The organism is Paenibacillus chondroitinus NBRC 15376 (assembly GCF_004000765.1).
In the GTDB taxonomy this organism is placed as follows: domain Bacteria; phylum Bacillota; class Bacilli; order Paenibacillales; family NBRC-103111; genus Paenibacillus_E; species Paenibacillus_E chondroitinus.
In genome coordinates this window covers 115164-172834 of sequence record NZ_BILW01000003.1, presented here as the reverse complement: position 1 = coordinate 172834, position 57671 = coordinate 115164, and the positions used below count along the sequence as shown (strand labels likewise).

At 46.0% G+C, this 57671-nt stretch carries 49 protein-coding genes and 1 riboswitch (2 of these 50 cut by a window edge); of the genes, 39 read left to right on the top strand and 10 right to left on the bottom strand.

The window, feature by feature from the left end; all coding sequences use genetic code 11:
• The 7 genes from PCH02S_RS05350 to PCH02S_RS05320 form a co-directional block, all read left to right on the top strand.
• Positions 1–3970, top strand: partial view of a chondroitinase-B domain-containing protein gene (locus tag PCH02S_RS05350; protein WP_127450797.1) — the 3' portion only. Its footprint begins 971 nt before the window's first position; 3970 of the gene's 4941 nt are visible here — the last part of the coding sequence; the start codon falls outside the window, past its left edge; it ends in the stop codon at positions 3968–3970.
• 120 nt (positions 3971–4090) lie between these two features.
• Positions 4091–5218 (top strand): alginate lyase family protein, encoded by a 1128-nt coding sequence (locus PCH02S_RS05345; RefSeq protein ID WP_127450796.1) that lies wholly within the window; start codon positions 4091–4093, stop codon positions 5216–5218.
• Between the two features lie 85 nt (positions 5219–5303).
• Positions 5304–7628, top strand: a complete 2325-nt coding sequence (locus PCH02S_RS05340) for a helix-turn-helix domain-containing protein (RefSeq protein ID WP_127450794.1) — start codon at positions 5304–5306, stop codon at positions 7626–7628.
• A 202-nt stretch (positions 7629–7830) separates the two neighbouring features.
• Positions 7831–9471, top strand: a complete 1641-nt coding sequence (locus PCH02S_RS05335; protein ID WP_127450792.1) for a type 2 periplasmic-binding domain-containing protein — start codon at positions 7831–7833, stop codon at positions 9469–9471.
• Positions 9472–9586: 115 nt separating this feature from the next.
• Positions 9587–10519 (top strand): ABC transporter permease, encoded by a 933-nt coding sequence (locus PCH02S_RS05330; RefSeq protein ID WP_246068968.1) that lies wholly within the window; start codon positions 9587–9589, stop codon positions 10517–10519.
• A 19-nt stretch (positions 10520–10538) separates the two neighbouring features.
• Entirely contained in the window at positions 10539–11417 is an 879-nt protein-coding gene (locus PCH02S_RS05325; RefSeq protein WP_174806734.1) for a carbohydrate ABC transporter permease, read from the top strand.
• Positions 11418–11432: 15 nt separating this feature from the next.
• Positions 11433–13676: a glycosyl hydrolase family 95 catalytic domain-containing protein gene (locus PCH02S_RS05320; protein ID WP_246068954.1), complete on the top strand. Its 2244-nt coding sequence runs from the start codon at positions 11433–11435 to the stop codon at positions 13674–13676.
• A gap of 353 nt (positions 13677–14029) precedes the next feature.
• Here PCH02S_RS05320 and PCH02S_RS05315 read toward each other — a convergent pair whose 3' ends face one another.
• The 4 genes from PCH02S_RS05315 to PCH02S_RS05300 form a co-directional block, all read right to left on the bottom strand.
• Positions 14030–14656, bottom strand: a complete 627-nt coding sequence (locus PCH02S_RS05315) for a nitroreductase family protein (protein WP_127450791.1) — start codon at positions 14654–14656, stop codon at positions 14030–14032.
• Positions 14657–14745: 89 nt separating this feature from the next.
• Positions 14746–15267, bottom strand: a complete 522-nt coding sequence (locus tag PCH02S_RS05310; RefSeq protein ID WP_127450789.1) for a hypothetical protein — start codon at positions 15265–15267, stop codon at positions 14746–14748.
• Positions 15268–15381: 114 nt separating this feature from the next.
• Positions 15382–16623, bottom strand: a complete 1242-nt coding sequence (locus PCH02S_RS05305; RefSeq protein ID WP_174806733.1) for an MFS transporter — start codon at positions 16621–16623, stop codon at positions 15382–15384.
• 146 nt (positions 16624–16769) lie between these two features.
• Positions 16770–17243 (bottom strand): MarR family transcriptional regulator, encoded by a 474-nt coding sequence (locus PCH02S_RS05300; protein ID WP_127450787.1) that lies wholly within the window; start codon positions 17241–17243, stop codon positions 16770–16772.
• A 255-nt stretch (positions 17244–17498) separates the two neighbouring features.
• On the opposite strand from PCH02S_RS05300, the gene PCH02S_RS05295 reads away from it, so the two are divergent.
• A complete protein-coding gene (locus tag PCH02S_RS05295) occupies positions 17499–18374 on the top strand; it encodes a cation diffusion facilitator family transporter (RefSeq protein WP_127450785.1) in 876 nt (291 codons plus the stop codon).
• A 16-nt stretch (positions 18375–18390) separates the two neighbouring features.
• On the opposite strand, the gene PCH02S_RS05290 is transcribed toward PCH02S_RS05295, so the two are convergent.
• The gene (locus PCH02S_RS05290; RefSeq protein ID WP_127450784.1) at positions 18391–19062 is read right to left on the bottom strand and encodes an SIMPL domain-containing protein; all 672 of its coding nucleotides are present in this window, start codon (positions 19060–19062) and stop codon (positions 18391–18393) included.
• Positions 19063–19280: 218 nt separating this feature from the next.
• Between PCH02S_RS05290 and PCH02S_RS05285 the strand changes: the two genes are divergently transcribed.
• Positions 19281–20063 (top strand): squalene/phytoene synthase family protein, encoded by a 783-nt coding sequence (locus tag PCH02S_RS05285; RefSeq protein WP_127450782.1) that lies wholly within the window; start codon positions 19281–19283, stop codon positions 20061–20063.
• Between the two features lie 88 nt (positions 20064–20151).
• Here the strand turns inward: PCH02S_RS05285 and PCH02S_RS05280 are convergent, their stop codons facing one another.
• Positions 20152–20361, bottom strand: a complete 210-nt coding sequence (locus PCH02S_RS05280; protein ID WP_127450781.1) for an alpha/beta-type small acid-soluble spore protein — start codon at positions 20359–20361, stop codon at positions 20152–20154.
• Positions 20362–20575: 214 nt separating this feature from the next.
• Here PCH02S_RS05280 and PCH02S_RS05275 point away from each other — a divergent pair, with 214 nt between their 5' ends.
• Genes PCH02S_RS05275 through PCH02S_RS05255 form a run of 5 tightly spaced genes read left to right on the top strand, consistent with a single transcriptional unit; the run spans position 20576 to position 25432 of the window.
• Positions 20576–22060 (top strand): M81 family metallopeptidase, encoded by a 1485-nt coding sequence (locus PCH02S_RS05275; RefSeq protein ID WP_127450779.1) that lies wholly within the window; start codon positions 20576–20578, stop codon positions 22058–22060.
• A complete protein-coding gene (locus PCH02S_RS05270) occupies positions 22057–23382 on the top strand; it encodes an aspartate aminotransferase family protein (RefSeq protein ID WP_127450777.1) in 1326 nt (441 codons plus the stop codon). The genes PCH02S_RS05275 and PCH02S_RS05270 overlap by 4 nt, the downstream gene beginning before the upstream one ends.
• Positions 23383–23412: 30 nt before the next feature.
• A complete protein-coding gene (locus PCH02S_RS05265; protein ID WP_127450776.1) occupies positions 23413–24264 on the top strand; it encodes an SMP-30/gluconolactonase/LRE family protein in 852 nt (283 codons plus the stop codon).
• On the top strand, positions 24261–24650 hold the full coding sequence (locus PCH02S_RS05260; RefSeq protein ID WP_127450774.1) for a RidA family protein: 390 nt from the start codon (positions 24261–24263) through the stop codon (positions 24648–24650). Before PCH02S_RS05265 ends, PCH02S_RS05260 begins: the two co-directional genes overlap by 4 nt.
• A complete protein-coding gene (locus PCH02S_RS05255) occupies positions 24647–25432 on the top strand; it encodes an IclR family transcriptional regulator (RefSeq protein WP_127450773.1) in 786 nt (261 codons plus the stop codon). The genes PCH02S_RS05260 and PCH02S_RS05255 overlap by 4 nt, the downstream gene beginning before the upstream one ends.
• Here the strand turns inward: PCH02S_RS05255 and PCH02S_RS05250 are convergent.
• Positions 25429–26247 carry a helix-turn-helix domain-containing protein gene (locus PCH02S_RS05250; protein WP_127450771.1) on the bottom strand — a complete coding sequence of 273 codons (819 nt, stop codon included), beginning with the start codon at positions 26245–26247 and terminating at the stop codon, positions 25429–25431. The two genes, PCH02S_RS05255 and PCH02S_RS05250, sit on opposite strands and share 4 nt — an antisense overlap.
• 230 nt (positions 26248–26477) lie before the next feature.
• Here PCH02S_RS05250 and PCH02S_RS05245 point away from each other — a divergent pair, with 230 nt between their 5' ends.
• The 16 genes from PCH02S_RS05245 to PCH02S_RS05170 all read left to right on the top strand — a co-directional run bounded on the left by PCH02S_RS05245 (position 26478) and on the right by PCH02S_RS05170 (position 43585).
• Positions 26478–28199: an amylo-alpha-1,6-glucosidase gene (locus tag PCH02S_RS05245; RefSeq protein ID WP_127450769.1), complete on the top strand. Its 1722-nt coding sequence runs from the start codon at positions 26478–26480 to the stop codon at positions 28197–28199.
• 11 nt (positions 28200–28210) lie between these two features.
• Positions 28211–28969 carry an SDR family NAD(P)-dependent oxidoreductase gene (locus tag PCH02S_RS05240; RefSeq protein WP_164819452.1) on the top strand — a complete coding sequence of 253 codons (759 nt, stop codon included), beginning with the start codon at positions 28211–28213 and terminating at the stop codon, positions 28967–28969.
• Positions 28966–29751, top strand: coding sequence for a creatininase family protein (locus PCH02S_RS05235; RefSeq protein WP_127450766.1), 786 nt, complete (start codon positions 28966–28968; stop codon positions 29749–29751). Before PCH02S_RS05240 ends, PCH02S_RS05235 begins: the two co-directional genes overlap by 4 nt.
• Positions 29748–30887 carry a hypothetical protein gene (locus tag PCH02S_RS05230; protein ID WP_127450764.1) on the top strand — a complete coding sequence of 380 codons (1140 nt, stop codon included), beginning with the start codon at positions 29748–29750 and terminating at the stop codon, positions 30885–30887. Before PCH02S_RS05235 ends, PCH02S_RS05230 begins: the two co-directional genes overlap by 4 nt.
• On the top strand, positions 30884–32440 hold the full coding sequence (locus PCH02S_RS05225) for an FAD-dependent oxidoreductase (RefSeq protein ID WP_127450762.1): 1557 nt from the start codon (positions 30884–30886) through the stop codon (positions 32438–32440). The genes PCH02S_RS05230 and PCH02S_RS05225 overlap by 4 nt, the downstream gene beginning before the upstream one ends.
• Before the next feature lie 48 nt (positions 32441–32488).
• Positions 32489–33799 (top strand): ABC transporter substrate-binding protein, encoded by a 1311-nt coding sequence (locus PCH02S_RS05220; RefSeq protein ID WP_127450761.1) that lies wholly within the window; start codon positions 32489–32491, stop codon positions 33797–33799.
• Positions 33800–33829: 30 nt separating this feature from the next.
• Positions 33830–34708 (top strand): carbohydrate ABC transporter permease, encoded by an 879-nt coding sequence (locus PCH02S_RS05215; RefSeq protein WP_127450759.1) that lies wholly within the window; start codon positions 33830–33832, stop codon positions 34706–34708.
• Positions 34701–35531 (top strand): carbohydrate ABC transporter permease, encoded by an 831-nt coding sequence (locus tag PCH02S_RS05210; protein ID WP_127450758.1) that lies wholly within the window; start codon positions 34701–34703, stop codon positions 35529–35531. Before PCH02S_RS05215 ends, PCH02S_RS05210 begins: the two co-directional genes overlap by 8 nt.
• 55 nt (positions 35532–35586) lie before the next feature.
• A complete protein-coding gene (locus PCH02S_RS05205; protein WP_164819451.1) occupies positions 35587–37575 on the top strand; it encodes a right-handed parallel beta-helix repeat-containing protein in 1989 nt (662 codons plus the stop codon).
• Between the two features lie 37 nt (positions 37576–37612).
• A riboswitch (TPP riboswitch) is annotated at positions 37613–37713 on the top strand.
• Between the two features lie 86 nt (positions 37714–37799).
• Positions 37800–38471, top strand: a complete 672-nt coding sequence (gene tenA / locus PCH02S_RS05200) for a thiaminase II (protein WP_127450754.1) — start codon at positions 37800–37802, stop codon at positions 38469–38471.
• A gap of 134 nt (positions 38472–38605) precedes the next feature.
• On the top strand, positions 38606–38947 hold the full coding sequence (locus tag PCH02S_RS05195; protein ID WP_127450752.1) for a DoxX family protein: 342 nt from the start codon (positions 38606–38608) through the stop codon (positions 38945–38947).
• A 144-nt stretch (positions 38948–39091) separates the two neighbouring features.
• Complete coding sequence (locus PCH02S_RS05190) at positions 39092–39580, top strand: MarR family winged helix-turn-helix transcriptional regulator (protein WP_127450751.1); 489 nt, start codon at positions 39092–39094, stop codon at positions 39578–39580.
• 130 nt (positions 39581–39710) lie between these two features.
• On the top strand, positions 39711–40484 hold the full coding sequence (locus PCH02S_RS05185) for a pirin family protein (protein WP_127450749.1): 774 nt from the start codon (positions 39711–39713) through the stop codon (positions 40482–40484).
• A gap of 133 nt (positions 40485–40617) precedes the next feature.
• Complete coding sequence (locus PCH02S_RS05180; protein WP_127450747.1) at positions 40618–42150, top strand: spore germination protein; 1533 nt, start codon at positions 40618–40620, stop codon at positions 42148–42150.
• A gap of 43 nt (positions 42151–42193) precedes the next feature.
• Positions 42194–43342 carry a Ger(x)C family spore germination protein gene (locus PCH02S_RS05175; RefSeq protein WP_127450746.1) on the top strand — a complete coding sequence of 383 codons (1149 nt, stop codon included), beginning with the start codon at positions 42194–42196 and terminating at the stop codon, positions 43340–43342.
• 12 nt (positions 43343–43354) lie between these two features.
• Positions 43355–43585: a hypothetical protein gene (locus PCH02S_RS05170; protein ID WP_127450744.1), complete on the top strand. Its 231-nt coding sequence runs from the start codon at positions 43355–43357 to the stop codon at positions 43583–43585.
• A gap of 3 nt (positions 43586–43588) precedes the next feature.
• Here the strand turns inward: PCH02S_RS05170 and PCH02S_RS05165 are convergent, their stop codons facing one another.
• The gene (locus PCH02S_RS05165; RefSeq protein WP_127450742.1) at positions 43589–44689 is read right to left on the bottom strand and encodes a GerAB/ArcD/ProY family transporter; all 1101 of its coding nucleotides are present in this window, start codon (positions 44687–44689) and stop codon (positions 43589–43591) included.
• Positions 44690–44819: 130 nt separating this feature from the next.
• Here PCH02S_RS05165 and PCH02S_RS05160 point away from each other — a divergent pair, with 130 nt between their 5' ends.
• From PCH02S_RS05160 to PCH02S_RS05130, 7 genes are all read left to right on the top strand, one after another.
• Positions 44820–45800, top strand: coding sequence for a hypothetical protein (locus PCH02S_RS05160; protein ID WP_127450741.1), 981 nt, complete (start codon positions 44820–44822; stop codon positions 45798–45800).
• Positions 45801–45979: 179 nt separating this feature from the next.
• Entirely contained in the window at positions 45980–46462 is a 483-nt protein-coding gene (locus tag PCH02S_RS05155) for a DUF2975 domain-containing protein (RefSeq protein ID WP_127450739.1), read from the top strand.
• 16 nt (positions 46463–46478) lie between these two features.
• Positions 46479–46718, top strand: coding sequence for a helix-turn-helix domain-containing protein (locus PCH02S_RS05150; RefSeq protein ID WP_127450737.1), 240 nt, complete (start codon positions 46479–46481; stop codon positions 46716–46718).
• On the top strand, positions 46708–47952 hold the full coding sequence (locus PCH02S_RS05145) for a DUF4153 domain-containing protein (RefSeq protein WP_127450727.1): 1245 nt from the start codon (positions 46708–46710) through the stop codon (positions 47950–47952). The genes PCH02S_RS05150 and PCH02S_RS05145 overlap by 11 nt, the downstream gene beginning before the upstream one ends.
• Before the next feature lie 53 nt (positions 47953–48005).
• On the top strand, positions 48006–50264 hold the full coding sequence (locus tag PCH02S_RS05140; RefSeq protein ID WP_127450725.1) for an ATP-binding cassette domain-containing protein: 2259 nt from the start codon (positions 48006–48008) through the stop codon (positions 50262–50264).
• Positions 50265–50307: 43 nt separating this feature from the next.
• Positions 50308–51450 carry an acyltransferase domain-containing protein gene (locus tag PCH02S_RS05135; RefSeq protein ID WP_127450724.1) on the top strand — a complete coding sequence of 381 codons (1143 nt, stop codon included), beginning with the start codon at positions 50308–50310 and terminating at the stop codon, positions 51448–51450.
• 271 nt (positions 51451–51721) lie between these two features.
• Positions 51722–53038 (top strand): hypothetical protein, encoded by a 1317-nt coding sequence (locus tag PCH02S_RS05130; protein ID WP_127450722.1) that lies wholly within the window; start codon positions 51722–51724, stop codon positions 53036–53038.
• A gap of 45 nt (positions 53039–53083) precedes the next feature.
• On the opposite strand, the gene PCH02S_RS05125 is transcribed toward PCH02S_RS05130, so the two are convergent.
• Positions 53084–54337 carry an esterase-like activity of phytase family protein gene (locus PCH02S_RS05125; RefSeq protein WP_164819450.1) on the bottom strand — a complete coding sequence of 418 codons (1254 nt, stop codon included), beginning with the start codon at positions 54335–54337 and terminating at the stop codon, positions 53084–53086.
• Between the two features lie 320 nt (positions 54338–54657).
• Here PCH02S_RS05125 and PCH02S_RS05120 point away from each other — a divergent pair, with 320 nt between their 5' ends.
• The gene (locus PCH02S_RS05120) at positions 54658–55998 is read left to right on the top strand and encodes a hypothetical protein (RefSeq protein WP_127450719.1); all 1341 of its coding nucleotides are present in this window, start codon (positions 54658–54660) and stop codon (positions 55996–55998) included.
• A 28-nt stretch (positions 55999–56026) separates the two neighbouring features.
• Positions 56027–56806: a class I SAM-dependent methyltransferase gene (locus PCH02S_RS05115; RefSeq protein WP_127450718.1), complete on the top strand. Its 780-nt coding sequence runs from the start codon at positions 56027–56029 to the stop codon at positions 56804–56806.
• A 40-nt stretch (positions 56807–56846) separates the two neighbouring features.
• Here PCH02S_RS05115 and PCH02S_RS05110 read toward each other — a convergent pair whose 3' ends face one another.
• A protein-coding gene (locus PCH02S_RS05110; RefSeq protein ID WP_127450716.1) for a Ger(x)C family spore germination protein crosses the window boundary here: on the bottom strand, positions 56847–57671 show its 3' portion. Its footprint extends 243 nt past the window's final position; the window shows 825 of its 1068 coding nt (coding positions 244–1068); the start codon falls outside the window, past its right edge; it ends in the stop codon at positions 56847–56849.

Below are 57671 nucleotides of genomic sequence, written 5' to 3'. Positions count from 1 at the left end.
CCATAACATCGCAGGGATTGTTCGAGACCAGCAAGGCGCATTGGCTCAAGAGACAAGCCGGAGCAGTGAAGGACCGGCGGCATCTCAGGTCGTCGTTAGTGCGAAAGGAGCTTTAGCGGATAAGCAGTATCTTCTCTGGGGAGATAACGGAAGTACCGCGCCGTCGGTTCCTTACGGTACGGGCTTCAAGCAGTCGGCGCGGACGTGGAAAGTCCAGAATACCGGCAATGTCGGGACGGTGCAAGTTGCTTTCCCGGAAGCCATGCTTCCATTAGGCGGATTGCTGTTAACGAGTACAAGCGGTGATTTTAATGACGCGGTACCGCATCCTTTGACTCCGGTGGAATTGCACGGTGGAGTCTACTATGCGACGGATGCGGAGTTGGCAGATGGATCCTTTTTCACCTTTGCTGAGAAAATGCCGGAAATCCAGCTCTCTAGCCTGGATGTATGGGCAGGCAGCCAAAAGTTAGGGATGAACCAACCATTTTCACCATCGAAGATGGGCGGGTATGAGGTCATTGTTCCACAGGATGCAAGTCCTGTTCGGTTTGAGATGCAAGCTGGCGCAGGTGTTTCGACGACGGTGACTCTGACGAATAACAATGGCATGAATCAGACGGTGAGTGACTTAGCCAATGTGCCGCTAGCACCTGGGGTGAATAAAATCAATATTCGTTTATCAAGTGGAGATGCAACGAATACTTATACGCTCCAGGCATATAGGCTATCGGCCAAAGGAACGAACGGACAAATACCGTTGAATGCAAGTACGGTTACCGCCAGTTCCTATCAGCCGAACACAACGAATATTCCCGCGAATGTGGTAGACGGGATATGGGATAATGATGTCCGCTGGTCCGCTTCAGGTCAAGGGGAGTGGCTGCAGTTCGATTTAGGGCAACCGGAGAAGGTCACCTATCTGAATATTGCTTTCTTGAACGCGCTCGACCGTCAAACTCATTTTGAGATTATAGGTTCAAATCAAGCGGATTTCCAGAATCCGACCGTCTTGCTTCCCAAGCGGTCAAGCCGCGTTCTTAAGGTCGGGGATGACATCATTCAGTCTTATGTGCTGAGTAATCCGGCATCCGTCCGTTATTTGCGGTTGGTCGGATATGGCAATACAGCTTCTGGAAGCTCAGGCAATTGGAACAGCATAACGGAAGTTGAGCTATACACAGGTACTGCGCCTGATATAGAAGAGCCTACTGTACCAAGCGGGCCTCCGCAGGCAGGTGATAAGCCGGTGGAACCGCTGCCTCCTGTTCAAGTGGTAAAAGTCAGCACTTCGGAAGGCTTGCAGGCTGCGCTGGATCAGGCTGCGAAAGGCATGACGATTGAATTGCAAAACGGTACTTATCAACAAATGGGTCCGTTCGTCGTGAAGGATAAAAAAGGGACTGCTGCGCTTCCGATCCGAATTGTTGCTGCGGAGCAGGGCAAGGCTGTTATAGCCGGCGACAGCTACATGCATATCGAAAACTCCGAATACGTCGAAGTAGAGGGGCTCACCTTTCACTCGGGAGGCGGATCGGAGCATGGGGAGGATACACTGAAGAGCAGAGCAGTTCCGGATGAAAGAATCGCCAGTATGAGTGGCGTGCATCCAGGGGTGCAGCTGTTCGATTCCAGCAATATTTCAATATTGCGAAATACATTTGCTTTGGATGAAACAGGTCAGAAATACCGTTTCACGAAAGCTGAGAATAATGTCAGCAAACAAATCTGGTGTGTCATCGGTGTGGAAAATAGCTGCCGCTACGGCGAAAGTTATGACCCTAATGGAGCCGTTTATACAGGTGAAACATCGCATTCGCCGAACTCGGCACTGCTCACAGACAGCGGGACTGACCGGCATTATATTCGGGTTGAGGGGACGAGCAGCCACAACCGTATTGCATATAATGACATCGGACCGAAGACCGGCTTTGGAGCCGTGATTACGTATGATGGCAAGGACGCGGTTTCGCAATATGATGTGATTGAATACAATCACTTTCATGATATCGGTCCGCGAGTGAGCAATGGTTTGGAAGCGATCCGTCTAGGGCTTTCCGGTTTATCTTTGGCCCCCGGACATGTGACGGTTCAATACAATTTGTTCGACGGATTAAACGGGGAAGACGAAATCGTCTCGGTGAAGAGCAGTGATAACATAATTCGTTATAACACTGTCCTTAATTCTTACGGTGGGATGGTTGCCCGACACGGTCATCGCAACAGCTTTTACGGCAATTTTATCATCGGGGATGGCAAAAAAGCAGGTATTAGCGGATTCCGCATTTATGGCAATGACCACAAAATTTATAATAATTACATGGAAGGGCTTACGGATGATGCCGTTCAGCTGGATGGCGGAACGGAAGACGCAGGGCCTGATGGGGGAACAAATCCAATTATCCGTTGGGGCAAGGGTGAGAACGATTTCGCTGAGCTTAGGAGCCTTACGCCGGATAGACAGCAGGAACTGCTGCGCGGGCATTGGAGACAATACAATGTACAAATTTATAACAATTCCTTCGTAAATTTAAGCAGTAAAGCATCGGCGGTAAAAATTGCGCAGCGCACGTTCCAGCCGACGGGAACACAAATTTATAACAATTTAATTTTCAGTAATGCTGGGACTATTTTCAATGAGTCAAAAGATATCACAGACGCAGGCCGGCCGACGTATGTCGGCAATATGGCCGATGGGACTGCTGCCGTGGCTGCGAATGCAACGGTTGTAAGCGCCACTTACAAAGGCGATCTGAAGCTAATTCGTAGCAGCGACGGATTAATCCGTTTATCGCCGCAAAGTCCTGCGATTGATGCGGCAAAAGGTCCGTATATCGCGTCAGACGATATGGACGGCCAAAGACGGCTGCATACTGCAGATGTTGGCAGCGATGAGTACGAACCGGCGAGTGATTTGACACTTCGGCCGCTTACGGCTGCCGATGTCGGGCCTGCGGCTGGACGGAATCTGCCAGTGGAAGTAGGGACACCAGATTTGAGCAGCTTGCAGATGAGCTCGAATCTAACCTTTGCGCCTGCCTTCCGTCCGAAAGTCACTTTTTATACGGTCATGCTCCCAATGGAAACAAGCAGCTTGAAAGTGACACCAACATCGGCAAGTCAAGCAGCTGATATTCAAGTGAGCGTTGACGGCGCTGTGCGGCAAACCGTTCGCAGCGGCAGCGAAAGCGAGCCGCTTGCCATTGCCGGGGCAGGCAGTGTTGTACTAATCGATGTGTCGTTGCCTACCGGCGTTCATAAAACGTATAGCATCATGGTGCAGCGACCAGCTAGCAGCAGTTCCTCTTCAAGGAACTCCTCATCCGGCAACAGCTCGGCAACAGCTCCTTCGCCAACGCCAGCGCCAGTCCCGAATCCAGTGCCTGAACCGGCTAATCCGCTGCCTGTAAATCCTTCGCTTACTGCACCGTCGCAGGAATCTTTCGCCGATGTGTCGAAACATTGGGCATCGGATGAAATCTCTCGCGCTGCGGCCAAAGGCATCGTGAACGGTTATGCGGATGGAAGCTTCAAGCCTGACGAGCCGATGACGAGATTACAATTCGCAGCTATGCTGGTGCGAGCTTTAGGTTTGAAGTCAGAACCTTCGAAACGGACATTCACTGATCAAGCGGATATTCCGGCATGGGCGGATGGAGAACTGGGCGCAGCGTTGGACGCTGGAATTCTGCAGGGATATGAAGACCAGTCTTTACGTCCCAATGCATCCATGAATCGGACAGAAATGGTTGTTATGCTTGTTAGAGCCTACTCGCCAAAAGAGGACGGGTCACTTTCAACCAAGCTTAGCGACAGTTCTCTGATTCCAGCTTGGGCTTTGCCTGCGGTTTCGCAAGCAGTATCCTTAGGGCTTATAAACGGTCGTGAGAATCAAACTTTCGAGCCGTTTGTTACCGCTACAAGGGCGGAAGCCGTAACAGTCGTGATGCGTATGTTGGATCGGCAGTAGTCTAATAGTTTCTGCAATAAACGGCACATGCTATGCAGCAGATTTGGCCACCCGTAAATTCCGGGGCTGATCTGCTGCATTTAGTGCTTTATATATTCAAATGAAAAGGAGCTAGGGAGCATGAAAGGTATTTACCAAGTAAACAAAGAGAACTGGGGTCAATATTTGGATTTGGAGGCGATCCTCCAGGGGGCTGAAGCTGCACTAATTTCTCCAAGTGTATACATCACAGAAGCGAGAGCTCTGCAAAACCCCGGGAGTGCGCACGACTATTATTCAAACGGAGATTACTGGTGGCCTAATCCAAATACGCCGGATGGGCTGCCTTATGTTCGTCGTGACGGTGAAAGCAATCCGGATAATTTCCATGAACATCGAAATTTGCTTAGACGCATGCGCTCGTTGGTCGCCTGTTTGACTTCCGCTTACCGTATAACGGGGGAGCAGAAATATGCAGCGAAAGCCGTTCAGCTGTTAAACGCATTTTTTATAGACAAGAACACTCGAATGAATCCGCACCTGCTTTATGCACAAGCGATTCCTGGTGTCTGCAACGGACGAGGGATCGGGGTCATTGATACGCTGCATCTAATTGATGTTGCGGCAGCTGTACATGTGTTGAAAAGTAAAGATACCTCTTTACTGAATAGACAGGTTTTGCAAGAGGTCACCAACTGGTTCGCACAATATCTGCAATGGATGAACGAGCACCCGCAAGGGGTGGAAGAACGAAATGAGCCCAACAACCACGGGATTTGCTGGTTCGTACAGGCTGCTGCTTTCGCAAAGTTAACGGGTCATTCTGGTATGCTGGATTATTGCCGAGAAGCATACAAGAGCCGATTGCTCCCGGAGCAGATGGATCTCGATGGCAGTTTCCCGAGGGAATTGTCCCGTACGAAGCCATACGCGTATTCTCTGTTCACCTTGGATAATTTTGTTACGCTTACGCATATCCTCGCCACACCGGAAGATAACCTTTGGGAATTCCAACTTCCTGATGGCAGAGGTGTTCAGAAGGGAATCCATTTTCTACTGCCGTATTTGGAAAATAAAGCATTGTGGCCTTACGGGGCTGATGTCGAATATGATGAGGATTGGCCGGTCGCTATGTCTTTCTTCTTATTTGCCGGGCTTGCGAATGGTTCTGAAAGGCTGCTTGCTTTATGGAGAACGCTCGAGCAAAACCCACAGCAGGCCGAAGTGAGACGAAATATAGCGATTCGGCAACCGCTGCTGTGGCTATGAGTTGTTAGATCGGCAAGACGGTTCCACAAATTTTCGTTATAATAAATGAAAGCAGTTACATCATGGCGATAAGGGGTTAGTGCTAATGAAGTTTAATCGGATCCGGTTCAATAAACGCAGTGTCATCGTTACTTGGCTTACCTCTTATATTTCGGTTCTTCTCGTTCCGATTATTATCAGCGGAATTTTATATGCGGCTTCCTGGCATGTGGTCGAATCGGAGGTGAATCGCGCCAACAATAACGCACTGAAGCAGATGGAATTGGCAATCGACAACAGCCTGGGGGGTATTGAGCGATTGAGTTTGGAAATTTCGCTTAATAAACAGGTGAACGCTTTTATCAATACATCGCAGCCGCTTACGGATAACGATTATTACGATTTAGTCACTATATCCAATGATTTGCGGGTTTATCAGACAGCCAATGAGTTTATTGAACAAATTTATCTGTATTACAAAAATAGCGATACGGTGATCTCCACGCGCAATCGGACAGATAGCCGCCAGCTGTTTCAAATGCTGGATGGACAGACCCTTAAAGGCTATGAGGCGTGGAAGACGTATTTGGATAAACGCTACATTCAGGAATACACTCCGGTTACGATAACGGAGGATGATAATGCCTATAAAGCCGTTTTGTTTGCCAAATCCGTTACGTTGGCGAATCGGGATCAGCCCGGAGCTGTGCTTCTGTTTGTCATGAAAGATTCCAAGCTGCTGGCCAATATCCCGCCGTCCGAAGCTACATCGGTAGCGGTGCTCGATAAAGAGAATCGACTAGTTGCTTCCAGCGGACTACAGCAAAGCCCTGACTTTCTCACTTATGACAAGTTTACAGGGGAAAATGGACTGTTTTACGGAGATGTAGCGGCAAAACAAGTTGCTGTATCGTATACAACATCGGCCAGGACAGGATGGAAATACATGTCGATGATTCCTGCCGAGCGCTTCGACGATAAGATGAAGTATATGAAAAGCTTGGTCTATGCAAGCATTATTCTTAGTCTTCTTCTGGGTGGGCTGGTCACGTTCTTGTTCCTGCGTAAAAATTACAATCCGATTCATCACCTCATTCGAAGCTTCTCGATGAAAGCAGGGATTTCGTTTGCGGAGGGGACGAACGAATATGGCTTTTTGCAAGATGCGCTCAATAATACGTTTGCGGAAAAAGAGCAGGTGGATCGCCGGTTGCACCAGCATCGGGACGCCATTCGCTCCCATTTCTTGCAGGGGCTGCTGAAGGGCAACCTGGAGCAGGACATCCCTGTGCATGAATCGCTTTCCGCTCATGATATCCGGCTGGACTCCCCGCATTTTGCCGTGATTTTGTTCCACATCGATCATTTCGGCAAATTTCAGGATGATGTGGCCATTGATCCGCAGAAAGTAAAATTGATGCAATTCATTCTAATGAATGTGGTGGAAGAAGTGATTGGCCTTCAGAACCAGGGCTTCACGACGGAAATTGAGGATATGCAGGCATGTATTTTTAATTTTGGCTCCGAAGAGCCGGATACGGATGAGCTGAACCGAGTTGCTGAATCGGTGAAATTATTCCTGCTCGATCATTTTCATGTACATTTGACTGTGTCAATTAGTTCTGTACATGAAGATCTGTTTGGTATTGCCGAAGCCTATCAAGAAGCTTTGTCAGCGATGGCTTATCGACTTGTCAAAGGAAGCGGAGCGATCATTCGTTACGACGAATTACCGAGCACCGAGGCTGTCCGGCAGGCCGGAACTTATTATTATCCGCTGCACGTGGAGCAGCAATTGATTAATTTTATCAAGACTGGCGATTATGAAAAGTCGAGCACGATCATTGAGCAAATTATTGAAACCAATGTGTCCAATTCCGTTTTATCGGTGCCGCTTGGCAAATGTCTGATGTTCGATCTAGCGAGCACGATGCTGAAAACAATGAATGAAATCGGCTCGCAAGGAAATAAAAAGTCCTTCATGGAACAATTCAACCCTGTGGAACGATTATCCGAATGTGAAACCATAAAAGAAATGAAAAGAGAAATTCTTTCGATCCTCGAACAGGTCTGTGAGTCCATTCAAGCCGATCGTAAGCAGGAGTATAGTCCGCTTGGTGATCTGGTTAGCGCTTATGTGAAAGCTAACTACGCCGAAGAAAATTTGAACATTTCAATGATTGGAGAGAAATTTGGCATCACGCCTTCTTATCTATCCAAACAATTTAAAGCTCAAACCGGTGACGCGCTTCTTGATTTCATTAGTCGTACACGTTTGGAGGAGGCCAAAAAGCTGTTAACGGAACAACCGTTATCGATTGTGGAAATTGCACGCAAGGTCGGATATAACGATATCAATACGTTTAACCGGACGTTTAAGAAATTCGAGGGCATCACACCAGGGAAATACAAAGAACTGAAACCATTGTGATCTGTTTTATGGAAGTCGTACAAGCTTGCTTGGGCGGCTTTTCATTTTTTGCATAGCGATTTTGGATTCTGATGATTGCGTTTTACGAATTTTAAAGGGGGATTTGCAGTTTTGACGATATTCAAAAAGGCGGTCTACCCTCCATACTTAAGCCATGGTGCTGCAAGACGAGATGCACTATATGATACGAGGGGGATTACCTATGAGGAACCATTCTAAAAGAAAGTCAATTAGCCTCGCGCTAAGCGTTGTAGTAGCTTCGAGCATGTTCGTTGCCTGTTCCAAAGTGAATACAGGGGCGCCAAGTGAAACAGGAACGGCGAAAACGACGGCAACACCGTCAGCCGCAGCAGGCCAATATCCGATCAGCACACAGGATACTTTAACTTCCTGGGAACAGATCGACACGAATCTGGCATCTTTCGTCCCTAACTTGGCTGAATCGCCATTTGGTAAGCGCTTAGAGAGCGAAACAGGGGTTAAGGTGAAGTATACGCACCCGGCAGACGGCCAATCGAAGGACCAATTCAACCTGTTGATCGCTTCGAACAATTTACCGGACGTCATTGAATACAATTGGGGCGGCGGCGGAGCAGCAGCATATCCGGGCGGACCGGAGAAAGCCATCACGGACAAGGTCATTTTACCTCTGAACGATTTGATTGATAAAAATGCTCCCAACTTAAAGAAATTGCTTCAGCAGGATAAAGAGCTGGATAAAATGATCAAGACGGACAATGGCACCTATTACGCATTTCCTATGATTCGGCCAGACAATGGATTGGTATTCAGGGGACCGATGATCCGCAAAGATTGGTTGGATGAGTTGAACCTTCAAGTGCCTACGACAATTGACGAGTGGTATACGGTGCTCAAGGCGTTCAAGGAGAAAAAAGGGGCAACCGCACCATTTTCAGCGCAATACAGCAATGAATTGAATATTCAAGACGCCTTTATCGGTGCTTACAAAACAGCAAATCGCTTCTATATCGACGATCAGGGCAAAGTGAAATACGGTCCTATAGATCCTCAATTCAAGGATGCGCTGGCTTTGTTGCACAAATGGTATGCCGAAGGATTGCTGGATAAAGATTTTGCGCTTAACACGGACTCCAAGTCGCTGGATACCAAATTGATGAGTGATGCGTCTGGTGCAACGGTCGGCTTATTGAGCGGAGGTATGGGCAGATGGATGGATACCGGTAAGAAGAAAAATCCGAAATTCCAACTCGTTGCCGCTCCATATCCTACGTTGAATAAAGGTGAGCGAGCTTTCATCGGCCAACGTGACTTCAAATATAACCCTGCTGCAAGCAAGGCGGTTTCCGGGGATTCCAAACATGCGGAACTGGCCGTCAAATGGATGGATTACGCCTATAGCCCAAAAGGCAGCATGCTCTTCAACTTCGGTATTGAGGGCGAAAGCTACACGATGGATAATGGCGTTCCTAAGTTTTCTGAAAAAATCACGAAAGATCCGAAATATAATTTGCAACAAATGGTTACCCAATACACGAAACCGAACGGTCCATTCCTGGGCGATAGCCGGAAAAGTTTCAATACGTTCAAAGAACAAGATGAAGCGATCAAAATTTGGGAACAAACGGACGCTGTCAAGCACGTAATGCCGCTCTTTTTAACACCGACAGCCGAGGAAAGTAAAGAACTCGCCAAATTAAACACCGCGATTACGAGTTACAAAGAAGAGATGTTCGTCAAATTTGTAATGGGCAAAGAGCCGATCGACAAATTCGATGATTATGTGAAGCGAATCAAAGAAATGGGGATCGACAAGGTTACCCAAATCTATCAAGGCGCTCTGGATCGATACAATAAGAGATAAATAGTCCACGGCAATGCTGGCGGAGGGAGAGACGTTACGTTCCGGCCTTCCGTCGAACAGCGCCAAGGATAGAGAGGGTGATGCTATGAACACCATGATTTCCAAAACCAAGCCGATGACAACCGTTGAGGAAAAAAGGAAATTGAACTTCGGCATTTTTCTGGATATTCGAAAAAACAAACTACTCTATGTGATGCTGCTTCCTGTTCTGATTTACTATGTTGTGTTCCACTACGCGCCCATGTATGGGGCAATGATCGCATTCAAGGATTTCTCCCCGAGATTGGGCATTTGGGGCAGCGATTGGGTCGGATTCGAGCATTTCCGCGAATTCTTTACGGGTCCTTACTTTTGGAGAACGATCAAGAATACGGTTCTAATCAGTTTCTATCAGTTGCTGTTCGGATTCCCGGCTCCGATTGTCTTAGCACTTTTGCTGAATGAATTAAAGCATGCTTTGTTTAAAAGAACTGTGCAAACGATAACGTACATGCCTCATTTTATCTCGTTGATTGTCATTTGCGGGATTCTCAAGGATTTCACTTCCAGTGAAGGGGTTATCAACGATATTGTCGCTTTTTTCGGCGGAGAGCGCGTGACCTTCTTGCTTGAACCCAGCTTGTTCCGCACGGTATATGTATCGTCAGGCATCTGGCAAAATATCGGGTGGGGGACGATCATTTTCTTGGCCGCTTTAACCGGGATCGACCAAGAGCAATACGAAGCAGCCAAAATTGACGGCGCAGGACGATGGAAGCAAATGACACATGTCACCTTGCCGGGACTTATGCCGACGATCATTATTCTGCTTATCCTCGATATCGGCCGTATGATGAATGTCGGGTTTGAGAAAATCATTTTGCTGTATAACCCGGGTACGTATGAAACAGCTGACGTGATTTCTTCCTATGTCTATCGTGTTGGTCTGCAAGATTTTAATTACAGCTTCAGTTCAGCGGTGGGCTTGTTTAACTCGGTCATCAATTTTGTCCTGCTCATTTCATCCAACTGGTTAAGCCGCAAATTTAACGATACGAGCTTGTGGTAAAAAGGAGAGAGAGATCATCATGCTGAACAAAGCGAGCTTCTCTGAGAAATGTTTCGATTATATTAATACGGTATTACTCTTCTTGTTGATGGTCCTTACCGTATATCCGCTGCTTTATGTGGCGTTTGCTTCCGTCAGTGACGCCGGAAGCCTGATGGGGCACAAAGGCATTTTATGGCGTCCCATTGGTTTCTCGCTTGATGCCTATACGAATGTCTTCCGCAATCCGATGATCTTAAAAGGTTATGGAAATACCTTGTTTGTCGTATTGATGGGCTTGGCGCTTAATATTACTCTGACCTCATTCGGAGCTTACGCTCTTTCTCGCAAAAGCTTGCAATACCGCAAGCCGCTCATGTTATTCATCATCTTTACCATGTTTTTTAGCGGAGGATTGATCCCGCTCTACTTGACGGTCAAGGGAGTAGGGCTCGTTGATTCCCTGTGGGCGCTTATCATTCCGCAGGCTATTAATACGTTCAACTTGATTCTGATGAAGACCGCATTCGAAGCCATTCCCGATGCACTGGAGGAGTCGGCCAAAATGGACGGAGCGAACGATTTCGTCATTTTATTCCGAATCGTACTGCCGCTTTCGATGCCCGTAATCGCCGTGATGCTGCTGTATTACGGTGTGAGCCATTGGAACTCCTGGTTCAATGCGATGATCTTTCTGCAGGAGCGTTCGCTCTACCCGCTGCAATTAGTGCTAAGGGAGATCCTGCTGCAAGGGGAAGCCAATGCGAATACTGGCGCTTCAGACGGTGATGCGGCTATGCTTGCGGCTACTTTAAAGTATGCGACGATTATTGTTGCTACGGTTCCGATTTTGTTCGTTTATCCATTTTTGCAGAAATATTTCGTCAAAGGTGCGCTTATTGGTGCCATCAAGGGATAAAGGAGGAGACTTGGCGTGAAAGAAAGCAAGGGCTCGGCGATTCACATGGAGGTAGATTGGGAGCGTTTCATGTCAGCCAACGATATGGAATGGGTAGTAAAGCCGGTTAGCTGGGATGAAGGGGCATTCCTTGGCAACGGCTTACTGGGTACGATGGTTTATGGAGAAGAGCATGCAAGCAAGCGGCATGTGCTCCGCATGGTTACCGGCCGCACGGATGTGACGGCGAATCGGGTGGACAAACCCGGATTTCCGCCTCGCGTTCCTCTCGGCGAGCTGGATCTGGAATTGGCAGGAAGAATCTATCATCCGACACATATGCGGGTTTGCTTGTGGAATGCTGAATTGCAGGCGACACTGACAACAACGAGCGGAGAAGTCAAACTTCGCTCGCTTGTACATAGTCTCTATCCGGTGATAGCGGTAGAGATTGAGACAACTCCCGGTGAAAGCGCTGCCCGATGTGCCTGGTATGCCTATCCGGAAGTTGACCCTGTACTCAAAAATGCAGACGGCGTGAATTTAAATCAATATATACCGGCGACTGAAGTGGGACACATGGAAGTAGCAGACGGCATACATGTCTGCACCCAGCGCTATTCGGGTGAGGATGGCTGCGTGACCGCTTGGAAGGATGTGCAGGTTTCTCCGAATCGCCGTATCTGCTGGCTTTCCATTGCCAATGGGCACAATGAATCGGCGATTGCTGAAGCTGTAGAGGCTGTAGCGCAGGCATCGGCGGCCGATTTCGAAGAATGGGTGCAGGCCCACCGTGATTGGTGGCACCAGTATTATCGCCAAAGTTTCGTTTCACTGCCGGATGGCCGTCTGGAAAGCTTTTATTGGATTCAAATGTACAAATTGGCATCGGCAACCAGACCGGATCACCCATTGATCGATAATCAAGGACCATGGCTCACATCCACACCATGGCCAGGTGTCTGGTTCAATATGAACGTGCAGATGAGTTACTCGCCGGTATATACAGCCAATCGTTTGCAAATGGGAGAGTCGCTGGTTCGCACATTAACGGACACCTGGGACAATTTGATTCTGAATGTTCCGGAAGATTGCCGGCATGATTCGGCTGGTTTAGGACGCAGCTGCAGCTTTGATTTGAAGGCTCCAGTCGAGGATGAGGTCGGAAACTTGACCTGGATTTGTCATAGTATTTGGCGGCATTACCGATATGCCATGGACGAAAAGCTGCTGGGAGACGTCTTATTCCCGATTTTAAAACGCAGCGTGAACTATTATCGGCATTTGTTAGAAGAGGGGACAGACGGTTTCCTACATCTGCCTCCGACGATTTCACCGGAATACGGCTCGTTCATGCGGACCACCGTGCGGGATTGCCATTATGATCTATCCTTGCTTCGCTGGGGATGCGAGACATTGCTTCATATTAATCAAAAGCTTGCGATAAAGGATCCATTGATCCAGGTTTGGGAGGACATCCTGGAGAAGCTGGTTCCGCTACCCGTCGATGAGACAGGGTATATGGTTGGGCAAGATATGCCGCTTGCTTACGGGCATCGTCATTTCAGCCACTTGCTGGCGATATTTCCGCTGCACCTGACTGGTGGAGAGACGCAAGAGGAGCACGAATTAATCGCAACTTCTTTGCGCCATTGGCTGGGCAAAGAAGGCGATCTTCGGGGATTCAGCATGACGGGGGCAGCTTCAATTGCCGCTGTGCTTGGTTGGGGGGATGAGGCGTTGCGATTGCTGCAATCGCTTCTGCTGATCATCAAGCCGAATACGATGTACAAGGAAGCGGGACCGGTGATCGAAACCCCGCTGGCTGGCGCCGAGTCGATACACGATATGCTGCTTCAGAGCTGGGGCGGCAAGCTGCGTGTGCTCCCGGCGGTGCCGGTGGCTTGGACGGAGCTGGCGTTCCACGATTTGCGAGCGGAAGGAGCATTCTTGGTCAGCGCTGTGCGCAAAGAGGGCGCCACCCAGTGGATCCGAGTCAAAAGTTTGGCAGGAGAACCGTGTCTAGTCAAGACAGGGTGGAAGGGGCTTGTGCGCTGGAACATTATCGGGAAGGATAACACGGTTCGAGTGTCTGGTGAATCCTTCATCGACGATGAAATATCGCTAGATTTGCATGCAGGTGAAGAGGTTATTCTTTTTGTGGGCGAAGCAGTACCCGATCTGCGTGTGCAGCCTGTCCAAGGAGTCGACAAGGTATCGAATTATTTTGGGGGACATAAGCCGTGGAGGCTTTACGGATTTCCCTCTGGCCGATTGTGACCGAGCGTTACCATCCGTTAACCGTAGCGGAGGTAGGCCCTTTAGTTCCGTGATATGAGCAAGCTGTTCCTGCTCAGCTTTCTCAACCCATGGAGGTGGATGGTTTGTAACGGACCTATAGGCCGTTATTCTGCCAATTTGGCAGAATGTAAGAAACTAACGGACTGAGGTGCCTTTATCTATTCAATATGATGCTGATTTCTGTAAGTTATCGGTCATTTGCGGCGCGTGGGTCCGTTAGCTGCAAGTTCTGCGCTGAAAGCAGTGAATAAGGTCATATCAGTCCGTTAGCGCAAAAAATCCCGGCGAGATTTTCCTCGCCGGGATTTTTTTGTCTTCTTGTTTGCAGCATTCTAGAAGCGATCAAAACTTGTGAATTCTCCCACCGGTTTGCGATAGCCACGCGGTCTGCGTTTCTCTAAATCTTCTTTCCCTATCGTGAGGAGCAGGGCGGGAACATAATTGTCTGGAATATGCAGGATTTGACGCATCATTTCCGCGTCAAAACCGATCATCGGGCAAGTATCCCAGCCTTTTTCCTTGGCAGCGAGCATGAACAGTTGAGCCGAGAGGCTGGCATTTCGGATCGCTTCGTCGCGTTTAAAGCCGTCGCCTCGATTTTCATAAAAATTCGTCACATCTTCCACCGTCGTATCATATTCCTGTTTGCTGATCACCCCGAGTTGCAGTAATCCCTCATTCAATCTAGCAGCATCTTTATAAGCATCAAGGTTTCCTAATACGAGAATAACAGCCGAAGCCGTTTGAACTTTATATTGTTTATAAGCCGCTTGATAAACTTCCTCTTTTATAGCAGGGTCTTTTACGATGATGTAGTGGGCATGTTGCAGGTTAAAAGCAGATGGAGCAAACTTAACCGTGTTCAGAATATCTGTTAAATCTTCATTAGGAATTTCAATATTCGGGATGAATTTATTGGCAGACCTACGTTCTTTAACAATTGTTGAAAAATCACTCATGGATGGATGCCTCCTATAGGATGTACAAGACTTATCGTATAAACGAATCATATGCCTATATTTGGATGGATGTCAATGATTACATTGAATTAATTAATTATGTTGATTTTTATTTTATTAGTTTCTATTTCGTATAATTTCTCAATATTTTCATTGTTTATCTTAAATTTAGCAGTTGCTGAAATCTCATAGGTTTCAGCTTTTTCGATTTTGAATGTATAATTTTCTTTTATTTTACCATGACCAAGTAATACTTGAGATTTAGCTACCAAAGGCATCACAAAAGTATTTACTTGTTTGCCGTTTTTATCTTTAACAATAAAATAAAACACCCCTGATGCATGATCAATAGTAAATGAATCTTCAGATGAATTATTCAATACGGCTTCCACATTAATCATTTTATTTGAATGTATTACCTCTGGAGCAGTTAAAGTGGTTGAAAATATAGCTTCATTAGGAAAAGTTAAACTAGTATTGAGTTCAATTGATTCTTTCGAATCAGTTGATTCAGTGACAACTGGATAAGTTTCAGTTAAGCTACTAGTTTTTAAATTATCGCAAGCTCCAAGAACAATAAATATTGCGATAAATATGGTAAGTTTTTTCATGTTATCCACCTCCACAACTAAAGACGAACCTTAGATGAATAATGTTTCAATTATGGAATAATTTATATTGTAGCTCATTCAAAGTCGGCCACGACATATGACCAAAGGATGTAATTATACGATGCTCTTTTGCATGGTCCCCCTATACAAAACAAATATCGCCGCAGCAATTAGAATCATCCCCATAAAAGCAGGTGCGGCATGGCCAAGCGAGACATAGATTTGTCCTCCGATAACCGGTCCAATCATTCGCGCTAATGCTTGAATAGACTGGCTGCCACCTTGAATTCTGCCTTGTTCACTAGCATCGACAGATTTGGAGAGCATCCCGTTGAAGGAAGGTCCATAGATCGAATCTCCGAAACCGAATATAAACATTCCAGCAATAAAAAGAGGGTAGAAAGTAAACAAAGCCGATAACGCAATAAGGATGTAACCTATGATTTCCGAAACCATCCCAAGAATGACGATCTGTGCATCTCTTAATTTTGTCAGAAGCTTAGGCATAATCAATGCTTGTGAAAGAATATCTTGGAATCCGATAATTGAGAACATAAGACCGATTAGTGCAGGCTTCCAACTGAAAGTATCCAAAGTAAATTGAGAGAATACGGCCTGCAAAGATCCGTTGGGAATCCACAGTAAGAACGCGGAGATAAGCAATCTTTTTAAACTTTTCATGGAAAACAGGTTTGTGAGTTGCGCAAATGGATTTAACCTTACGAAGGAAGTCTCTTTTAGTCTATTTTTCTTTTCAAGACTCTCAGGCATATATAGCAATCCAAAACCAACATTCAATAAGGTGATAATAGCTCCAAAATACATGGGCGCAGCATATCCAAACTTGGCAAGTAAACCACCTAAAGTTGGGCCGATAACCGTGCCTACACCAACAACGGCGCTCACCCATCCGAAGTATTTGGTTCTTTGTTGCGGCGGAATGATATCTGCGAAATATGCGAAAATCGTGCTTATGCTTCCGCCAGTAATACCTTCAATGATGCGTCCGACAAATAGTATCCATAGGGCACCTCCTAAGCCAAAGACGAAGTACCCAATCGCAGAACCCGTGAGGCATATTAAGAGCAAAGGACGACGGCCATATCTGTCGCTCAGCGCTCCAAGTGCCGGGGCCGCAAAAAACACACAGACTGCGTAAACTGATGTCAGCAGGGTAACCGCTATAGCTTGTTCGCCCGGACCGCTTGTATAAGGCTGGACAAGGAATGGGATGACAGGTGCAATGATACTGAAGCCTATTCCGCAAAGAAACACAGACATTAACCCGAAAAGTAATGCCTTTTTATCTACGGTTTGCTCTATGTTCGGTTTATTTTGTGATGGAATTGAAGACACGTAAAGTCTCCTTTCAACAACATATTTTGCTTCCTAGGAAACAAAATTATCACGATTTTGCTTCCTTGTCAACAAAAACAAGGGCATTAAAAAGCAGCCAACTCATCAGAGAGTCCGGCTGCTTGTGCATTTTTATGAGAAAACTTTTATTCAGACTTAAGCTCTACACCCAATTTCTTTATCTCAGCATCCAAATGACTGCTATACTTTTCTACGAATTTAAGCATACTATCAAATTGTTTCTCGGTTACCTGCTCAAATACGGCTTTATCCCGCTCTCTAAATTCTTTGTGGAGTTCCTCGTGGACTTTATCAATTTCTTTGCCTAGCTCAGTAAGCCTGAAATAAATTTCTTTCTTATTTTCCTGCTTCCGATAGCTTTCGATAAGGCCTTTTTGTATGAGCTTTTTCGTTAGTTTACTTATGGCACCGCTTGTCATATAAAAGGATTCCGCAAGCTTGGTCACGTTGGAATCTTCATTTCTGCCAATGTATTCGATGCAATGCACCTCAGTAGAAGTATACCCCTTAAGACTAACTTCCATCTTAGATTTATTAAGCCAGACCATCTTATTGAATAAGTCCCTGAACCTCATGATGACTTGATCTTCTTTATTCATGGCTTGTCCTCCCAGCCGTTGGAGCATGAACTTCATATGAAATTAATTATCTACTAAATTTTCATTTTAAACAATATTTGAAAAGGTTAACAACCCCATAATAGATTGCTATAAACCTAATCTTTTTGTACGAGGCAACTTTCTTTACCCCTACCTATTTTTTCACCCATATGAAAAAACGTTTCTCTAGACCCACACAAACTTCGGTTGATATGATGAACTAGCTGAGCGAAAAGCCGAGGGGAGTACAGGGCTATGGAACAAGAGATGAGATATGAAAATTTAAAAATGGGTGAGCGGGGAGCTGTCATCAGCATTGTTGCCTACATATGTCTTTCCGCCTTGAAGTTAATCGTTGGACATCTATCAGGTTCTGAAGCTTTAAAAGCTGATGGATTAAATAATGCGACAGATATTGTGGCATCCATAGCGGTGTTGATTGGATTAAAATTAGCTCAAAAACCGGCGGATGAAAATCATCCTTATGGACACTGGAAATCAGAAACGATTGCCTCATTAGTCGCGTCATTCATTATGATGGCAGTCGGACTGGATGTATTTATAACCGCTGTCAAATCGATTTTTCAAGCGAAAGAGCAAGCTCCGGACCTCATATCTGTGTGGACGGGGATTTTCTGTGCGGTTGTTATGTATGTTGTCTATCGTTATAATAAAAATCTTGCCCAAAAAATTAAAAGTCAAGCCGTCATGGCTGCAGCAAAAGATAATTTATCCGATGCTTTTGTAAGTATCGGGACCGTCATCGGCATCGTTGGTTCCCAATTCCGTTTGCCCTGGCTTGACCCTCTGACCGCGGTATTGGTTGGATTTATTATATGTAAAACAGCATGGGACATATTCCGTGAAGCCTCTCATTATCTATCAGACGGTTTCGATGAAGCGGCAATTCAAGCTTTTAAAGATACCGTGCTGCAAGTGGAAGGGGTAGAAAGTGTGAAGGACCTCCGAGCTAGAAATTACGGAAGCAATGCGGTTGTAGACGTTGTTCTTTCGGTAAAAGCAGATTTGGATTTTCAAAAAGCTCATGATATTGCAACAAAAGTGGAAAATGAGTTAAAGAAGACATCAGAAGTATTCGAAGTTCATGTCCATTACGAACCTGCTAAATGAGCTACCTGCAAATGAATTAGGCAAAAAGATACCACACGCGAACTGCTGCTTTGATCGTTAATTGTCCAGGTTCAATAGGGGTTTCAACCGAGCTTGCAGCAAACTTGGCTGTAGCCATGTAAGGCATTGGCCCTGCCGGCCGCGGAGATTCCTGCACTTGGGAAGGGATTGCGCCAAGCGTCACACCTAGTGTATTTGCGATGGTATAAGCTTTTTGACGTGCACGTTGAATAGCTACCGACAAGGCTTGATTCTCATAAAATTCTGGATGTGCTATAGTAAACTGAATGCTCGTGACTTGATTCGCGCCATTCGCAACGGCTGTATCAACAAGTTTTCCTGTCTGACCTACATGATCCATGGTGATTTGCAGCAGATGGGTGACCTTATAACCTCGAAAAATTTGTTTCCCATCTACATAATCATTAACGACTTCTATACGATAATCTTGCGTTTGTATCTTTTCTCGGGGGATGTTTAGACTCATCATAGATTGAATGATGTTGGATATGGCTTTGGCGTTATCAGCCTGAATGGCCTGCAAGTTAGGACCCTCCGTCACAACGCCAAGATCAACCACAGCCCGGTCGGGTGTCGCGGTCACAGAACCCTCACCCAGGACTTCGATGGTAGATGAGTGGATTGAATTCGAAGGAGATGCTGTCTTGTTAATTGGATACCCGTACATGGTAGAACTCCTCTCTAGTGGCAGTCATTACTCAATGTATGAGGATTTCCTCTGAAACATAACGGGAGGCTGACGGGGAGCTTCGTAGAGAAATGTTATTAAAATTTGGATTGACAATGACAACGTGTGTTATCATGATATCTAGCTATCTAGAAGTTATATGCTAAACGATTACTTGGAGGGAGAATTTCATTAATAACGTCGTCCTGAATGATGCAATGACCATGTTGAAGGAAACAAGCCGTACTTTTTATATACCTATAAATAGTTTGGATTTAGGCTTGAAAGAGGCTGTCACATCAGCCTATCTATGTATGCGGGCTATAGACGAAATCGAAGATCATGATGATCTAGATGACCCATTGAAAATTGAGTTACTAATCGGAGTACATAAAGCATTCCAATCTCCTAACCCGATGGCGGAAATACAAACTTTACTATCACCGCATAAGGCCGTATTGCCTGCCGTTACGATGCAGCTTGATGAGTGGGCTCAGCTATGTCCAACTTCCGGCGCTCCCATTGTATTTCATTACATCGCCAAGATGTCTTTAGATATGGCCGATTGGGTTCAAAACGGATGGAACATCCATACGGAAGAGGATTTGGACCGCTATACGTACAGTGTTGCTGGCATGGTCGGTGAAATGCTATCCGAACTATGGCAGTGGCATGACGGGACAACATCCGATCGAACGAAGGCGATTGGCTTCGGAAGAGGGCTGCAAGCGGTAAATATTCTCCGAAATCGAGGAGAAGATCTGAAACGCGGCGTGGACTTTTTTCCAAACGGTTGGGGAATGAAGGAAATGCAGCAGTACACGCGCCGCAATTTACAACTTGCCGACGCTTATATCGCAGACCTTAAGGAAGGTCCGGCATTGAAATTTTGCAAAGTGCCCTTGGCGCTTGCTCATGCTACGGTCAACCTTATCGCGGTTGGTGGCAATAAACTGACAAGAGATGCGGTGCTGAAAATTGTTAGTCGTGTATCAGGATAAACGGATCATACATAGATAGAAAAAAAGACTACATTCACCAGGAGGAGGTGAGTGGAGTCTTTTTTGTGTTTGCTACTAAGTTACGATATTAACGTTGGAAACCTTGCAGTTGTTGTTCAGCCATTTGTACCAATCTTTTTGTAATGCTGCCACCAATAGAGCCTGCGTCGCGAGTCGCGAGATTCCCATTGTAACCATCTGGTGATAGAGGAATTCCCAATTGTTGAGCTACTTCATACTTCATTTGATTTAAAGCTGCTTTCGCTTGAGGAACCACTAATGTACTATTGTTTGCCATGGAAAAAATCACTCCTTTTTTTGGTGTACTCCTATCATGCGGAGGTAGAGGAGCTATTATGCATGCTTTTTTTGCAAATCAGATTGGTAATTTTACCCTGAACCAATTTTCTGTATATAAAATATTTTTCTTGATGTAAATAAAATTCGTATGCTACACTATTTCCAGAATATCTCAATTTAATTCCATTATTTGTTAGGTGGTGAACATCTGTATGTTAAGCCAACTGCGCATTGGAGTTGTCGGTGTTTATCATGAAACGAACACTTTCGCTCCAGTACAGACACATTGGAATGATTTTCAACATTGTTTCACGCTTGGGAGGGATGCCTTCATCGACTTATTCGAGCATACCCGAACGACAATGGGAGGCGTTATCACTGCATCTGCAGAAGAGAAAGTTACTCTTGTACCAGGGCTGTATACGTCTGCGACGCCAAGCGGCATCGTGTCGGAAGAAGCAGCAGGGCTGATTTTGGAACAGTTAACACGCTCAATTGCATCTGATCTTGATGGAATGGTCGTTATTCTTCATGGGGCAATGGTTTCTGAACACTGTTTCGACATGGAGACGGCTATATTGGAGGCTATCCGTAGTGATATAGGTGCGCAAATTCCTATAGCGGTAACGGTCGACCTTCATGCCAATTTGGGCGAGAAAATGTCTCGATTATGCGACTTTCTCGTAGGTTACGATACGTATCCGCATATTGACGCCTATGAGCGTGGAGAAGATGCGCTGCATCTCTTGGTTCGTCAGATTCGCGGCGAGATTGAGCCTGTCATGGCCATTGCCAGACCAAACATGCTTGTTGCACCGCAAAAAATGATAACGACAAAAGGGATCATGAAGGCCATCATGGAGGAAGCCTTTGATATGGAGAAAGATCCCGAAGTTCTTAACGTGACCGTCTGCGGTGGATTTCCTTACAGTGATGTGCCTTTTGCAGGAATGGCGTTTGCGGTAACGACCAATCGGAATGAAGCATTGGCCAACTATTATGCGAAGAAGCTGGCTGATCTTGCTTGGGCACACCGAGATGAATTTCTCGTTCAACAAGTTGATGCCGAGCAAGCGATCAGACTTGCCATGGATGCCAAGGAGGGACCCATCCTTCTTGTTGAAGCGTCGGATAATGTAGGCGGGGGAGCTCCAGCCGATGGGACGCATTTGCTGCCTGAGCTATTAAAGCTTCCACTTCGGAGTTTAATCGTTATTCGTGATCGGGAAGCTGTATCCATCGCATGTGAGCGAGGAGTGGGCAGTGAAATTTCGTGCGCTATTGGTGGAAAAAGCGATACCTTGCATGGAAATCCGGTTGAAATTGAAGGGAAAATCAAGCTGCTTTTCGATGGTAAGTATACGCATAGAGGGCCATATATGAAAGGCGCCGTGGCTTATATGGGCAAAACTGCTGTCATTGATACTAATCAAGTTACAATTGTTCTTACAGAGGAACGAGTTCCCCCATGGGATATTGGACATGTCGAATCCATAGGCTTGAACCCGCAAGATTTTCATCTCATTGTGGTTAAATCGGCCGTCGCGTGGATAAGCGCATTCGGTCCTATCGCCAAGCAAGTCATCGAAGTAGATACTCCAGGATGCTGCACCCCCTCACTTCATCGTCTAACCTACCATCATGTTCCACGATCCGTTTTTCCATTTCATTTCCCTGAAAAGGAGCACGCCCAATGAATAGATACTTACAATCCGTAGAGAGATTGCAAGAAGCAAAAAATTATGTGGCGGGAGGTGTGGCAAGCAGTCTTCGAGCCTCTATGAAACCGACGCCGTTGTATGTGCAAAAGGCCTATGGCGCCAGAATTCTGGATGTGGACCATCATGAATATATCGACTATATGTTGGCCTATGGGCCTTTGATTCTCGGTCATGCTCATCCTGCATTTAACGAACAACTGTATGAGGCTATGCAAAAAGGAAGTACATATGGTTTGCAGCACGAGGGTGAAATCCGCTTGGGTCAGCGTTTAACCGAAATATTGCCCTGTGCGGAACAAGTGGCGTTCAGCGGATCGGGGACTGAAGCGGTGATGCTGGCTCTCCGACTCGCACGCGCTTATACGGGTAGGACCAAAACGGTCCGCTTTTATGGCCATTATCATGGGTGGTCGGATGCGATTTTCACGTCTTTCCCGAGCCCGGATTTTTCTTCATCCGGAAATACAGAAGCAGCTGGATCAGAAATAATCCAGGGAACTGCAGGTCAAAGCCAAAACAGCCTGAAAGATCTCATTTTGCTCCCATGGAACGATCCTGCAGCTTTGGAGGAAACTTTAACGAAACATCAGCATGAGATTTCGGCGGTTATCACTGAGCCTGTTATGTGTAATTCCGGATGTATTGCCCCTAAACCGGGGTATATGGAGAAAATGAGGGAACTAACCGCAAAGTTCGGCATCGTATTAATTTGGGATGAGGTAATCACTGGATTTCGACTGGGTTTAGGCGGTGCTCACGAGCGATTCGGCATCCTTCCAGATCTTGTGACGATCGGCAAAGCGATGGCAGGGGGGATTCCCTTAAGTGCGGTAGCCGGTAAAAGAGACATTATGCGCCTCATTGAAGAAGGGACGGTTATGCATCTCGGGACATTAAACGGAAATGGCCTAGCTACAGCCGCGGGATTAGCTGTGATCCAAGAGTTGTCCAAATCGGATGGGCAGGCCTTCAAGGACATGGAACATACAGCGACACTACTAACAGATGGGATCCGTTCGATTCTCAGAACAAACGGACTCCAAGCGGTTGTGAATCAGCAGGGGCCAGTATTTCATCTCATGTTTATCGATCACTCAGAGGTGTCAGATTTCGATACGTTCAACCTTCGAGATTCACAGCTGTATACACGATTTGCCGAAGAAATGCTGCATGAGGGCATCCTCGTCCGTCCGAATGGACTTTGGTATGTGTCTACCGCACATGGGGAAAAGGAAGTTCAGGAAACACTGACTGCTGTAGAAAAGGTTGCACAACGAATCGCTGCTCATCGTAGCTAATGGAGTGGGCGCAGAGGGAGGTGGAAGCAAGTGTTGTATGTGAGCCAAACTTTAACGGAATCCCACTTGTTTACCTCAGGGATTGAAGGGCCAGCCTGTGATAAACAAGGAAATGTGTATGCCGTGAACTACGCTAGAAGACATACGATCGGGAAAGTAACGCCTGAAGGGGTTGGCCGTTTATTTCTTGAACTTCCTGATGGAGCTACGGGAAATGCGATTCGCTTTCACCAGGGACATATGTTCATCGCCGATTACACCGGACACCGAATTCTACGCGTTGACATGCAAACGCTTCAAATTCATACCTTTGCCGAGCAGCCTGCCATGAACCAGCCTAATGACCTTGCTATCACTAAGAAAGGCGTGTGGTTTGCAAGCGACCCAAATTGGAAGCAATCCAATGGGATGCTTTGGCGTATCGACCAGAATGGTATATCTAATCTGTTGGAAGCTGGAATGGGAACTACCAATGGCATTGAGGTCAGTTATGACGAACGGAGTTTGTACGTGAACGAGACGGTTCAGCGGCGGATTTGGCGATACGATCTTACAAATGGGTACGATGTCAGTAACAAACGATTATTTTACGAGTTTTCCGACTTCGGACTGGATGGCATGCGCTGCGATATCGAAGGGAATCTGTACGTTACGCGATACGGAAATGGCACTATTGCCGTTCTATCCCCACAAGGGGAATTGGTAAGAGAGATTGCGTTAAACGGCAAACTATGCACAAATGTAACATTTGGAGGAGTGGACGGACGTACCTGTTATATCACTATGGCGGATACGGGAACGATTGAGAGCTTCCGAACAGATACACCAGGTAGATGTTGGGCTCTTTGGAACGACAACAATAGAAGGAGTGATGCAAATTGAAACAACCCATTGCTACGGATGGAGCAAGCGGCAAGCCTTTTTCTTCCGCGATCGAAGCGGGAGGTTTCGTGTTCGTGTCCGGCCAAGGAGGACTGGACCCTGCAACCGGACGAGTCGTTAGCACGGACTTGAAGGCTCAAACACGGCAGACGCTGGAGAACATTCGAATTATTTTACAAAAAGCAAATGCCGCTTTAGAGGATGTAGTGAAAGTGAACGTCTATTTAAAAGAGCGATCCCATTATGAGGCTTTTAACGAGGTGTACGGAAGCTATTTTGCTTATCCCTATCCAGCTAGGACGACCATCTATTGTGATTTGAATTTTGATATTTTGGTCGAAATCGATGTCATTGCACTTTGTCCAAAAAGGGTGGATCAGGAATGAGTATATCGGATAAATCAAGCCAAACCGTCAAATCGGCTGACCGTGTACTGGATATATTTGAATTGTTCGGGGAAGTGGACACACGTGAATTAAGCTTAATGGACATCACACGCCGACTGGAGCTCCCGGCCAGCAGTGTATTTAAAATTTTGCAGAATCTGGTTCAGCGTGGTTATTTGGAGAAGGATGAGAACGGCAAAATGTTCCATCTTGGTTATAAAATTTTTCAAATCGGGGCCAAATATGCACAACAGACAAACTTAACGACAGAGTTTCAATATATGGCTTCGCAAATCGTCTCGGAAGTAAATGAAGCCGTTTATTTAGCGATTCGGAGCGATAGGAATATCTTGTATATTGCTGAAAAACAGAGCACGCACCATGTGCGTTTTGTCTCGCATTTGGGGATGAAGCTGCCGCTTCACACGACAGCGATGGGAAAATTATTTTTAAGTGCCATGCGTGATGACGATATCCGTCAGCTGTACAGTGAGCAAGAACTGGGCCTTCTGACCGATCGGACGATCTCTGATCTTGACAAATTATTCGAGCAGCTCCGGGAAATTCGCCGGGATGGCGTAGCTTTCAGCGAGGGGGAAGCGGTACACGGCATCCGTTGTGCAGCTGCTCCCATCTATAATGCGAATCAAGAAATGATAGCCGCGATGAGCATTTCCATTCCGACAACCCGTTGGAAGGAAGAAACATGGAGCCAGATGACAGAGCTGGTCGTAAAAGGGGCGAAGAAATTGACTTCGATTCACTATTATCAAGCTACTTAACCATCGGTAAACTGTTTCCTCAACTCCAACGGTGTGAACCCGTTCATTTCCTTAAATACTTTGTCAAAGTAATTCACATTACAGAAACCGGTACGCTCTGCAATTTGCGTAATGGTGAGGTCTTTTTCGATCAATAAGCGTTTGGCCATCTCTACTCGATAGCGGTTGATATAGTTCATGGGGGAAAGTCCGGTGACTTTTTTAAATAAACGGGTAAAGTGAAAAGGGCTCAAATTGACCAGCCCGCCGAGGGTGTCGGTATAAATCTTTTGAGCATAACTGGTTTCTATGAAATCAATCGCTGGCTTGAGCCGTTTGTATTGATCAAAGCTTTTGTTCAAGTCTTTTGATAGAGAAAGCTCTTGTTGAAAGCTGCGAAGCATTGGAATCATCATGCGATACAGGGAGGATTTAATGATGAGCTCACAGCCAATCTCTTGTGCCGCGTACTCTTTGTAGGCAAGTTCAAAGTGGGTTGTCAGTTCGTTCCATAACGGATGTGAGGGGAGGATGGGCTCCAGGATGGGAGCAGTCTGTATGAAGCGGGCGTATAGATGCTGTAATTCGGAATGCTCAAAAGATCCGGATAACAAGGACATATCGAAGATCATGCCATGGATGGTGCTGCTCTTGCCGTTCAGCGACTGCATCGAATGAATCTTGCAGCTATTAATAAATAATATAGCCGGTGCACGTACGACAAAGGAACGATTATCGATATGAATCTGCGCTTCACCTTCCATGAGCTGGATAAACTCTAGGTGTTCGTGCCAGTGAGGTCTGACCAAGTGAAAACAGCTAATGACTTCGGTCATTCGTAAAGGAAAGCGCCTACCTTCGAAGGGCTCAATTTTCTTCAAAGCATCCAATGCTGCTCACCCGCCTTATCTATTAGATGATTCTGAGTATACCATAGTCTAATCCGTACCGAAACGAAGAAAAGAGCAAAATCTTGTAAGGAAAGCGCAATTTCTTCTATAGAACCTGATATCTGAAATAAGCCATAATAAAGTCAATAAAAGGGTTCATAGAGGAGAGAGCAAATTTGACGGGCAAGATGGCGCTGCATGTTCAGAAGCATTTACCAGATTTATGGAAAGAGGGAGCACTGTTTGCTTTCTCCGGATATGACGGACAAACGGATTCGAATTCTCAATTCGTAGCAACGGTAGGGGCTGAGGAGATCAGCCTGTTATTTCATACACCGAAGCGCAGAAGGTTAGAATTTCTTGTTCCCCATTCAGGCGAAGTTCGAATCGCCACAGGAGATGTCCTGTTAACGGAAATGGACGAGGGCCCGCTGCTAGCGGTTTATCAGAGTTGGCATACATTGATCGGTCTAGCCCCTCCAAGCATTGAAATCCGTTTAAGCTTTGAAGAAGATGAAGGGGGCAAAGCTTGGACAAAAGATGCCCTTATCGTAACGGAGTCGGCAAACGGAAGGGATGTCATCGTACTTTTAAGAGACGAGGAACGATGGGCCTTAGCTTACGGGAGCCATCTCGATGAAGCTGTCAGCCGGGTGATGAAAGGATTGACATTCCATGCCTGGGAAGAAACGGAAGCCAGGCTGCAATTTTTTCAGCATGTTCCCAGCCTCGAAGATCCGTCTAAAGAACGACTGCTTAACAAGTGTTTCAGCGTAATGAAAGTCAATACACTGGCTCCTGAAGGCGTCATTCGCCAACGCTGGTCCACGCCTGATCGTGTTCCGCACCAAGCGATGTGGCTGTGGGATTCCGTATTTCATTCGTTTGCGATGAATAAGTTGAACCCTGAGTTATCCTGGGAATTCCTGAAATCTGTCTTGGATACTCAGCGTGAAGATGGCATGATTCCTCATACCTGCAAAGTTGACGGAACAGGTTCTAGCATGACGCAGCCTCCCTTACTGGCATGGGGCGTCTGGGAGAATTACCTGCATTCGAAGCAAAGCAATTACTTACGTTACGCGCTCCCTATATTGGAACGATATTTAAATTGGGATCTCACGAACCGCGACCGCAATGGAAATGGACTGCTGGAATGGATGATCGAAGGCAATCCGCTTTGCCGGTCGGGAGAATCCGGCATGGATAATTCACCACGTTTCGATCGTGCGGCGATTTTGGATGCCGTTGATTTCTCTGTTTTCGCCGCTCAGGATGCTCATTGCCTCGGATTAATCGCGGATGTGCTCGGAGAGACGGCAATAGCTCAACGTTGGCAGCGAAAAGCGGCTGATCTGAACGATCAAATTCAGCATATGCTCTGGGATGAGAGCGAAGGCTTTTATTATGATCGGGACATGGACGGAACCTTCTCTCGGGTGAAGGCAGTAAGTGGATTTTTGCCTCTGCTGCTGGATCATTTGCCTCAAGAACGAGCAGATCGTCTAATCGCCATGCTGAATGATCCCAATCATTTCCAAACTGCATTCCCTATCCCAACAACAGCCGCCTCTGAACAAACCTACAGCACAGACATGTGGAGAGGTCCTGTCTGGATGAATATGAACTATCTCGTCTATACCGGCCTTAAGAAGCAGGGGAGACATACGGAAGCAGATCAGCTAGCTCAGCAAAGTATTCAAATGGTGCAAAAATATTATGAACAATACGGCGTAATTTTTGAGTATTTTGATTCTGCGGACCTCGTGCCGCCTCCCGAATGCGACCGAAAAGGGCCACCAACAGATACGTATAATATTCGCCAGAAGATGGACGTTGTTAGAGATTTTCATTGGTCAGCTGCATTGACAGCTTGTCTATTAATGGAACAGGCATAGGGGGAACCGTTGTGGCTCAGTTAAGCGGAAAAGTAATTCTAGTGACAGGCGCGCTGGGCAAATTGGGATTGTCGGCCGTTCGGATGTTTCTGGAACGTGGCGCCAAAGTTGCAGCAACTGATCTTGTTGCGCCTGAGGATGCAAACCTAAGGTTGAACGAACCCGCCATCGCTCCTTTTCTTCCAAATGAATTATTGTACATCCAATCCGATGCGCGAGATGAGAAACAGGTCACCTTTGCCTTAGAGAGTGTTCAGAGTCGTTGGGGCCGCTTGGATGGTATATACCATAATGCTTATACACAGATCTCCAAACCCGCTATGCAGCTCACTTTAGAGGAATGGAACCAAGTACTTCTAGGAACTTTGACGAGTACGTTTCTGATTAATAAATATGCTCTTCCGCTCCTGATTGAATCGGGTGGAGGCGTTATACTTAATGCATCTTCTGTCTTAAGCCATAAGGTGAAACCAACCTGTCTAGCTTATGGCGCTGCCAAAGCGGGCGTTAATCAGATGACCCGAGTCATCGCTGCTGACTACGCCCATCAAGGTGTTCGGGCTAACGCCCTGCTCCCGGGTGATATCAAGACGGAAGAGGCGCTGCATGCATTGCCGCCTTCCTTCAAAGAAGCGGTTGCCAAGATGACACCGCTTGGACGCTCGGGGACGCCTGATGAGGTTTCGGAATTGGCTGCCTTTTTGTTATCGGATTCTGCCTCGTATATAACCGGAGCTTTACTTACCATTGACGGGGGATTTGCGCTATGAATGATCTCTTCTTTCACCACGGAACTCGCGAAACGTTAAAGCGGCAAGCTCAAGAGGGGTATGCCGTCGTGGTCCCACTGGCAGCTACGGAGCAGCATGGGCCTCATCTTCCCGTATTTACCGACAGTATGATCGGTGAGCATGTCGCTTTTGAGGCAAGTAAGAAGGCTGCGGTATCTACGAAGCTACTCTTGGCCCCAACGCTTGCTATTGGATGTTCGCAGCATCATCTGGCTTACGGCGGTACGTTATCTTTTACTTCGTCTACTTATCTGCTCATGCTGAAGGAAATAGGTGAAAGTCTGATAAGAGGCGGATTCCGCAAAATCATCTTTCTGAACGCACATGGCGGTAATGAACCCATGATGCATCAGACAGCGCAAGATCTTGCCGTGCAGCATGATATTTGGACCGCCTCCGCTTCTTACTGGAGTTTATCCAGATCAGCCCTTACAAAGCTTGGGGCGCAAGAGATGGGGATGGTTCCGGGCCATGCCGGAGGTTTCGAAGCCTCACTTATCGCTTCTCTCGAGCCGGATCTGATACGCATTCAGACAACGGATCGCCCGGCGCACCCTCAGCGGGCTTGGATTAATGCCGGTCCTCCCGGTACTTTTATCGGGAAACACAACTTCTTAACGGGCGTGGATGGCTATACGGACTCTGCTCATCACGCTGATGCAGATAAGGGATCCATGTACTTTCAAACAATCATTGAATCAACGGCAGAGTGGCTTGTGCAGGTCGGTAATTGGATGAATGAAGGAGTGGAATCTACTTGATAAGCGATCGGACTAATCGGACAGTGCGGAAAAAAGTGGCTGCCATCGTAACGGAATACCGGCCTGATTCCCATGCGGAAATGATCGTCGGACGGTTGCTGGGCTTGTTCGGGTATACGCCACAGATCGAAGTAGTTTCCTTATATCTGGATCAGGTTCCATCCAACGATATCGGTATGGCGGAAGCGCAAACACGTGGGATTCCCGTCTACGGTTCCATTTTGGAGGCAATTGCCGCTCCTCATGTGGGGAGTCCGATTGATGGCGTCCTTTTAATAGGCGAGCATGGAGACTACCCATGGAACGAGAAGCGTCAAAAGCTGTATCCACGCCGCTATTTTTTTGAAGAAACGTTCCGTGCTCTGGATCTATTAGGATTGAATGTGCCTATATTTAACGATAAACATCTCTCTTATTGCATGCAGGATGCAGAGTGGATATACCATGGGTTGGCGAAAAGAGGACTGCCTTTTCTAGGGGGATCCTCTATTCCGCATGCGCCTCAAGTTCCAAGTTTTCCTTCAGAGAGATTGGAACAGGTGAAGGAAATTTTCGTGGTCAGTTGGCTTGGCATCGAGTCTTATGGCTTTCATGGCATGGAGGTACTGCAGGCTGCAGCCGAACAAAGAGCTGGCGGTGAGACGGGAATCGCTTCGATCCAGACGCTGGAAGGTCGTTCGGTGTGGGCGGCAATGGATCGGGGAGAGGTTCCCGAAGATCTGATGATCCAGGCACTAGGCTCGCTAAGAGATGTTCCGCCAGGGAATCCGAGAGATCAAGTGGACGTACCTGTATTGTTCATTCTTAGCTATACCGACGGCTTGAAGGGTTACGTCCTTCAGCTTCAGCGTTTTATTCGAGAGTGGGCGCTTGCTTTCCGTGAAGCGAACGGCGAGGTGACAGCTGCCCGCTGCGATAGCGGATTGGGGCGTCCCTACAAGCATTTTGATAAGCTTACCGGCCTGATCGAGCAGATGATGCTGACTGGCCGTTCACCCGTCTGTACAGAACGAACTTTGATTACGACAGGAATGATCAATCTGGCCATGGAATCTTTACATCTAGGGAAAAAGATAGATTCACCGCAGCTGTGTTCTATCTCTTATACACATGGAGCCGAGGAGGAGTCCACATGAGTGTTTTTCCAAATTTATATTACTATAAACCGAAGCAGGATATGCCTCGTGAACCTCGTCGGATTGAGGCTGATTTTTGTATTTATGGAGGTACTCCTGCAGGTGTGGCAGCAGCTATACAAGCAAGCCGCATGGGTTTGAAAGCCGTCATTGCCGAATTCAGCCAACATATAGGCGGAATGACGTCAAGCGGCCTCGGACGAACGGATGTCGGGAACATGACGGCGATTGGCGGGATATCCAGCGAATTTTATCAAGCATTGGGAAAACACTACGGCAGCGATGAGCCGGATGGAAGGACTTGGGCGTTAGAGCCCCATGTGGCGGAGCGGATTTTCACGGAATGGCTGCAGCAAGCTGAAATATCGGTGTATTTTGAGCAGCATCTAGAATCGGTAGAACTTCAATCAGGGCGTATCACGCAAATCAAAATGGAAGACGGCAACATCTATGCAGCCCCAATGTTTATTGATGCTTCGTATGAGGGCGATTTGCTCGCAAGAGCAGGTGTTTCCTATCATGTGGGCAGAGAATCCAACACAGTGTACAAAGAGATTTTGAACGGGATCCATTTTGGTCATCCCAAACATAACTTTACGGCTTGGGTAGACCCGTATGTGATCGAAGGAAAGATAGACAGCGGGCTGCTGCCAGGCATTTCCGATGCGCAGCCAGGCGTGCAAGGTCAAGGCGATAATTCGGTGCAGGCTTATAATTTCCGAATTTGTTTGAGCAGCAACCCGGATAATCAACTTCCTTACTCTGAACCGCCCAACTATAACCGAGACGAATTCGCTTTACTGGCGAGATATATTCGCAGTGGTGTCTGGGATGCTTTAAAGCTCAACAAGGTGATGCCTGGCGGCAAAAGTGACTTGAATAATTGGGGCGCTGTCTCGACCGATTATATTGGGCGTAACTATGCTTGGCCAGAAGCGAGTTATGCGGTTCGCGAACAGCTCTTTCAACAGCATCTTCATTATAATATGGGCATGCTTTATTTTCTGGCGAATGACGACACAGTGCCTGCAGCCATTCGAGCGGAGGTTACGATGTGGGGACTTCCGGCTGACGAATTTACGACTACGGGCGGATGGCCGCATCAGCTCTATATCCGCGAAGCGAGGCGTATGAGATCGGACGTTGTGATGACTGAGCATCATTGCCGCCATTTTAAGGTTGAAGAGGATTCCGTCGGTTTAGCCGCCTATACCATGGATTCGCACAACTGCCGGCGTTTGGTGCTGGACGGTCGGTGCATCAACGAAGGCAATGTTGAAATCAGTCCCAATGGACCTTATCCGATTTCGTATCGAGCTATTATTCCAAAAGGGGAGGAATGTACCAACCTCGTTGTGCCCGTATGCTTGTCTTCCTCGCATATTGCATATGGGTCCATTCGAATGGAGCCCGTGTTTATGATTCTTGGCCAATCCGCAGCTACGGCAGCCGCATTAGCGCTGCAGCAACAATGCGCATTGCAAGACCTGGATTACGGGCTGCTGCGTAAACAACTGCTGCTGGATGGCCAAATCCTTCATGCAATTTCATAAAGACAGGTGACATTGATTCAAAATTGTTCTTAATGGGAGGTCATACGCATGAGCAAAAAGACAACCGTTATTGGATTTATGGTAGCTCTATCTCTCCTCACAGCCTGTTCAACCGGTAAACCGGCGGCTACTACGCCTAACGATTCAGGAGGAACGGCAACAGCAGCCCCCTTGAAAGATGTCACGTTGAAAATCGGCTTACCCGGCGGTTATGACATCACCAGCCAGAAGATTATCACAAATTTCCAAGCGAAATATCCGAATATTAAGCTGGAAATCGAGGAAACGCCATGGGCGGATTTTGTCACGAAAATCGTCACTCGTATCGCGGGAAATAATCCCCCAGATCTCTGGCTGCAAGAAAATGCTGTTGTGCTTGGTTACGGGAAACGCGGGGTAGCGGAAAATCTGGAACCGTACATCAAGCGCGATCTGAAGACCGACGACTATGTGAGTGCACTGACCTCCGCTAAATTGGATGGCAAAATTTACGGGATTCCACATGGCATCAACCCAGGCGCGCTAGCCTATAATAAACAAATTTTTAAAGACAATAACGTTCCTTTCCCGACCGACGACTGGACTTATAACGATATGATTGAAACCGCCAAAAAGTTGACGAAAGATACGAACGGGGATGGAAAACCGGATATTTATGGCTTCCAGGCAGGCAACAATATCACGTTAGGATGGCTTCCTTGGATGAGGGCATACGGCGGTTCCGCTCTCGATTCGACCTTAACCAAATCGAATTTCACAGATCCCAAGTCGATTCAAGGACTAACAGCATGGGCCGATACCATCAACAAGCTGAAGATTAGCCCTACGCGAGAAGCGGCAACTACCGGCAAATTTTTCGAAAACGGGAAAGTGGCCATGACCTTTTTCCAGTACGCCACGCAAGTCTCTCTGAATAAAAATAAACCAGACCTTGATTGGGACACTGTCAAAATGCCGATCGGCATGGATGGCAAACGCTTTGTTCCGATGGTTGTGAACCAGTGGATTGTTTATTCCAAGTCTAAGCCTGAAGTGAAAGAGGCAGCCTGGACATTCCTCAAGTACTATTTGAGCGATGAGGGTCAAGGCTTGCTTTCAGAAAGCGGCACAAGCTTGCCAGTGAAGAAAACAGCGCTGGCTGAGCTCGAGAAATCAACGACGAAACCGGTGAACAAGAAGGCTTATACGAAAGGGATCGAAGAAGCGGGGGGGACCCTGGATGAGAACGCATCCTGGAACGAGTGGCGCGCAGCTGCCGGTCCGATCCTGAACGATATCATGGATGGCAAGCGAACACCGGAGGATGGCGCCAAAGAAATTCAGCAGAAAGTCCAAGGCGTACTCGACGAAAACAAATAAACCGGATTGGACTTGAAAAGAGGTGCTCCGATGCGCAAACAAGGCTGGTGGGGCTTCGTCTTCACCGTACCTTTTGTCCTGCAACTGCTGATTTTCTTCTTGTTTCCCTTCGTATTTTCCCTTTATTTAACGTTTACGAAGTGGGATCTATTCAACCCGCCGCAATGGATCGGACTGCGTAATTGGAGCCAATTCCTGCACCAGAAAGTTTTCTGGCTTTCGATGCGCAACGTCGGTTATTTTGCCGTATTGTTCGTTCCGCTACAGACATTCACTGCGCTTATTCTTGCTTATTTGCTCAATCAGCAGATTCGTGGCAAATCCTTGTTCCGGATGATTTACTTTCTCCCTGTGATCACGCCATGGGTCGCAGGGGGCATGATCTGGCTGTGGATTTACAACAATGAGTACGGCCTGCTGAACTGGATTTTGCATACGCTCGGACTTCAACCGGTCGATTGGATACGCAGTGGGAAATGGTGGTTGGTTATTGGTTCAATTGCGCTTGTAAACATCTGGAAGGGCGCCGGGTATTCGATGGTCCTCATTTTAGCTGGCATGCAGAATATCTCCCAAGAAATGCTGGAAGCGGCACGGATGGATGGGGCGACGGGTTGGACGCTTTTTACCAAAATAACGATGCCGATCGTGTCCCCCATGGTCTATATGGTCATGATCCTTTCAACGATCTCCGCTTTTCATGCGTTTGATGTGTTTCTAGTCATGCTTGGTGACGTCATTTCTGTCGCCGACCGGAATATGGTGCCTAACATCTTGATTTATCGTGATTCCTTCCTCAATTTCAAAATGGGCAGCGCATCCGCAATGGCATGGGGACTGTTCCTCGTCATTCTAGCCATTACCATTGTTCAGAAGGTAACGGAAAAGAGGTGGGTGCATTATGAATAATGCCTACACCGGTCTAAAAGTTGCCGCTTATGCGATTTTAGGCATCGGTTCCGTTCTTATGCTTGTTCCTTTTCTATACATGCTCTCAACATCATTGACAGCAGCAGGCTCGGAACTAACGTTGCCTCCCAAACTGATCCCGGACCCGTTCGTTTGGAAAAATTACCGGCAGGTCTGGATCGAGGTCAACTTTCTGCAGTACACGATGAACAGCATTTTTGTCACGTTCATGGATTTAATCGGAACCGTAGCTTCCTGCGCGATCGTAGCTTATGGGTTGGCATTTTTCCAATTTCGCGGCAGGAACCTGATATTTTTGGCGATGCTTGGCACAATGATGCTGCCATCCCAAATTACGATGATTCCAACGTATTTTATCTGGAAATCTCTCGGAGCGCTTGATACGTATTATCCTCTCATTGTGAGGAGCTTCCTCGGTGGGGCCTTTGGCATCTTCCTGCTGCACCAATTTTATAAAACACTCCCGAAGGAACTGTATGACGCGGCTTGGGTGGATGGGGCGAACCCTTGGAAAATTTTCTATAAAATCTACCTTCCTTTAGCGAAACCTGCCTTATCCGCACTTGCCGTATTCACTTTCATCAGCGCTTGGAATAACACTTTAGAACCACTTATTTACTTGCAAAATAAACAGATGTTTACCCTGCCACTTGGGCTCCTTTTCCTGAAAAATGAAGTTCAAAACCGGATGACCCTGATCATGGCTGGTGCCGTCATCACCATTGTCCCCGTCCTTGTTGTATTTCTATTTGCGCAAAAATACTTCGTTCAAGGCATCGCTTCAACTGGATTGAAAGGCTGACTTTACGGAACTCCAACAAATGGCCCGCATCGGGAAAAGGAGAGTGACTACAGCTATGTCTAAACAATCTAACCAATCGCAAGAAATGGAAGAAGCGGCTGCTCCGGTGGACGCAGAGGGAGCAGCGGAGAGGGAAGGACATAAAGAGCCATTAATTAGCCGCAGGAAATTGCTGGCCACGCTAGGGATAGGAGGAATTGCTGCTGTTTCCGGCGGATTATGGCAGGTAGCAGGTCAGTCTACCGCCTTTGCCAGCGACCAATCCGTCACAAGCTCTGTATATGGCATGGCGATTAAAAAACGAAAAACCGAGCTGCTTGAGATTCTGGACACGAAATTCTGCATCGCAGTTAAGTTGGAGGACCTGAGAGTCGAGCTCGAACCTGATCCTACGCTCGCTTATTACGTAACGAACGAGATGCAGGAGGGCTTTTTCCGATATGACCCGAACGACACTACATCCGTAGATAACACGGGAACCGTACTTGTGTCCACTAACGGCAAGCGGTTCAAGCGGATTTACGGGGATACGCTGCTTGCTTCTTGGTTCGGCACCAAAGGAGATGGCGTAACGAATGACACGCAGGCCTTACAGACAGCGCTAAATACCGCGTCCGGTCACAAATTGTTTATTCCCAAGCAGCGAACTGGCTTTTATTTAACAGGCCAATTGTTTATTCCAAGTCAAATTGCGATTGAATTCGAGCCGGGGACCGTCATACAAGCAGTAGATACACTGAGTAAAGTAGGGCCAGTCTACGAACGATTGATTCGCATCAAAACCGTTAAAGACGTGTATATCAACGGAAACGGCTCAACGTTACGTATGAACAAGGCGGCGTATACAACAGGCGAACAAGCTCATATTTTTGACATCAGCGGTTCGGAGAATATTGTTATTGAGAATATCAATGCGAATGACAGCGGTGGAGATGGCTTTTATATCGGCTATTTCGAATCGACGGTAGGTTTCTGCCGGAATATTGTGCTTCGTAATTGCCGCGCGGATAATAACCGAAGACAAGGACTCTCTGTAATCTCCGTAGACGGTCTCACTGTGGAGGACTGCCGCTTCTCGGGCACGAAGGGAACAGCTCCGCAAAGCGGAGTCGACATTGAACCGAATGGTCAACTTGATTTGCTGAAAAATATCCGCTTCATCCAATGTGTGGCGGATGGGAATACGGGCAGGGGATTCCTGGTCACTTTGCTGAAACCAACAGCTGCCAGTGAGCCCATCGATATCGTGTTTGATAAGTGCAAAACGAAAGGGAATTCGTTTGGTTTCTCCATGAATTATGGTGGAGATGGCACGAAAGCCGTACAAGGCGAGATCAAATTGATTGATTGTATCGCGGAAAGTGAGCAGTACGCCGGATTTTCGGACTTATCTTTCTCGGCCGATGGCGCGAAGCGCTCCTATATTCGGTGCCGGGCGATAAACTGTAACACGGTTAACCAGCCGGAAGACCCTTATGGTTATGGCTCCTCGTTCATCCTCACAACGGTGCCGTCGCAGGTAAGAACCGCGATCGGAAACGCGGTTTATAGGGATTGCGAATCCGTAGATACGCGTCAGGTTCCGCTGATTAAGCGTGGATTCTCGTTAAAGAAAAACAACGCAGAATTGCTGCGGAACGTCTCCTATTTAGGCTGCTCCGTCAAAGGCGGAGGCCAAAAGCTCTATGCCATTGACCCCTCAGCCGAGGATATCTATGCCATCAAACAGCCTCTGCCTATTCAAGCGTATCCTTCTTCCGGATCCGTCACTTTTGATTACATAGGCTTCAAAATCACCAATGCTGGCGCATCCGCTGAGGTCACCTTGCTGCTGCCAACAGCGAAAGCCAGCGTCACTTACACATTTTTTGTGGAAGCTCCGTATCGGCTTAATTTGCAAACACAACCGGGGAAGACGATTCTGACACCCGCAGGAGGAAAGACCCTGATTGGAACCAACCTGCAAGGCAACTCTATCGTGCTGGCGGGCCGTTCAGATGGACAGTGGGAGATTTCAGGCATGGTAGGGGATTGGCTGCAATAACAGGTTGTGGTAAGATTTGACTAGACAATTGAATCGTATTGAACACTAGGGGTGCTATTATAGCTGAGAAAGACGTTCGTCTTAACCCTTACACCTGATCTAGGTAATGCTAGCGAAGGGAAGTGGTTGTTTGTCGTTTGGGTACCTGTCATAACGCGGCCGCTTTCTATCAGAAAGCGGTTTTTTTGTTTGGCTACTAGATTAATTAAAAAGGGGATAAGACAATGACTTTTTCTAAACGTTTATATGATCGACTGCAACCGGTGTGGCGGAGGAACCACGCCCATCCGTTTGTTCAGGGAATGGGAGACGGCACATTAGATTTGGAGAAGTTTCGCTTTTATATGATTCAAGACTATGTGTATTTAAAAGATTACGCCAAACTGTTCGCGTTAGGAGCGGTCAAATCGGATGATTTGGCGGTTATGGGTAAGTTTGCTGCTCTGCTGGACTCCACATTGAATGAAGAAATGTCCCTTCACAGGGCATATGCCGCTCGCTTCGGGATCACGGAAGAGGAGTTGGAACAGGCCAAACCTTCCCCGATTACTTTGGCTTATACGCATTATATGCTGCATACGGCGCAAAACGGATCGTTAGCCGAGTTAACCGCGGCGCTGCTTCCTTGTATGTGGAGTTATTCTGAAATTGGCAAGGAGCTAAGCCGATTGACCGGAGCGAGCGAACATTCCTATTATGGAGACTGGATTAAGATGTACAGCTCGGAAGAATTCGGAGAGTTAGCGCAGTGGTGCATCGGGCTGCTCGATCAGCTCGCCGAAGGGAAGCCGGAAGCCGAACTCAATAGGCTGGAAGAGATTTTTCTGAACACGACGCGGTATGAATATATGTTCTGGGAAATGGCTTACCGGATGGAAAGTTGGCCTGATGACTAGAATTCAAGGAGATTGCCACATGGCAATCTCCTTATTTTGTTCTTTCAAGCAGTTCTAAAATTATGTCTTGACTAATATATATTCTAATAATAGAATAACTAACGTTATACAAATTATTCATAGGAGTGATTCACATGCATATTTTGTCCATCGTGCTTCAAATTATTTTAGGGATCGGGTTTCTGCTGTTTGGTTTCATGAAGTTCGGCAGCAAACAGATGGTAGACGAGTTCAAGCGCTATCGGTTATCGTCGGGAATGAGAGTTTTTACTGGTTTGGTAGAAGTGTTGTCGGCCGCTATCATTATTATTGGTATTTGGGTTAGTCCTTATGCTTTGATCGGTGCTATTCTTATGGCAATCACCATGTTTGTTGCGGCTCTTGTCCACTTGGTTCGCGTGAAAGATCCAGTTGCTAAAGCGATGATGCCAATCATTCTTTTCATCCTGGCTGTTATTGTTATTATTTTGAACTGAAGTAAGTTAAATATGAGCACATGTCTACGCAATTTTTCTTACAAATAGTGCTGAAGCAGAAGACGTTCGATTTTTTTCTAATTGAAATTCCTGAGGAAGTCGAATATCCTTGTGTATAAGAAAGCAAGATAAGGTGGTTGACGTATGACTGAACGCGATAAAGAGGGTATAGAGCTTGATTTAAGGCTTATACGCGTCATAAGAAACATGGTAAAAGAGTTGTTTGACAGCATGGAACGCAGCATTGATAGCTTTGATCTCAGCATCGAAACGTTCCAAATTCTTGAGTTTCTATACAATAAAGGTCCGCACCCTATACAGAAAATTAGTGACACATTCTCGATTCCAAGCGGGAGTATCACTTATGTGGTGGATAAGCTTGAGAAGAAGGGATTCGTGGAACGCCTTCCCATTCCAGGAGATCGCCGCAAGGTGAATGTGGTGTTGACTAGTGAAGGGCGAAGCTATTTTGATACGATTTTTCCAACGCATGTCCAAGCGATCTCCGACGATTTGTCCTTTGTGACGGATGAAGAGAAGCATGAACTCATTGTCCTGCTTAAGAAAATTGGATACGGCATTAAGAATCGTCAAAGCAATGCAACCGCACAGGAAGATGAAAATAAGTCATAATCTTTGGTATGACGCAAAAACGACCCTCTAACTGAAACAAAGAGGGTCATTTTTATCAATGAAAATATCCTATTTTTATATTATATATAATATTAACAATTTATGTCTGGCATAGATGGGAGAGATTACAATGAACATACAGATCCTAGGCCCTGAGTTTCAAGGGAAAGAATCTTTCGACGGAGGCAGGATATATGCGCAGAAGCCGCTAGGCTTTTCAGGCCAAGGAGCCGCTACCGTGCGGCTTGGACCTCTTTTCTATTGGTCATGGGGGCATGCGGTGAAGGAAGGCGGCATCGGCTTTCATCCTCATCAAGGCTTTGAAATTCTAACTTACGGTATCAACGGAAAAGGAACTCACCGGGATACGCTCGGCACAGAGAGTACACTTGAAGCAGGGGATGTTCAGTTAATGCAAACCGGATCGGGTATGCAACACGCAGAGACCGTCGGTGCGGGATACGAAGGTTTTCAAATCTGGTTGGAACCTTATTTACAAGAGGCGTTGAATCGTAAACCGATGTATACCTTTTTCCATGACGAAGAATTCCCTCGTAGTTCCCACGATGGCATCAACGTGAAAACGGTAGTAGGGGAAGGTTCTCCGATTCAAAAGCTTGTAACCGACGTCAACATGTACGATATCGAAGTTGAGGCCGGGGCAACGTACGTTCATCGGCTATTGCCCAACCGTACGTTCGCAGCTTTAGCGTTTCGCGGCAAATCTGGTATCCTATGGACTACGGAAGCGAATCGCGTTTCTTTTACAAACAAAGACTTTGCTATTGTACAAACTGAAGAAGAAGTAGAAGTGAACATTCGCGCCGAGGATGAGAAGCTTCGTTTGTTTATCGTAGAAATTCCGACGAAAGTCGATTATCCTTTGTATAATAAAGCAAGATAAGAATAAGGGACGGGGCAACAGCGAGGTTGCTTCGTCTTTTTTTGCACTTCCTGCGGCGCCGTAAGTACTTTTCGCATAGGTTTCGCTCGATTCGGCATAATAGCAATGATTGTGCTGACTAGGAGGATCTTGCATGAGTTGGTTAAAAATAGGTAAATTTCGTTCATACAAATATCCTCCTGGTACGAAAAGTTCCTTTCTGGAGGAAGACAGTTCTACTCCATTCACCGCGGAAATTGAACAGAACGAAAAGTTGCTGCAAGAAACGTTTGAGGACTGTTCGGACTTGGTTTACAGAAGGATAGATGTTAACCAGAACGTGCATTGGCTCATTGTTTATATAGAGAGTTTAATTGATAAAACAACACTTGAAGAGAATGTTATTAAGCCATTGTTAACGAGTCTGACAAGTGATACATATCCGAAGGAATCTGGCGATTTGAAAAGCGAAATGATCTCCATCGGGACTACAATTCGCACGACAAAAGTGTCGGAAGCCGTTGCTAACATTTTAGATGGCCACGCAGCCATTCTTTCAACGGGCAGCAGCATCGTGACGACAGTTTCGATTCCGGGTACATCCAAGCGAAGTATTGATGAAGCATCGTCCGAGCCCGTTATACGCGGCCCGAGGGATGGTTTTATTGAACATATTTCAACCAACGTTAGCCTGATACGTGCCAGACTCAAAACTTCCAAGTTAAAAATGGAGTATATCACCCTTGGTGAGCTTTCCAAGACTCGAGTAGCCATTACGTATTTGAAAGGGATTGCATCCCAAACCGTCGTTGACGAAGTAAAAGCAAGATTAAAGCCAATCAAGCTCGAGGGTGTTCTTGACTCAGGGAATATAGAAGAATTTATTGAGGATCAACCGTATTCACCATTTCCCCAAGTCCATAGTACAGAACGCCCGGATGTGGTGGTTGCTGAATTACTTGAAGGGAAAGTAGCCATACTTGTCGACACCACGCCTTTTGTTATTGTAGTTCCGATGACATTCTGGACAGGTCTCCAAGCAAGCGAAGATTATTATATCCGTTGGCCAATCGCTACTTTTGTACGTTGGATTCGCTTTTTCTTCATTATTTTTGCCATATTCGCACCTCCCATGTACGTAGCCATTACGACTTTCCACCAGGAGATGATCCCTACCAATCTTGTGCTAAGTATTGCCTCCTCAAGGGATGCCGTTCCTTTTCCAGCAATGGTTGAGGCTTTGTTAATTGAAATTATTTTTGAAGCCTTGAGAGAAGCAGGCATTCGTCTGCCGAAACAGATTGGCCAAGCCATAAGCATTGTCGGAGGTTTGGTCATTGGCCAAGCAGCGGTTCAAGCAGGATTCATTTCTGCGCCGGTTGTAATTATCGTGTCCATAACGGGGATCTCAGCCTTTACGATCCCACGTTACAGTTTCGCAAACGGAATTCGATTGCTCCGATTTCCCATGTTATTTTTAGCGGGGTTTTTAGGCCTCTACGGCATTGTACTAGGGCTTCTAGCCATTATGCTGCATGTGACCAACCTTCGTTCATTCGGAAGTCTGTATTTCTCGCCAGTTGCTCCGCTGAAGCTAACGGCTTTAAAAGATGTCCTGATACGGATTCCGATTTGGGCTAAATTCCGCCCCTCCATAAGGCCGAATCAAGAGGGGGAGCAGAATTAACCATTCTGAAGTTGAGGAGATACTTGGACTGGGGGGGATTGAGATGAGCTTATTCAAATATATCATTCTTCTTGTATTCTTCTTCCTTAGCGGTTGTTGGGATCGTACGGAAATGAATGATATAGCTTTTGTTACGGCTACTGCGCTTGACCTTGCGGATAATGGGAACATCATATGTTATCTGCAAATCGCCGCGCCTACAACTTCCAAAGGCGGAGTTAGCGGTGGCGGGAGCAGCAATAATCAAAATTCTTATGTCATATTTGCTGAAGGAAAAACAGGCAATGAAGTTCATCAAAAACTGCAGAAGAAGAGCTCTCATAGCTTGTTTTACTCTCACCGCAGCGTTGTATTTATTAGTGAGCGTTTAGCTAGACATGGAACGGAAAATTTATTGGATATCTTTACGCACGACCCCAGGAATCGTTTGAAGGCTTATATCATGGTAGTTAAAGACGGGGATGGGAAGAACGAGAGGAAGATGGAGTCTCTTCTAAAAGAAATTCCAAGTGAAGTGGCCAAAGAATTGCAACTTTCGGGAGATGATGTTGCCGTCACCTTGCGGGACTTCTTCATTTCATCCGATAGTGAGGGGGTTCAACCCGTCGTCGGGTTAATTGAACCTGAGATTGACTCCAATCATGAACATAGGCAAATTTATAAGGTTGCAGGTGCCGGTGTATTTAAAGGGTACAAATTATCCGGGTTATTGGATGTCAATGAAACTTTAGCGTTCATGTGGGTGACTGACAAGCTGAAGTACGGCAGAATCACGGCAAATGTTCCTCAAAGTTCAGGGGAAGTCGGGATGATGCTCATCCATACGAAAGGTAAAATCATTACGCAAAATGCGAAAGATTCGGTACAATTCAAAATCAAACTGGAAGGTCAAGGCAGTTTGGTTGAGAATACTTCCGCTTTGGATATTACGGATCCTGACAATATGAAACGAATTAAAAAGGCGCTGGAGGATGCGGCCAAAAAGCAAGTACAAGATTTTTTGTCTAAAATACAAAAGAAATATCAAGTAGACAGCGTGGGCTTCGGCCAAGAAGTTTATAAAAATAACCCGAACCAGTGGGAGGCTTTGAAAGATCAATGGGACAGGCATTTTCCAGAGGCGGAGATATCCATCGAAGTACATTTGGCGCTAAAAGGAGCGGGAATGGTACATTCTTCCTTCTATGAATAGGAGATTTAGAAAATGATCTTACAAATCGTAACTTTTATTATTGTCATGTTGGGTTGGACGTTATATAAAGTTCGCATGTTTCTTAAGAAAAACCAGCCTGTAACGGCTGGTTTATATGGCTGCTTGATGGGAATATGCACGATTCTCGGCTCGCTATTGGCAGCCCATATTGATATTCCAAGCACAACAACACCTTTGAATTTGTTATTTCAGCCGATTGGCAAGCTTATTCTAAACCGTTGAATGCTAATGAACGGATTTCTTCCAACGCCTTTTTGTGGAATCAATCAAGAGTAAGCCTAGCGGTAATACTAGATGTGTTAATAAGGCATAGCTAGGGTACGTGTAGTTCAAATAACTTGACAAATCGGTCGAATAATTGACAAAAATTGAAATCGAACCAAACACGGACAAAATCGTTATTGGGATGACCAAGTCCTTATATCGTTTAATGTTAAAAAGATGCCCTAAACTTAAACAGATGATAAAAAAAGTTAGAGATATTTTGATAAAGCATCCCATAACCCAAATAGCTACCGCTAATGCCTCTAAACGTTCAAAGCTTCCTTTCAAACCAACATACTGAATCACGCTAAGCACGGGAAACGTCAATTTTTTCGTTAACGGCCCAAAGACCATAATGAGCGGTATAATCGTAATCGCGAGAAGGCCTGAGATGGTAAACAAAGAAATGAACGAAGCTTTGGTTGCTTTATTCGGTTGATTCATAAATGGAATAAGCCATCCCAATATATAAAATTGACTTAAGTAAGCGGTAGGAAAAACAGACCCTTGAAGGACAGGTACGATTCCTTTGCCTAGAATTGGAAGCAGCCGTTCCGGATCTGATTCCGTAAGCATGAGAATCAAGAGAGGAATCAACAAAACAAGAATGAGCAAAGACAGGGACTCATTCACTCTTGCGATAGCTTCGATCCCCATATAGACGGCAATCCCGCATAAAATCGCCAATGTTAGGCTAATCACGATGGAAGGCGTTCTCATCAGCAGAACCGTGTTGATAAATTGTACGTGTTGATTCAGGATGACGAAATCAAAATTGATCCAGGAATAAATATAGTAGCATCCCAAACATTTCCCAGGCCATTTCCCAATGATTTGACAGCTGTACTGAATAATCGACTGACCCGGATAACGTTTCGATAAAGTTGTCATCACCATAATTGTTAATGCACCGATCAAAAACGCAGGGAGAATCGTTATCCAAGCATCTTGCTTTGAGATTGTCGACATCAAGCCTGGTATGACAAGAATGACAGTAGGCGCTACAAATGAAAAAATTAATAAACTTATTTGCGTTCCTGTTATTTTTTCGGCGGACTCCATAGGTGTACTCCTTGAAAATCAGATCCCTCCAGTATTCCCCTCTTACCTACAATAAATAAGTGAACAAAAGTCATTAGTAAGGTATAATTTTCTATAAAATGGCATGTTTATTGTGAAAAGGGGATGGATCATGAGTTCAGCGGGAAGTCAACATATGGTGCGGCAACCAAGTACGTCTAGTCCTACTAGCAAATCCATGGACGCTGCAACAACATCCGATCAACTAAGTTTGGATACAACATCTATGTCGAGTTTATCGCAAATGATGCTGCTTCAACGCACAATTGGCAATCAAGCTGTGGCTACTATGGTTCAAAGGCGTATTACGCCGCAAACAGCTCAAGGGACTTTTGTTCAACGATCGCTTGATGATGAAACCAAAGTCACCTGGACGCATACGAAGCTTAGTGCTTTATGGACGAAAATGAGGGATCGAAGCGAAGGGAAAGATGGCATGCCGAACTACGGGGGCAATATAAGGGATGCTATGGCAGATTATGTGAACACAGAACATACCGAGAGGGAACTGGCAGAAATCATCGTCAATCGGGAGCCATTCAAAGCTATCTTCCTAAACCCCAGAAAAAATCAGCAGAATGATGCTATTGCCGATCCTGGTGGAGCCATTGAACAAGCGATTCAAGCGGTATTAGCAGCTTGTATTTTCTACCACGCAACGTTTGAGGAAAATGTAGCGGATATTCTTGCCGGAGGCATCAAAGCGAGTAAGGGCGGAAAAGGATCAGGGATCAGCACGCATGGCCGTGACAACGCCGCAGCTAATGCCACTTATAATAAGTGGAGCAAAGGCCATTCCTTTATTACGAAAAGCAGGGCCGAAGCCAATGGTTACAAAGAAAAAATGGCGGTGAAGAAACCGGCGAAAATTATTCATATTTTATCATTGCCGGCTTTTATCGACGATAGTTCCATGAAAGTAGATATTGATAGCAAGGCGGGACTGAAGTATGAAGGAGATCTCGACATGATTGGGGACGGCGCAAAGTTGAATGATAGAGCTCTCAAAGTCATCCATGCAGGACTTAAAAAAATGAATCGAACGGCTTTGGATGCCAAAATTCTGGAAGTATATACAGCTAACTATGGATGATGGAGAGTAGGGAAGACGAAAGAGCATTTCCTTGTCATGAGGAGTGCTCTTTTTCTATTTATCGCCGATGAAATTCAAAATAAGAATAAATATATAGCTATAATCGGTAATTATTTATTGAAAAACGATAAACTATGTGTTAAATTAAAATCGAAAATAATGAAGTGAGGTGCATGGTAATGAAACGAGGCTCAACCCTATTTTTAAAAATTGTCTTATTTCTGATTGGAATCCCAGTACTGGCATTATGCATTTATTTGGTGCCAAAGATAGCGAACTACGCTGTAGAATTGTATCCGGATCATGATTATTTGGATGTTCTGGTAATGATGGATTTGTATGCCACGGCGATACCTTTTTACTTAGCTCTGTATCAAGCTTTTAAACTTTTAGGCTATATTGACAAGAGTACAGCTTTCTCGGAATTGTCTGTGCGAGCTCTTAAGATTATCAAATACTGTGCAATGACATTCAGTGGCTTGTATGTGATTGGCTTGCCGCTTTTTTATCTCATTGCGGAGAAAGACGATGCGCCAGGCATCATTGTGATCGGGTTGGTTTTGATAGGTGCTTCCTTCGTCATTGCTGTTTTCGCAGCAGTTCTTCAAAAGCTTTTGAAAGAGGCAATCGATATAAAATCTGAAAATGATTTGACGGTCTGAGGAGAGGTGAACCCCTGTGGCAATTATTATCAATATTGATGTGATGTTGGCGAAACGAAAGATGAGCGTAACCGAACTGACGGAGCGGGTTGGCATCACTATGGCGAACCTCTCCATTCTGAAAAATGGGAAGGCCAAAGCGATTCGGTTCTCAACGTTAGAAGCGATTTGCAAAGCTTTGGACTGTCAGCCTGGCGACATTTTAGAATATCAAAGCGGCGGCGATACGGAAGGGGAAGACGGATATGGAGATTAGCAATCTGGTTATTAAAAATCTGGCTAACCCTCATGAATTGGAGCGTCTGTTTCGAAAAGATCCTGAAACTTTCAGAAAATCTTTCACACACGCTTGGGAACTAAACCCGGATTCGCAGGTTCTCGCAATATGGTTTGAAAGACTGAATTTCAGGGAGTCGGCGAATACAGAGAAATCATCCTTGTTCCAAAAGGATTTTATTTCCATGGGCATTCTAGCCATTTTGGCCGGACTGGTCAGCAGGTTCATTTTCCTGTTTGCTGAACAGCACACCATAGCTCATTTGAACCTTGTTTTTGGCATACTGCCTTTTGTTGCCGCCTATTTCGTATACAATAATTTCCCTAGAAAAAATATTCTGTATATCCTTACTGGCCTATTCGTCATCTCAGGCATTTATCTGAATACGCTGCCCCTCGAAACTACCGACAGTATTGTCTTGGCATATATCCATCTTCCCATTTTCTTATGGGTCTTAGTAGGGCTTGCGTTTACAGGAAATGACTACCGCAAAGGCAATGCAAGATTAGCTTATCTTAAATTTAATGGGGAATTTGGCATTCTCTACGCCATTATGGCAATCAGTGGAGGTCTGCTAACCGCATTAACGATGCAGTTATTTCGCTTTGTGGGCATGGATATAGCGGAATTTTATTTTAAAAACGTTGTCTTATTCGGAGCTGCCGCACTCGCCATCGTAGCAACGTATCTGGTGTCAAGAAACCTTAAGCTTGCTAAGAATATTGCCCCATATATCGCAAAAATCTTTAGCCCTCTTGTGTTGGTCACCTTGGTGGCCTATCTCGTAACGGTGATTTCCGTGGGGAAAAATCCATTCATGGATCGCGATTTTCTCCTTTCCTTCAACGGTATACTCCTTGCCGTATTAGCCGTCACCATTTTCTCCATTACGGAGAGTGGCAAGGAAGAGAAAAAGAACATTTCGGATTACCTGAATTTTGTACTGATTATTCTCGCGCTTCTCATAGACAGTGTGGCTTTATCGGCCATTGTGTTCAGGCTGTCTTCGTATGGGATTACGCCCAACAGAATTGCTGTTCTTGGTGTAAATCTCCTTGTCTGGACCAATCTAATATGGATTATGATCTCTTATATGCGTTTTCTGCAAAATAAAACAGGGCTTTGGGTCGTCCAGGACGCGGTCACAAAATATTTGCCGATATACGGACTGTGGGCTGCTATCGTAACCTTTACTTTTCCTTTGATTTTTTAGAATGGTACAATGAGTGTATAGGTAGAAAATTTTGCTATAGGAAGGATGTTAGCATGAGCGATTTCCACCAGGAGTATATTGTCATCTCAGGAGCAAGGGAGAATAATCTCAAGAACGTTTCCTTGCGCATTCCCAAGCGGAAGATCTCGATCTTCACCGGGGTATCCGGATCCGGCAAGTCATCTATCGTATTCGATACGATAGCTGCAGAATCCACACGACTGCTGAATGAAAATTTCAGCTTGTTCGTGCGGAATTTCCTCCCTCGTTATCCGCAGCCGGATACAGACGCAATAGAGAACTTGAGCATGGCTGTTATTGTGGATCAGAAGCGTCTAGGCGGCGGATCTCATTCCACGATGGGCACGATTACCGATATTTCTCCCATTCTCCGACTTCTGTTCTCCCGAGTAGGTCAACCCCCTATTGGACAATCCAACATGTTCTCGTTTAACGATCCGCAGGGGATGTGTCCTGAATGTAACGGGATTGGCCGCAGGCTGGGCATTGACATAAGCAAAGCGCTGGATAAGTCCAAGTCCTTGAATGAAGGAGCCATTATGCTGCCGGATTATTCCGTGAACAGCATGGATTGGTCGATGATTATCCAGACGGGGGCCTTCGATCCCGACAAGAAGCTGAGCGATTATTCGGAAGCGGAACTGGATCAACTGTTGTACAGCAAAGCTAGGAAAGTAGAGATGCAATTCGCCGGCAAGGCTGTCAATATTACAGTGGAAGGTGTCTTCGAGAAGTTCACGAATAAGTATATCAAGCGGGATTTGAAAACGATGTCCGAGCGCACACAGAAAGCTGTAACTCCGTACATTTCAGAAGGGACCTGCTACAGTTGTCACGGCGCCAGACTCAGCCAAGCTGCGCTGAATTGCAAAATCAATGGACGCAACATAGCCGATCTCTCCTCCATGGAGGTCGGACAGCTTATTCGCGTCATTCGGGAAATCGACGATGCGGTTGCCGCACCGGTCGTCAAGTCGCTCACGGAGCGGCTGCAGCATCTGGTGGATATCGGGCTTGACTACTTGACGCTGGATCGCGAGACGGACACATTGTCCGGCGGTGAGTCGCAGCGGGTGAAGATGGTAAAGCACTTGAGCGGTAGTCTGGTGGATGTCACGTACATCTTCGATGAGCCAAGCGTTGGCTTGCATCCCCGTGATGTGCACCGGCTTAATGAATTGCTCCAGAAGCTGCGGGACAAGGGAAATACGGTGATCGTCGTGGAGCATGATCCGGATGTGATTAAAATCGCAGATCATATCGTTGACGTTGGGCCGCATGCCGGCAGCCGCGGCGGTACGATTATGTATGAAGGCAGCTATCAAGGCCTATTGGCGTCCGGCACCCTGACGGGTACGCATATGAAGAGGCCGCTCCAGCTGAAACACGTTTGCAGACAGCCATCCGGCCAGCTGTCGATCAAGAATGCCTCCTTACACAACTTGCAGAACGTGACTGTCGATATTCCAACCGGTGTGCTGACCGTTGTTACGGGGGTTGCCGGTTCAGGCAAAAGTACGCTGATTAACGAGATATTTCTCAGCGAGCATACGGATGCCATCGTCATCGACCAATCGGCCGTTGGCGTGTCAACCCGCTCGAATCCCGCAACGTATACGGGGATTATGGATGATGTGCGCAAGGCTTTTGCTTCTGCAAACAAGGTGAACCAAGGCTTGTTCAGCTTCAACTCCAAAGGCGCATGCGAGAACTGCCAAGGGTTAGGTGTTGTGTACACAGACCTCGCTTTCCTCGATAGCGTGAAGCTGCCATGCGAAGTGTGTGGGGGGAAAAGATTTAAAGAAGAAGTACTTGCCTACAAGCTGAACGGTAAATCCATTGCTGAAGTGCTGGAGATGACGGTAGAGCAGGCTTTGGAGTTTTTTGAGCTTAAAGAGGTTGTCCGCAAGCTCCAGGCAATGAGTGATGTGGGGTTAAACTATATTACACTCGGTCAGCCGCTCAGCACGCTCTCAGGCGGGGAATGCCAACGTATTAAATTAGCCAGCGAACTGCATAAAAAGGGCAGCATCTATGTGATGGACGAGCCTACAACCGGCTTACATATGTCCGATATCGGTCATCTTCTGGGGATTATGAACCGACTAGTGGATGCTGGTAATACGGTCATCGTCATCGAGCACAATCTGGATGTGATCAGTCAAGCGGATTGGATCATCGATATGGGGCCGGATGGAGGAAGCAATGGCGGTCAAGTGGTGTTCGAAGGAACACCTCAGCAGATTATCCATGCGGAGCACTCGATTACGGGGAAATACTTGAGAACTTAACATAGCTTATTTTGTTATTGTTTACTAGGAGAGGTGTACATTCATGGAACTTTTGTTACTATCAAAAGAATTAACACAGCAATACTGCAGGAAAATATTGATGCCTGAAGGGGCAACCGAACTATTGGTGGAGATCGCTAATAAGCTGAACAAGGATCACAAACTATTAGATATTTATATGGATTTTTACAAAAATACAATTGAAAGTGGTCACTGGACAACGGTTTGGGAACCGTTAACGATTGACCCTTATGTAGAAGAAACCTTTGGGAATGAAGCTTCCCTGTTTTATCTGCATGCCGCCTTGCAAAGATTGCCCCTAGCCGAGCAGAAGTATGCTGAGTGGGGGTTGAGTGAGGAATTATTCGTTGAAACTTTGAGGGATATCGGCGTATGGGTACAAAATGCCTATAATCTGGTGGGATATTATGCCATTAGAAATTTCAGCTGGATCTGGAGACATCTTGAAGCCAGAATGTTCCGAATCGGCGGGATGCAATTCCTGGCTGCGAAATTTTCCGGCGTCGTCAAAGGCTTTTACAACGCGAAGGAAGAAAGATTTTTACTTTTATGCGGTGAAGGAATGGAACTGCGAGCAAACGGCGATATGCAAGGCGTATGTAAAAAAGAGAAGACAACCGATGGTTTTGTAACGGAATATACGGAAACGGAAGAGTTTTACATCGGACATCCTATTACGCCTATTGGCAAAGGACTTCAGGAGCAAGTTAAGCTTAACAGAGATGAATGGGAAAAAGTGCTGGACAAAGATGATACGTTGCTTGAAATCCACATCCCAAGAGATACTGCTTTTAACATGGAGTCTATCAAAGACACTTATTTAAAAGCGAAGGAATTTTTTGCGACCTACTTTCCAGAAGTCAAATATAAAGGCATGGTTTGCCATACATGGCTCTTTACTCCCCAACTTCGGGAGATGCTGCCGCCTACGAGCAATATCTTAAAGTTCCAAGAGCAATTCTACCTGTATCCGACAGCGGGATCCGTGCGTTTCCTATGGAATTTTGTGTTTAATGAATTAACAGAGGTCAAAGACGCGAAAGCTGACACCTCACTAAGGAAACAGGTTCTTCAATATGTAGAGGAAGATAAAGAGATATTTGATATGAATGGGATCTTCCTTGATTTGTGCGGTGAGTTTGGCAACGTATCCTACGAAAAATGAAAGTTCATTCTAAGTTAGATGCAGATATGAAAAAGGAGTACTGACAACTGTCGGTACTCCTTTTTCATAATCTGGAAATTTATGAATGGAGAAAAGGGGATAGGGAAACCTTACAAAGCAATTGCCTGGATGATTGATAGTCTGCAATTAAACATCTAAAGTTCCAACAATGTTCAATGGCACGTTGATCATGGGGGAAACGGTCTTTGCAGGATATGGTATAGTAAAGATATTGACTACCATATACTCCCATCCTGAAAGGGCGGTTCGAATGACAGGAATGCGTTCGCAGGCTCCAATGCGGAGCGTGCAAAAAAAGGATAGCGAAAGCGGCGAACGAGCAGTTCCCAAGGTGGAGCGCAGCGCAACAACTGGCCATTGGATGCAGCTGCAGCGGACACTGGGAAATCGAAGAGTAGGAGAGTTGCTGCAAAGAAACATGCAGCTTTCTGCAGAGCCAACGGAAATTGTCGTGCAAAGGGCACCAGGTCTGCCAACGAAACAGGATTTGGAGAGCGATGGGCTGAAAGCCGGCACCAAGTTTGGATTAGGTAAGACTTCGTGGGGCAATCTCGGCGATGCGCTCGTCGTCTACGAGAAGTTAGGCAATACGGATTATGCAGCTCAGAAAGAGCAATTAACGAAGATCGAACATATTCTTGGAGAATGGCGTGCTAGCTACAACCTGAGAGAGAGCAATAAGAAATTGAAGAAGAAGGACCCGGCAAAACTACTTAAAGTGAATGAGATTTTGGAGAGTATCAAGCAGAGAAGAGCTGTCATTCTAGAAGCAGAGGCACCATCGGATGGTCGAGATGGACGCCGTCGTGCAGAGGCATTTAGCAAAAGAGAAGTCATTGCTCCTTTGACAAGGCAACAGGAGATCGTGGAAGAGAAGAAAGAAATGAAAGCTTCTGAGACGATGGACGAATATTTGAAGAAGAGTGGGTACAAGCAAGATCGCAATTATATGTCATGGGGGAATGGTACGATTGCACACGTAAGTTGGAAAGCACATGTTGGCTCCGGTGACGCCAGCCAGAGGTTGGATATTGCACAGATGGTCAGTCCATTGCTTAAAAGTTGGGAGGTCTACCATAAGTTCGATATTACTCCAACTCCTAAACCTATCGACAAGTTTCTTACGGTCTATCCTCCCGATGCAGATGAGGAATGGGAAAATATTGTAAATATGCTTGAGTCAGCATTAGGCGGTTTTGCTACTGTCGATGTCACTGGAGACATGCCCGTTGGGGAGACCGGTAAGGTGAATATGCGACATGGTCAAAATACGCCGCTTACGCCAAGTATGCTTAGAGGTGTAGATGTAGCATCCGATGGCAAGGTTGGAGATTTTACAAAGATGGTGGGTACTGCCGTGCAAGGTGACGGTCTACCTTTGTGGGAATTAGGTGGGAAATTATTCTTCAATAAGATCGAAACCGCGGAACCTCCTTCTAAACTGAATCCGAATACGATTTATATGGCGATTCTCGTGGATGGACGGATCGTACCGGATAAGAGGGAGGAGCCGAATCCCGCGAATGTCCCACTTCCGAAGGGAGTTAAGAAATTCGAGCGCCTATAAATGAAAAAGAGACCGCCGGATGCGGTCTTTTTTCTACAGCGATTTTCATTTCTTCTCGGGTGAAACGTCGAAGGCTAGAAGCTGTGTCACTTGCGAAGCGCCAAAGTTGTTGTCAGAGACAAGAACAAGGCTGTCGTGCCCGTTTTGGAGTTTCGGTCCCCATGCTATACCTTCCACATTGTCAAGTTTCGGCAGGCCTAATGTATTAAGATCCAGCACTAGCTTCTTTGTAAGAGGTGTATATTGGCCGGACGTTAAAGAATCAAGGTTATTCACATTCGTCGCTTGAGCGGCATCCGCTTCATAGATGCGAATATAATTGGAATAATTGCCGTCGGCGGCTTGCACACCGGAACGTTCTAAGATGAGGAACTGGTGATCATTAATCGCAAGCATTTCCGAAACGCCGTTATCGGCGCTTTTGCCTTGTCCGGGTTTAGCCGGGATGGCATCAATCGGATAAGCATACTGCGCGATGATGTCGCCGCTCCGATTGTATTTCGTTATTCGGGAATATGAACCAGCATCCACCGTCGAGATTTCGCCATCCTGGTAAAGAGCGGCTTCCATGGATGTAAAGTAGTATTTTCCGTCCGGGGAAAAGCTGCTTCCTTCCAGAGCGAGATTGTTGCGGAAACCTTTCTGTGTGGAGCTGCCGCTACTGGCATCGATTTGGAAAGCTTTAGGAGTCAGGATGGAAGACAAGTATTTGCCCTTTAATGTCGCTTGGCGGATGAAAGGGTTCAAGTTCAGCGTACGATCACCTTCGCTCGTATACCAGACCGATTTGCCGTTAGGATCAAAGCGGATCGATTCCAGATCAGGGACGATGCCTCGCTGATTAGCCGTGTAATCTTTTTTGTTCGGATAAGTTGTGCCATCCTCTTGTTTGAACTCTGTCATACCGGTTAGTTCGACGCCATAAAAGCTTTTGGTATCGTATTTCAGCTTCGCAGTGTAAAAACGAGCAGGCGCGTTGTCTGAACGATCGTCACTGATCAGAATCCATTGATGCGTTCTTGGGTTGTAATCAATACCGGATAATCCGCCAACAAGCGTTTCCTCGAACTTCAGATCGTTTCCGATTCGTTGCTCACCAATAAACGTAAGTTGTCCGACCGTGTGATTCACAGCATGCTTCGCTTGCTTATGAGGGTTCGCTGCTTTCGGTTGTTGGCCTTCCGTCATTGGAGCTTGTCCACCTGGTTCCGTCGTAGCGGCCGAAGCGGCAGTGAATGGTGCGGAGGCCAGCAACAAACCGGCGACAGCACTTGCGGATATGAGCTTTCTTACCTTCACGTCAACACCTTCTCTCCCAATTTCATCCATCCGTAACGATGACACTCTCATTATATAGAAGTGCGCCAGAACGGGACAATAGGGTATGGGAAAATTTACATAAGCTTAAAGTAGCAGTTCGAAGAGCCGAGAGCTGAAATCATTTTCGGTAATTACTATCACTTGTTAACAGCAAGAGCTTCGTAAATCAAGGCTTAAAACCAACCTATCACACCCGCGAGGCTGCCAATCAATTCTACCAATCTCCACCGTGGTAAATTGTAGTATTATAATTATTATCAGATTCATTGTTAATCAGCACTAAGGAGGCTCGAAACCGTATGCAAGCCCATGCATCTTCGAAATCAACCCGAGCGAGCAGTACTTCGTTGGAGAAGCAGTCTCCATCTTCAAAAATGGCGGATCAGCCATCTTCTTCCATGCGTATGCCGATGAATGTCTCCTCTGTTCTTCAGCTTCAGAGAACAATTGGCAATAAAGAAGTGGCGCGTATGATGTCGCAGGTGGCAGCGCCAACCACGTCGATTGGGCAGCCTGCTATTCAACGAAAATTAGTAGCCCAGTACAGCGATAGTTTGAAACGCAGCGCAACGACAAGCGACTTATTGCAGGCTTTCGAGCTGATCGGGATGAAGAGCCAAATCCTTTCGGCGAAAGCAAATGCACGCGTGAATCCTTCTACGTTTAATGCGATATTGGAGCAGGAAATAGATGAAGCGGACTTTACCGTGCAGTTAGCGAAAGATAAATGGGAGCAGTCCCGAGACCAAATCAGCCAACTTGCGAGCAATGTCCTGCAAAAGCTGTACCTGGACCCAACGGTTTCCAATGACGACGGGGAGACGGATATTTTTTATGATACAGTTGAGGATCATACAAGTAAGGAAGATATACTGCCGCGCTTGGAAGATCTGCGAACGCACATGCACATTTTTCCCGGTGATATGAAAACACGGCTACTGAATTATTATTCGATGGCTTCTTTATCCAAGCCGGATGCGCTTTTGACTATAGATATGGCCGCCATTGAAGAGATGGAGTCTTACGTTCTGGACTTCTCGAAGAACATTCTTCAAGAGGTGAAAAGGTTGAACAGCCGAATCGCACAAGATGCAACGCTTGCCCGACTGGCTCCTCAGCTTCAAGATTATTTAAATACGTTCCTGTTTGTAAAAGCTGAGGATTTAGGAGCCTTCCCTTTGAAGGAAGTTTCAGACAACTTAGCGTTTCTCGATAGGCGCATCGAGAGCTTAGAGTCGGATTTCAATGCTGAACCAAAGCCGGAGGTATATATTCATCAACAAGCCACAGATGAAGCGCTCGATAAATACGTCTCCATGGTTCACAATAACTGGAATGCCGGGCGCGACAATCCAACCCGTGATACGCCTGCCAAACATACGCATGTCGAAGGATACAGCACAAGCATGATCTTTTCTATGCAAAATGGCAGTAAGGATCTATATATTCATGGTGTCGTTGCCTTTCATATGGACAGCACGATGTCCTCCTCAGAAGCAAGGGAAGCAAAGGAGATCGAGGATCGCTCTCAGACATTGGCCAATTTTATTGCTTACATGCCGTCCGGTGATACGTGGATTACGAAGGATCAGTGGTATCTAAATAAAATAGCACAGTATTTTACAGTTGATTTTCTATAAGGGATGTCACTCATAGGGAGGAATTTCAGTGCCGATCAATTTTCATGATGAGAAAAATAAGGGTACGTATACAACAAGGACCGCTGATGATACATGGATGAGATTCATTGAGAAAAAGATGGATGTTCACAATAAAGTAGTGGCAGATATTGGGTGTGGCGGCGGCATATATACGAAAGCCTTTAGTGATTTGGGGGCAAGCCATGTTACTGGCGTTGATTTTTCAAAGGAAATGTTAATAGGGGCTGCGGACAACTGTAAGGAAAAGGATAATATTACGTTCGTATTAGGAGATGCGTTTAGTTCCAATCTACCGTCGAACTCCAATGACATTGTACTGGAACGAGCCTTAATCCATCATTTAAATGATCTAATGGCCTGTTTCAAGGAAGCAAATCGTGCGTTGAAAACGAATGGATTGTTTATCGTTCAAGATCGGACACCAGAAGATTGTTTACTACCAGGAGATGCCAATCACCTTAGAGGTTACTTTTTTGAAAAATTTCCTCAACTGATCGAGAAAGAAGTTGCTCGAAGATATACGTCAGATCAAGTGCGAAGTGCACTTGCAGCAAATGGATTTGAATTGCTTAATGAAACACAACTGTGGGAAACAAGACGTGTTTATGAAGAGTTAGGAGCATTGACTCAAGATTTACTGCAACGAACAGGGCGCTCTATTCTTCATGATATTACGGATAGTGAGCTTCAGGAATTAGTTGTATTCATAACAAAAAAACTTGAAAATACAATACTTCCCATTGTCGAAAAAGACTCATGGACTGTATGGATAGCCACAAAGAAATAGAGGCTGAAAAGCCTCTACTCCGTATTGGCAGCGCGCAAAATTAATTTTCATATACATCGCCGCTATTCGTGATGATGCATCCAATCGTCAGATCGGTTTCTAATTTAGGATAATAGTCTTGACGCCAATTCACGAGCTGATCGAAGGGCAGCTTGTTCCTGAAATATTGCCCGGTCCCTAGAGCATCTGACCCAATCGTTTTGAGCTGACCGAAGAGTTCTTCATACCGCTTTTTCATATCTTTGGCGAAAGCTTCCTCGATTTGTTGTTCATTCAAACTACCGTTGTTCTCAATCAATTGCAAGGAAAGCTGCATATTCATATGAAGTACGGGATGTTCATCACGCCAATCGGTATGAATGCGGTTTTTACACTTTACAATGGCTACGCTTGCCCGATTCGTGACTTGAACAACAGAACCTTGAAACAATTCTTCATATAGGTTGATTAACAGAGATTGTTCCTTCTTAATTTCCCCTTTCATTTTCCCTTTGGCCATGACTGCAGACCCTAGAAACTCCAGCATCGTTGATTTTCCCGATCGAAGGATAGGGATAGTGACATCTTCCGTGTCTGAGTGCATAGCACCGAAAATTCTCCAAACATAGGCTAAATTAATCTCAGGACTCCATCCTGCATTTTTATTGAAAAAATTCATAAGTGCGCTACCGTCCGTTTTGATGACACGACCTGTATGAGCCAGAAAGGCTCCAATTTCCTCCGAGGTAATAGCCACGAGGGCTTTGGTTGGAAGCTGCTGGCTTCTCGCAATGAAGGCTATCGCTTCCTGGATTCCATCTTCCGCAAGCGTACGATCAATAACGATAAATTGCACATGCATAAAATCGATGCCAGCTTCAATATC

What these genes read in the sequence shown, in the direction of transcription:
- PCH02S_RS05345 (WP_127450796.1), top strand. Translation starts at nt 4,091, where the DNA reads ATGAAAGGTATTTACCAAGTAAACAAAGAGAACTGGGGTCAATATTTG.
- PCH02S_RS05340 (WP_127450794.1), top strand. Translation starts at nt 5,304, where the DNA reads ATGAAGTTTAATCGGATCCGGTTCAATAAACGCAGTGTCATCGTTACT.
- PCH02S_RS05335 (WP_127450792.1), top strand. Translation starts at nt 7,831, where the DNA reads ATGAGGAACCATTCTAAAAGAAAGTCAATTAGCCTCGCGCTAAGCGTT.
- PCH02S_RS05330 (WP_246068968.1), top strand. Translation starts at nt 9,587, where the DNA reads ATGACAACCGTTGAGGAAAAAAGGAAATTGAACTTCGGCATTTTTCTG.
- PCH02S_RS05325 (WP_174806734.1), top strand. Translation starts at nt 10,539, where the DNA reads ATGCTGAACAAAGCGAGCTTCTCTGAGAAATGTTTCGATTATATTAAT.
- PCH02S_RS05315 (WP_127450791.1), bottom strand. Translation starts at nt 14,656, where the DNA reads ATGAGTGATTTTTCAACAATTGTTAAAGAACGTAGGTCTGCCAATAAA.
- PCH02S_RS05310 (WP_127450789.1), bottom strand. Translation starts at nt 15,267, where the DNA reads ATGAAAAAACTTACCATATTTATCGCAATATTTATTGTTCTTGGAGCT.
- PCH02S_RS05300 (WP_127450787.1), bottom strand. Translation starts at nt 17,243, where the DNA reads ATGAATAAAGAAGATCAAGTCATCATGAGGTTCAGGGACTTATTCAAT.
- PCH02S_RS05295 (WP_127450785.1), top strand. Translation starts at nt 17,499, where the DNA reads ATGGAACAAGAGATGAGATATGAAAATTTAAAAATGGGTGAGCGGGGA.
- PCH02S_RS05290 (WP_127450784.1), bottom strand. Translation starts at nt 19,062, where the DNA reads ATGTACGGGTATCCAATTAACAAGACAGCATCTCCTTCGAATTCAATC.
- PCH02S_RS05285 (WP_127450782.1), top strand. Translation starts at nt 19,281, where the DNA reads ATGACCATGTTGAAGGAAACAAGCCGTACTTTTTATATACCTATAAAT.
- PCH02S_RS05280 (WP_127450781.1), bottom strand. Translation starts at nt 20,361, where the DNA reads ATGGCAAACAATAGTACATTAGTGGTTCCTCAAGCGAAAGCAGCTTTA.
- PCH02S_RS05275 (WP_127450779.1), top strand. Translation starts at nt 20,576, where the DNA reads ATGTTAAGCCAACTGCGCATTGGAGTTGTCGGTGTTTATCATGAAACG.
- PCH02S_RS05270 (WP_127450777.1), top strand. Translation starts at nt 22,057, where the DNA reads ATGAATAGATACTTACAATCCGTAGAGAGATTGCAAGAAGCAAAAAAT.
- PCH02S_RS05255 (WP_127450773.1), top strand. Translation starts at nt 24,647, where the DNA reads ATGAGTATATCGGATAAATCAAGCCAAACCGTCAAATCGGCTGACCGT.
- PCH02S_RS05250 (WP_127450771.1), bottom strand. Translation starts at nt 26,247, where the DNA reads ATGACCGAAGTCATTAGCTGTTTTCACTTGGTCAGACCTCACTGGCAC.
- PCH02S_RS05235 (WP_127450766.1), top strand. Translation starts at nt 28,966, where the DNA reads ATGAATGATCTCTTCTTTCACCACGGAACTCGCGAAACGTTAAAGCGG.
- PCH02S_RS05225 (WP_127450762.1), top strand. Translation starts at nt 30,884, where the DNA reads ATGAGTGTTTTTCCAAATTTATATTACTATAAACCGAAGCAGGATATG.
- PCH02S_RS05220 (WP_127450761.1), top strand. Translation starts at nt 32,489, where the DNA reads ATGAGCAAAAAGACAACCGTTATTGGATTTATGGTAGCTCTATCTCTC.
- PCH02S_RS05215 (WP_127450759.1), top strand. Translation starts at nt 33,830, where the DNA reads ATGCGCAAACAAGGCTGGTGGGGCTTCGTCTTCACCGTACCTTTTGTC.
- PCH02S_RS05210 (WP_127450758.1), top strand. Translation starts at nt 34,701, where the DNA reads ATGAATAATGCCTACACCGGTCTAAAAGTTGCCGCTTATGCGATTTTA.
- PCH02S_RS05205 (WP_164819451.1), top strand. Translation starts at nt 35,587, where the DNA reads ATGTCTAAACAATCTAACCAATCGCAAGAAATGGAAGAAGCGGCTGCT.
- tenA (WP_127450754.1), top strand. Translation starts at nt 37,800, where the DNA reads ATGACTTTTTCTAAACGTTTATATGATCGACTGCAACCGGTGTGGCGG.
- PCH02S_RS05195 (WP_127450752.1), top strand. Translation starts at nt 38,606, where the DNA reads ATGCATATTTTGTCCATCGTGCTTCAAATTATTTTAGGGATCGGGTTT.
- PCH02S_RS05190 (WP_127450751.1), top strand. Translation starts at nt 39,092, where the DNA reads ATGACTGAACGCGATAAAGAGGGTATAGAGCTTGATTTAAGGCTTATA.
- PCH02S_RS05185 (WP_127450749.1), top strand. Translation starts at nt 39,711, where the DNA reads ATGAACATACAGATCCTAGGCCCTGAGTTTCAAGGGAAAGAATCTTTC.
- PCH02S_RS05180 (WP_127450747.1), top strand. Translation starts at nt 40,618, where the DNA reads ATGAGTTGGTTAAAAATAGGTAAATTTCGTTCATACAAATATCCTCCT.
- PCH02S_RS05175 (WP_127450746.1), top strand. Translation starts at nt 42,194, where the DNA reads ATGAGCTTATTCAAATATATCATTCTTCTTGTATTCTTCTTCCTTAGC.
- PCH02S_RS05170 (WP_127450744.1), top strand. Translation starts at nt 43,355, where the DNA reads ATGATCTTACAAATCGTAACTTTTATTATTGTCATGTTGGGTTGGACG.
- PCH02S_RS05165 (WP_127450742.1), bottom strand. Translation starts at nt 44,689, where the DNA reads ATGGAGTCCGCCGAAAAAATAACAGGAACGCAAATAAGTTTATTAATT.
- PCH02S_RS05160 (WP_127450741.1), top strand. Translation starts at nt 44,820, where the DNA reads ATGAGTTCAGCGGGAAGTCAACATATGGTGCGGCAACCAAGTACGTCT.
- PCH02S_RS05155 (WP_127450739.1), top strand. Translation starts at nt 45,980, where the DNA reads ATGAAACGAGGCTCAACCCTATTTTTAAAAATTGTCTTATTTCTGATT.
- PCH02S_RS05145 (WP_127450727.1), top strand. Translation starts at nt 46,708, where the DNA reads ATGGAGATTAGCAATCTGGTTATTAAAAATCTGGCTAACCCTCATGAA.
- PCH02S_RS05140 (WP_127450725.1), top strand. Translation starts at nt 48,006, where the DNA reads ATGAGCGATTTCCACCAGGAGTATATTGTCATCTCAGGAGCAAGGGAG.
- PCH02S_RS05135 (WP_127450724.1), top strand. Translation starts at nt 50,308, where the DNA reads ATGGAACTTTTGTTACTATCAAAAGAATTAACACAGCAATACTGCAGG.
- PCH02S_RS05130 (WP_127450722.1), top strand. Translation starts at nt 51,722, where the DNA reads ATGACAGGAATGCGTTCGCAGGCTCCAATGCGGAGCGTGCAAAAAAAG.
- PCH02S_RS05120 (WP_127450719.1), top strand. Translation starts at nt 54,658, where the DNA reads ATGCAAGCCCATGCATCTTCGAAATCAACCCGAGCGAGCAGTACTTCG.